At 69.5% G+C, this 56416-nt stretch carries 51 protein-coding genes and 4 tRNA genes (1 of these 55 running past the window's edge); 42 read left to right on the top strand and 13 right to left on the bottom strand.

Annotated elements, in window-relative coordinates; genetic code table 11:
* The 4 genes from ACIA6C_RS09395 to ACIA6C_RS09380 form a co-directional block, all read left to right on the top strand.
* Positions 1-1191 carry the 3' portion of a NuoM family protein gene (locus tag ACIA6C_RS09395; RefSeq protein ID WP_399274548.1) on the top strand. It extends 363 nt beyond the left edge of the window, so the window shows 1191 of its 1554 coding nt (coding positions 364-1554); its start codon lies off the left edge, out of view; the stop codon is at positions 1189-1191.
* Positions 1188-2732 carry an NADH-quinone oxidoreductase subunit N gene (locus tag ACIA6C_RS09390; RefSeq protein ID WP_399273984.1) on the top strand — a complete coding sequence of 515 codons (1545 nt, stop codon included), beginning with the start codon at positions 1188-1190 and terminating at the stop codon, positions 2730-2732. Before ACIA6C_RS09395 ends, ACIA6C_RS09390 begins: the two co-directional genes overlap by 4 nt.
* Before the next feature lie 279 nt (positions 2733-3011).
* Positions 3012-3875 (top strand): zinc metalloprotease HtpX, encoded by an 864-nt coding sequence (gene htpX / locus ACIA6C_RS09385; RefSeq protein WP_399273982.1) that lies wholly within the window; start codon positions 3012-3014, stop codon positions 3873-3875.
* Positions 3872-4264, top strand: a complete 393-nt coding sequence (locus ACIA6C_RS09380) for a YccF domain-containing protein (protein ID WP_399273980.1) — start codon at positions 3872-3874, stop codon at positions 4262-4264. The genes htpX and ACIA6C_RS09380 overlap by 4 nt, the downstream gene beginning before the upstream one ends.
* 424 nt (positions 4265-4688) lie before the next feature.
* Here ACIA6C_RS09380 and ACIA6C_RS09375 read toward each other — a convergent pair whose 3' ends face one another.
* Together ACIA6C_RS09375 and ACIA6C_RS09370 are read right to left on the bottom strand one after the other, a co-directional pair.
* Positions 4689-6131, bottom strand: coding sequence for a SulP family inorganic anion transporter (locus tag ACIA6C_RS09375; RefSeq protein ID WP_399273978.1), 1443 nt, complete (start codon positions 6129-6131; stop codon positions 4689-4691).
* 348 nt (positions 6132-6479) lie between these two features.
* Positions 6480-6968: a YajQ family cyclic di-GMP-binding protein gene (locus ACIA6C_RS09370; protein WP_329197449.1), complete on the bottom strand. Its 489-nt coding sequence runs from the start codon at positions 6966-6968 to the stop codon at positions 6480-6482.
* A gap of 201 nt (positions 6969-7169) precedes the next feature.
* Here ACIA6C_RS09370 and ACIA6C_RS09365 point away from each other — a divergent pair.
* Positions 7170-7251: transfer RNA gene (locus ACIA6C_RS09365), tRNA-Tyr, on the top strand.
* A gap of 112 nt (positions 7252-7363) precedes the next feature.
* On the opposite strand, the gene ACIA6C_RS09360 is transcribed toward ACIA6C_RS09365, so the two are convergent.
* The gene (locus ACIA6C_RS09360) at positions 7364-7885 is read right to left on the bottom strand and encodes a hypothetical protein (protein ID WP_399273976.1); all 522 of its coding nucleotides are present in this window, start codon (positions 7883-7885) and stop codon (positions 7364-7366) included.
* A 103-nt stretch (positions 7886-7988) separates the two neighbouring features.
* Between ACIA6C_RS09360 and ACIA6C_RS09355 the strand changes: the two genes are divergently transcribed.
* Complete coding sequence (locus ACIA6C_RS09355) at positions 7989-8429, top strand: DUF3574 domain-containing protein (protein WP_361134015.1); 441 nt, start codon at positions 7989-7991, stop codon at positions 8427-8429.
* 164 nt (positions 8430-8593) lie between these two features.
* Here ACIA6C_RS09355 and ACIA6C_RS09350 read toward each other — a convergent pair whose 3' ends face one another.
* Both ACIA6C_RS09350 and ACIA6C_RS09345 read right to left on the bottom strand, forming a co-directional pair.
* Positions 8594-9250: an SDR family oxidoreductase gene (locus ACIA6C_RS09350; RefSeq protein WP_399273974.1), complete on the bottom strand. Its 657-nt coding sequence runs from the start codon at positions 9248-9250 to the stop codon at positions 8594-8596.
* A 76-nt stretch (positions 9251-9326) separates the two neighbouring features.
* Positions 9327-10679 (bottom strand): amidohydrolase family protein, encoded by a 1353-nt coding sequence (locus ACIA6C_RS09345; RefSeq protein ID WP_399273972.1) that lies wholly within the window; start codon positions 10677-10679, stop codon positions 9327-9329.
* 395 nt (positions 10680-11074) lie between these two features.
* Here ACIA6C_RS09345 and ACIA6C_RS09340 point away from each other — a divergent pair.
* The 9 genes from ACIA6C_RS09340 to ACIA6C_RS09300 all read left to right on the top strand — a co-directional run bounded on the left by ACIA6C_RS09340 (position 11075) and on the right by ACIA6C_RS09300 (position 17622).
* Positions 11075-11147: transfer RNA gene (locus ACIA6C_RS09340), tRNA-Thr, on the top strand.
* Between the two features lie 48 nt (positions 11148-11195).
* Positions 11196-11268: transfer RNA gene (locus tag ACIA6C_RS09335), tRNA-Met, on the top strand.
* A gap of 89 nt (positions 11269-11357) precedes the next feature.
* Positions 11358-11522 (top strand): 50S ribosomal protein L33, encoded by a 165-nt coding sequence (gene rpmG, locus ACIA6C_RS09330; protein ID WP_003956487.1) that lies wholly within the window; start codon positions 11358-11360, stop codon positions 11520-11522.
* Positions 11523-11675: 153 nt separating this feature from the next.
* Positions 11676-12128, top strand: a complete 453-nt coding sequence (locus ACIA6C_RS09325; protein ID WP_399273970.1) for a MaoC family dehydratase N-terminal domain-containing protein — start codon at positions 11676-11678, stop codon at positions 12126-12128.
* A gap of 1 nt (position 12129) precedes the next feature.
* Positions 12130-12558, top strand: coding sequence for a MaoC family dehydratase (locus ACIA6C_RS09320; protein WP_399273968.1), 429 nt, complete (start codon positions 12130-12132; stop codon positions 12556-12558).
* A 1386-nt stretch (positions 12559-13944) separates the two neighbouring features.
* Positions 13945-14505 (top strand): TetR/AcrR family transcriptional regulator, encoded by a 561-nt coding sequence (locus ACIA6C_RS09315; RefSeq protein ID WP_361133999.1) that lies wholly within the window; start codon positions 13945-13947, stop codon positions 14503-14505.
* Positions 14506-14580: 75 nt separating this feature from the next.
* Entirely contained in the window at positions 14581-16062 is a 1482-nt protein-coding gene (locus ACIA6C_RS09310; protein ID WP_399273966.1) for an MFS transporter, read from the top strand.
* A 72-nt stretch (positions 16063-16134) separates the two neighbouring features.
* On the top strand, positions 16135-17190 hold the full coding sequence (locus tag ACIA6C_RS09305; protein ID WP_361133993.1) for a UDP-N-acetylmuramate dehydrogenase: 1056 nt from the start codon (positions 16135-16137) through the stop codon (positions 17188-17190).
* 15 nt (positions 17191-17205) lie between these two features.
* Positions 17206-17622, top strand: a complete 417-nt coding sequence (locus tag ACIA6C_RS09300; protein WP_361133990.1) for a hypothetical protein — start codon at positions 17206-17208, stop codon at positions 17620-17622.
* Here ACIA6C_RS09300 and ACIA6C_RS09295 read toward each other — a convergent pair.
* Together ACIA6C_RS09295 and ACIA6C_RS09290 are read right to left on the bottom strand one after the other, a co-directional pair.
* A complete protein-coding gene (locus ACIA6C_RS09295) occupies positions 17612-18631 on the bottom strand; it encodes an adenosine deaminase (protein ID WP_361133987.1) in 1020 nt (339 codons plus the stop codon). The two genes, ACIA6C_RS09300 and ACIA6C_RS09295, sit on opposite strands and share 11 nt — an antisense overlap.
* A 326-nt stretch (positions 18632-18957) precedes the next feature.
* On the bottom strand, positions 18958-20184 hold the full coding sequence (locus tag ACIA6C_RS09290) for a pyridoxal phosphate-dependent aminotransferase (protein WP_366081658.1): 1227 nt from the start codon (positions 20182-20184) through the stop codon (positions 18958-18960).
* Between the two features lie 202 nt (positions 20185-20386).
* On the opposite strand from ACIA6C_RS09290, the gene ACIA6C_RS09285 reads away from it, so the two are divergent.
* The 11 genes from ACIA6C_RS09285 (at position 20387) to ACIA6C_RS09235 (ending at position 34786) form a co-directional block, all read left to right on the top strand.
* Positions 20387-20459 (top strand) — tRNA-Trp (locus tag ACIA6C_RS09285).
* 105 nt (positions 20460-20564) lie between these two features.
* Entirely contained in the window at positions 20565-20846 is a 282-nt protein-coding gene (gene secE / locus ACIA6C_RS09280) for a preprotein translocase subunit SecE (RefSeq protein ID WP_243333337.1), read from the top strand.
* An 84-nt stretch (positions 20847-20930) separates the two neighbouring features.
* Positions 20931-21866, top strand: a complete 936-nt coding sequence (gene nusG / locus ACIA6C_RS09275; protein WP_399273962.1) for a transcription termination/antitermination protein NusG — start codon at positions 20931-20933, stop codon at positions 21864-21866.
* A gap of 165 nt (positions 21867-22031) precedes the next feature.
* Positions 22032-22466 carry a 50S ribosomal protein L11 gene (rplK, locus tag ACIA6C_RS09270; RefSeq protein ID WP_136213216.1) on the top strand — a complete coding sequence of 145 codons (435 nt, stop codon included), beginning with the start codon at positions 22032-22034 and terminating at the stop codon, positions 22464-22466.
* A gap of 87 nt (positions 22467-22553) precedes the next feature.
* Complete coding sequence (rplA, locus tag ACIA6C_RS09265; RefSeq protein ID WP_030154662.1) at positions 22554-23282, top strand: 50S ribosomal protein L1; 729 nt, start codon at positions 22554-22556, stop codon at positions 23280-23282.
* A gap of 202 nt (positions 23283-23484) precedes the next feature.
* Complete coding sequence (locus tag ACIA6C_RS09260) at positions 23485-24447, top strand: hypothetical protein (protein WP_399273960.1); 963 nt, start codon at positions 23485-23487, stop codon at positions 24445-24447.
* Positions 24448-24496: 49 nt separating this feature from the next.
* Positions 24497-25384, top strand: coding sequence for a hypothetical protein (locus tag ACIA6C_RS09255; RefSeq protein ID WP_399273958.1), 888 nt, complete (start codon positions 24497-24499; stop codon positions 25382-25384).
* A gap of 286 nt (positions 25385-25670) precedes the next feature.
* Positions 25671-26201, top strand: a complete 531-nt coding sequence (gene rplJ / locus ACIA6C_RS09250) for a 50S ribosomal protein L10 (RefSeq protein WP_214936399.1) — start codon at positions 25671-25673, stop codon at positions 26199-26201.
* A 110-nt stretch (positions 26202-26311) separates the two neighbouring features.
* Positions 26312-26698: a 50S ribosomal protein L7/L12 gene (rplL, locus tag ACIA6C_RS09245; protein ID WP_361133972.1), complete on the top strand. Its 387-nt coding sequence runs from the start codon at positions 26312-26314 to the stop codon at positions 26696-26698.
* A gap of 608 nt (positions 26699-27306) precedes the next feature.
* Complete coding sequence (gene rpoB, locus ACIA6C_RS09240) at positions 27307-30789, top strand: DNA-directed RNA polymerase subunit beta (protein WP_329197481.1); 3483 nt, start codon at positions 27307-27309, stop codon at positions 30787-30789.
* A gap of 97 nt (positions 30790-30886) precedes the next feature.
* Complete coding sequence (locus tag ACIA6C_RS09235; protein WP_361133966.1) at positions 30887-34786, top strand: DNA-directed RNA polymerase subunit beta'; 3900 nt, start codon at positions 30887-30889, stop codon at positions 34784-34786.
* Between the two features lie 146 nt (positions 34787-34932).
* On the opposite strand, the gene ACIA6C_RS09230 is transcribed toward ACIA6C_RS09235, so the two are convergent.
* Entirely contained in the window at positions 34933-37383 is a 2451-nt protein-coding gene (locus ACIA6C_RS09230) for a YfhO family protein (RefSeq protein ID WP_399274546.1), read from the bottom strand.
* A gap of 442 nt (positions 37384-37825) precedes the next feature.
* Between ACIA6C_RS09230 and rpsL the strand changes: the two genes are divergently transcribed.
* From rpsL to tuf, 4 genes are all read left to right on the top strand, one after another.
* Positions 37826-38197 (top strand): 30S ribosomal protein S12, encoded by a 372-nt coding sequence (rpsL, locus tag ACIA6C_RS09225; protein ID WP_007265893.1) that lies wholly within the window; start codon positions 37826-37828, stop codon positions 38195-38197.
* 2 nt (positions 38198-38199) lie between these two features.
* Positions 38200-38670 (top strand): 30S ribosomal protein S7, encoded by a 471-nt coding sequence (gene rpsG / locus ACIA6C_RS09220; protein ID WP_007265894.1) that lies wholly within the window; start codon positions 38200-38202, stop codon positions 38668-38670.
* A 39-nt stretch (positions 38671-38709) separates the two neighbouring features.
* Positions 38710-40836, top strand: a complete 2127-nt coding sequence (gene fusA / locus ACIA6C_RS09215) for an elongation factor G (RefSeq protein WP_136213221.1) — start codon at positions 38710-38712, stop codon at positions 40834-40836.
* A 151-nt stretch (positions 40837-40987) separates the two neighbouring features.
* Positions 40988-42181 carry an elongation factor Tu gene (gene tuf / locus ACIA6C_RS09210; RefSeq protein ID WP_136213222.1) on the top strand — a complete coding sequence of 398 codons (1194 nt, stop codon included), beginning with the start codon at positions 40988-40990 and terminating at the stop codon, positions 42179-42181.
* 194 nt (positions 42182-42375) lie between these two features.
* Here tuf and ACIA6C_RS09205 read toward each other — a convergent pair whose 3' ends face one another.
* The 5 genes from ACIA6C_RS09205 to ACIA6C_RS09185 all read right to left on the bottom strand — a co-directional run bounded on the left by ACIA6C_RS09205 (position 42376) and on the right by ACIA6C_RS09185 (position 49292).
* The gene (locus ACIA6C_RS09205; protein ID WP_399273953.1) at positions 42376-42768 is read right to left on the bottom strand and encodes a hypothetical protein; all 393 of its coding nucleotides are present in this window, start codon (positions 42766-42768) and stop codon (positions 42376-42378) included.
* On the bottom strand, positions 42740-43243 hold the full coding sequence (locus ACIA6C_RS09200; RefSeq protein ID WP_399273951.1) for a hypothetical protein: 504 nt from the start codon (positions 43241-43243) through the stop codon (positions 42740-42742). The genes ACIA6C_RS09205 and ACIA6C_RS09200 overlap by 29 nt, the downstream gene beginning before the upstream one ends.
* Before the next feature lie 447 nt (positions 43244-43690).
* Positions 43691-44125, bottom strand: a complete 435-nt coding sequence (locus ACIA6C_RS09195; protein WP_399273949.1) for a hypothetical protein — start codon at positions 44123-44125, stop codon at positions 43691-43693.
* The gene (locus tag ACIA6C_RS09190) at positions 44122-48669 is read right to left on the bottom strand and encodes a putative T7SS-secreted protein (RefSeq protein WP_399273947.1); all 4548 of its coding nucleotides are present in this window, start codon (positions 48667-48669) and stop codon (positions 44122-44124) included. Before ACIA6C_RS09190 ends, ACIA6C_RS09195 begins: the two co-directional genes overlap by 4 nt.
* Positions 48669-49292 (bottom strand): hypothetical protein, encoded by a 624-nt coding sequence (locus ACIA6C_RS09185; RefSeq protein ID WP_399273945.1) that lies wholly within the window; start codon positions 49290-49292, stop codon positions 48669-48671. The genes ACIA6C_RS09190 and ACIA6C_RS09185 overlap by 1 nt, the downstream gene beginning before the upstream one ends.
* A 146-nt stretch (positions 49293-49438) precedes the next feature.
* Between ACIA6C_RS09185 and ACIA6C_RS09180 the strand changes: the two genes are divergently transcribed.
* From ACIA6C_RS09180 to rpsQ, 12 genes are all read left to right on the top strand, one after another.
* Positions 49439-50638 carry a hypothetical protein gene (locus ACIA6C_RS09180; RefSeq protein ID WP_399273943.1) on the top strand — a complete coding sequence of 400 codons (1200 nt, stop codon included), beginning with the start codon at positions 49439-49441 and terminating at the stop codon, positions 50636-50638.
* A gap of 476 nt (positions 50639-51114) precedes the next feature.
* A complete protein-coding gene (gene rpsJ / locus ACIA6C_RS09175) occupies positions 51115-51423 on the top strand; it encodes a 30S ribosomal protein S10 (RefSeq protein WP_003948644.1) in 309 nt (102 codons plus the stop codon).
* A 14-nt stretch (positions 51424-51437) separates the two neighbouring features.
* Positions 51438-52082, top strand: a complete 645-nt coding sequence (gene rplC, locus ACIA6C_RS09170; protein WP_007265899.1) for a 50S ribosomal protein L3 — start codon at positions 51438-51440, stop codon at positions 52080-52082.
* Positions 52083-52087: 5 nt separating this feature from the next.
* On the top strand, positions 52088-52738 hold the full coding sequence (rplD, locus tag ACIA6C_RS09165; protein ID WP_031152736.1) for a 50S ribosomal protein L4: 651 nt from the start codon (positions 52088-52090) through the stop codon (positions 52736-52738).
* On the top strand, positions 52738-53061 hold the full coding sequence (gene rplW, locus ACIA6C_RS09160; protein ID WP_037792012.1) for a 50S ribosomal protein L23: 324 nt from the start codon (positions 52738-52740) through the stop codon (positions 53059-53061). Before rplD ends, rplW begins: the two co-directional genes overlap by 1 nt.
* 40 nt (positions 53062-53101) lie before the next feature.
* Positions 53102-53938, top strand: coding sequence for a 50S ribosomal protein L2 (gene rplB, locus ACIA6C_RS09155; protein WP_136213227.1), 837 nt, complete (start codon positions 53102-53104; stop codon positions 53936-53938).
* A 12-nt stretch (positions 53939-53950) separates the two neighbouring features.
* Positions 53951-54232 carry a 30S ribosomal protein S19 gene (gene rpsS / locus ACIA6C_RS09150; RefSeq protein WP_043230274.1) on the top strand — a complete coding sequence of 94 codons (282 nt, stop codon included), beginning with the start codon at positions 53951-53953 and terminating at the stop codon, positions 54230-54232.
* 43 nt (positions 54233-54275) lie between these two features.
* Positions 54276-54623 (top strand): 50S ribosomal protein L22, encoded by a 348-nt coding sequence (gene rplV / locus ACIA6C_RS09145; protein ID WP_136213228.1) that lies wholly within the window; start codon positions 54276-54278, stop codon positions 54621-54623.
* Positions 54623-55462, top strand: a complete 840-nt coding sequence (rpsC, locus tag ACIA6C_RS09140) for a 30S ribosomal protein S3 (protein ID WP_007265905.1) — start codon at positions 54623-54625, stop codon at positions 55460-55462. Before rplV ends, rpsC begins: the two co-directional genes overlap by 1 nt.
* Positions 55463-55467: 5 nt before the next feature.
* Positions 55468-55887 (top strand): 50S ribosomal protein L16, encoded by a 420-nt coding sequence (rplP, locus tag ACIA6C_RS09135; RefSeq protein WP_112447745.1) that lies wholly within the window; start codon positions 55468-55470, stop codon positions 55885-55887.
* Positions 55887-56111 (top strand): 50S ribosomal protein L29, encoded by a 225-nt coding sequence (gene rpmC, locus ACIA6C_RS09130; RefSeq protein WP_008739703.1) that lies wholly within the window; start codon positions 55887-55889, stop codon positions 56109-56111. The genes rplP and rpmC overlap by 1 nt, the downstream gene beginning before the upstream one ends.
* Positions 56111-56395: a 30S ribosomal protein S17 gene (gene rpsQ, locus ACIA6C_RS09125; RefSeq protein WP_008739702.1), complete on the top strand. Its 285-nt coding sequence runs from the start codon at positions 56111-56113 to the stop codon at positions 56393-56395. Before rpmC ends, rpsQ begins: the two co-directional genes overlap by 1 nt.
* Positions 56396-56416 lie beyond the last annotated feature (21 nt).

The raw sequence follows: 56416 nt of genomic DNA, 5'->3' as shown, positions 1-56416 counted from the left end.
GTGGCACTGCTGCTCGTCCTGGAGTCCGGCACCCTCGCGACCTTCGCCGTCCTCGACCTGCTGCTGTTCTTCCTCGCCTTCGAGATGGTCCTCATCCCGATGTACTTCCTCATCGCCCGCTGGGGCGGTGCTCAGCGGCAGGCGGCCGCCTGGAAGTTCATCCTCTACACCCTCCTCGGATCCGTGGTCATGCTGCTCGGTCTGCTGCTGATCGGACTGAACAGCGGCACTTTCGACATGGTGGCACTCGCCTCTGACAACGGCCGCGGACTGACCCACACCACCCAGCTGCTGGCCGTGCTCGCCATCGGCACCGGCCTCGCCGTGAAGACCCCGATGTGGCCGCTGCACAGCTGGCTGCCGGACGCCCACACCGCCGCGCCCACCGTCGGTTCCGTCCTCCTGGCGGGCGTCCTGCTCAAGATGGGCACGTACGGCTTCGTGCGCATCCTGCTCCCCGTCACCCCCGACGGCATGCACACCTTCGCCCCCTACCTCGGCGCCTTCGCCGCCGTCGGCATCGTCTACGGGTCCCTCGCCTGCCTCGCGCTGGCACGCAGGGGCGGCAAGGGCGACCTCAAGCGCCTCATCGCGTACTCCTCCGTCGGCCACATGGGCTTCGTGCTCCTCGGCATCGCGTCCATGACCCCCACAGGCGTCAACGGCGCGCTCTTCGCCAACATCGCCCACGGCCTGATCACCAGCCTGCTCTTCTTCCTGGTCGGCGCGCTCAAGGACCGCTACGGCACCGCCGACCTCGACACGCTCGCCGGAACCACCGGCGCCGCCCTGTACGGCCGCGCCCCCCGCCTCGGCGCGCTGCTCGCCTTCGCCGCCGTCGCCTCCCTCGGCCTGCCCGGCCTGGCCGGCTTCTGGGGCGAGATGCTGGCCCTGTTCGGCGCGTTCGACCCGGGCTCCGGCCTGTCCCGCCCGGCTTTTCTCACGTACATGGCAGTCGGCGCCCTCGGCACCCTGCTCACCGCCGCATATCTCCTGATCGTCGTACGCCGGGTGTGCATGGGCGACCCGAAGGAAGGCCCCGAACTCTCCCTCGCCGACGTCCGGCACTACGAGTTCGCCGCCTGGACCCCGCTCGTCGCCCTCACCGTCCTCGCCGGCCTGTGGCCCGCCGTCCTCCTCGGCCTCACCGACCCGGCCGTCCAGAAGCTCCTCGCAGGAGGCAACTCATGACGGTCCTGTCCGTCGCGGCCGCCACGGCCCCCGGCCCGGCCGCGCCCAGCCTCGTCCAGTCCGTCGACTGGCTCGCGATCACGCCCGTCGTGATCCCCGCCGCCGTCGCCCTGGTCGTCCTGGTCGCCGACCTCTTCACGGCGCAGAAGCACAAGCCGCTCCTCGGCTGGCTCTCCGTCGCCGGACTCGCCGCAGCGACCGCCACCCTGCTGCCGCTGCGCGCCGGCGACCGCACCACCTTCTGCCTCACCGGCGACCCCGCCGCGTGCAGCTACACCGCCGACCACTTCGCCCTCGTCATCCAGTTCCTCGTCCTGGCGGGCGCCCTCGTCACGGCCCTGCTGTCGGTCACCGCCGTCCACGAGACGCGCATGCCCGCCGGCGAATACTGGTTCCTGCTGCTCTCCTCCGCCGCCGGCGCGGCCCTGCTGCCCGCCGCCCGCGACCTCGCCACCCTCATCGTCGCCCTCGAAGTCGCCTCGCTGCCCGCCTTCGCCCTCGTCGGCATGCGCCGCGGCGACCGGCTCTCCTCCGAGGCCGCCCTCAAGTTCTTCCTGTCCTCCGTCACCGCCACGGCCGTGTCGCTGCTCGGCGTCAGCTTCGTCTACGCCGCCACCGGATCCCTGCACCTCACCCAGGTCGCCGACCGCCTCGACGACGTCCCGGCGCAGCTCGACACCCTCGCCATGGCGGGCGTCGCCCTCACCCTCGTCGGCTTCGCCTTCAAGACGGCCGCCGTCCCCTTCCACTTCTGGGTCCCCGACACCTACGTCGGCGCGCCCCTGCCCATCGCCGGCTACCTCTCGGTGATCGGCAAGGCCGTCGGCTTCACCGGTCTGATCCTCGTCACCGTCATCGCCTTCCCGGCGTACTCCGACATCTGGGGTCCGGCGCTGGCGGTCCTCGCCGCCCTGACCATGACCGTCGGCAACGTCGCCGCGCTGCGCCAGGCCTCCGACCGCGCGAACAGCGCCGTACGGCTGCTCGCCTGGTCCTCCGTCGGACAGGCCGGCTACCTGCTCGTGCCGATCGCCGCCGCCGCGTACGCCGAGCGCGATCAGATCGGCTCCACCGTCGCCTACGCGCTCATGTACGGCGCCGTGAACCTCGGCGCGTTCGCCGTGGCGGCGCTGGTGGCCCGTACGAAGCCGCTCCACCGGATCGACGACTACCGCGGCCTGTACGCCGAGCGCCCGCTCACCGCCCTGACCCTGGCCTTCTTCCTGCTCTGCCTGGCCGGCCTGCCGCCGGGCATCATCGGCCTGTTCGCCAAGGTCACCGTCTTCCGGGCCGCGGTCGACGCCGGCCTGGGATGGCTGGCCGTGGTCATGGCCGTCAACGTGGTCATCGCCCTGTACTACTACCTGCGCTGGACGGCCCTGCTCTTCCGCCCTGCCGCCGCCGAGGAGACGCGGACCGCCGCACCGGCGCCCTGGCCCGTCACCGTCGCGATCCTGCTCACCGGGGTCACCGCCCTGATCCTCTCGGGGGCGCCGCAGCTCGTGCTGCGCTTCGCGTCCGGCAGCCTGTTCCCGCAGTAGCCGGCCGCCCGCCGGCCGCCCGCGCCCGCGCCCGCCGGCAGGCCACCGCGCCCGCGTGGTGCCCCGCGCCGCCCGCGCTTGCGCGGCAACCCGTACGGAGCAACGTCCCAGGTCGCCCCCGCCCGCCCGCCCAACGAGGCGGTCCGCGGGGGCGCGGCCCGGGAACCTGTCGCGCTCACCTCGCGTTGACCAGGAAGGGAGGGTCCACTGGACCGGAAGACCCTGCGTTCCACAGATCCTGGACGGGTTCCCCCTGCCGCACCATTTGGAGGGCGTACCGTGCACCGCCGGCACAACGGGCTGAAGACCGCCGTACTCCTCGGCGGCCTGTCGGCACTCATCATCGTCATCGGAAGCTTCTTCGGGCGGGTCGGCCTGATCGCCGCCGTCCTCATCGCCCTCGGGACGAACGCGTACGCGTACTGGAACAGCGACAAGCTGGCTCTACGCGCGATGCGCGCCCGCCCCGTCAGCGAGTTCGAGGCCCCCGCCCTCTACCGCATGGTCCGAGAACTCTCGACCTCCGCGCGCCAGCCGATGCCGCGGCTCTACATCTCGCCCACCGAAGCCCCCAACGCCTTCGCCACCGGCCGCAACCCGCGCAACGCCGCCGTGTGCTGCACCGAGGGCATCCTGCGCATCCTCGACGAGCGCGAGCTGCGCGGTGTCATCGGCCACGAGCTGAGCCACGTCTACAACCGGGACATCCTCATCTCCTCGGTCGCCGGAGCCCTCGCCTCCGTGATCATGTTCCTGGTGAACTTCGCCTGGCTGATCCCGATCGGCCGCTCCGACGACGAGGAAGGGCCCGGCCTCCTCGGCATGCTGCTGATCATGATCCTGGGCCCGCTGGCCGCCTCCGTGATCCAGCTGGCCATCAGCCGCTCGCGCGAATACGAGGCCGATGCCTCCGGCGCCCAGCTGACCGGGGACCCGTTGGCCCTGGCCGGCGCCCTGCGCAAGCTCGACGCGGGCACCAAGCAGCTTCCGCTGCCGCCCGAGCCCCAATTGGAGACGGCGAGCCACATGATGATCGCCAACCCCTTCCGTCCCGGCCAGGGACTGTCCAGGATGTTCTCGACGCACCCCCCGATGGCCGAGCGCATCGCCCGGCTCGAACAGATGGCAGGCCGCACCCAGTGAAGACCATCCTGAACGTCATCTGGCTCGTGCTCAGCGGCATCTGGCTGTTCCTGGGCTACTGCCTCGCGGGCCTGATCCTCTGCGTCACCATCGTCGGCATCCCGTTCGGCATCGCCGCCTTCCGCATCGCGCTGTACGCCCTCTGGCCCTTCGGCTACACCACCGTCGAGCGCCGCGACGCGGGCGCCGCCTCCTGCGTCGGCAACGTGCTGTGGCTCGTCCTGGCCGGCTGGTGGCTGGCCATCAGCCACATCGTCACGGGGCTCGCCCTGTGCGTCACGATCATCGGCATCCCGTTCGGCATCGCCAACTTCAAGATGGTCCCGCTCTCCCTGCTCCCGCTGGGCCGCGAGATCGTCCCGACGGACGCGCCCTTCGCCTCGCGGTGACAGGCCTCGCCCCGGGTTATCCACAGGCCGGGGCGAATGTCAGTGGGGTGGTGCACGATGAACGCATGGATGATGCGCAGCAGTTGCCACAGCAAGTTCCGCACCGACGACCCAACTCCGCGCGGGCGTACGGCAGGGCCGTAACAGCCTTGCCGGAAACCGGCACCCGGCCCCAGGGCGAGCGCACGGCGGGCGAGGGCCGGCCCCGCCTTCCGCCTTCGTGCGCCATGACCTGACCGGCCCTCAACCGGCAGGCCCGCGCCGCCCTGGACGGCATGGGCCGCCTGCGCCGATACCACTGCCGCTGCCGCGGCCGGCTCCTTGACGGTTGAATAGAGAGCTCACGCGCGGGCGTTCGCGATCGCGATCCAGCCGTAGTTGCGCGTACATGACGCCCCGCGTACGACCGCCCCGCGTACGACGGCTACGTGACGCTCCTGGGCCGCGGGAGCGGCGGGAGCGGCGGGCGCTGCTTCTCCCAGCCGTCGAGGGCGGTCAGGCAGGCGTGGTCCAGATGCCGCAGCCCACTACGGTCGAGACGCACCGGTTGGCCCGGCGGCAGACCGTCCAGGGAGTCCAGCAGCTTGGGCAGCCGCAGGAAGCTGGCGGTCCCCACCATCCGCACGCACAGCACGTCCCCTTCCGCCTCCCAGACCTCCTCGATGTGCACTTGGGAGGTCTCCCAGGCCGCCTTCGCCACAGCCAGGCCCAGGCCGATCAGCACGCCCTCGAAGAGGTTGGTGGCCACGATCGCGCCGGCCGTCGCCACCAGGACCACCGCCTCGCCCCGGTGGGTCCGCCACAGGGTGGCGACCACCCTGACCGGGAGCAGCTTCCACCCGGCGTGCAGCAGTACCCCGGCGAGCGCGGCCAGCGGTACCGCCTCAAGCGCCCGGGGGAAGGCCACGGCGAACAACAGGAGCCAGCCGCCGTGCAGCACCCTGGACGCCCGGGTCCGTGCCCCGGCCTCCACATTGGTGGCGCTGCGCACGATCACGGCCGTCATCGGCAGCGCGCCGAGCAGCCCACAGGCCAGGTTCCCCACCCCCTGGGCCACCAGTTCCCGGTCGTAGTCGGTGCGGGGCCCGTCATGCATGCGGTCCACCGCCGCCGCACTGAACAGGGTCTCCGCGGAGGCGATCAGCGCGATCGTCACCACCGTCCCGACCGCCCCTACGGACGCCAGTGCGGCGGCGTCTTCCCACCGGGGCGGCGACACCGCGTCCAGCACGCCCGTCACCCGCACCCGTTCGACCGGAAGCCGGAGCAGCGCGGCCGTCGCGGTGGCCGCGGCCACCGCGACCAGCGCTCCCGGCACGCGCCGCAGCCGGGCCGGCAGCCGGCGCCACGCCACGAGAACGGCGACGGTCCCGGCCCCGAGCGCCACCGCCGCCCAGTCGGCCTGCCCGCCCAACGCGGCGGCTCCTGCCAGCTTGTCCAGCGTCTTCGCGGGAGCCTGGACACCACCCAGGGCGTAGACCTGCCCGGCGATCAGCACGAGGCCGATCCCGGCCAGCATCCCGTGCACCACGGCGACCGAGATCGCCCTGAACCACCGCCCGAACCGCAGCAGCCCCATGCCCAGCTGCATCGCACCGGCAGCTGCCACCAGCACCCCGAGCGCGGGCAGCCCGTACGCCTGCACCGCCTCGTAGACGAGAACGGTCAGCCCCGCGGCCGGCCCGCTGACCTGGAGCGAGCTCCCGCGGAACCAGCCGGTGACCAGCCCGCCGACGACCCCCGTGACGACGCCGAGCTCGGCCGGCACGCCGGAGGCGACGGCCACCCCTACGCAGAGTGGCAGCGCGACGAGCGCGACGACCACGGACGCCCCGAAGTCTTCGCGAAACGTGCTGGTCCCGAGCATGCGACTACCCCTGTCACGCGGTGACGGACGCCACTCAGCGTGACGGGCACACGGTCCGGTGCCTAGTGACCACTGGGAGCCCTGGCGGAGCACGCGCCGCTCACGCCCGGCGCACCCCACCCGAGCGCCCCGTCCCTGCGCAGGGCAGGCGATCGGGGAGGCCGAGGCGGATGCCGCAGGACGAACGGCGGGGACGAACGACGGGGACGTATGGCGGGGACCTACGGCGGGACGAACGGCGAGGGCACAACGCGGGCAGCCGTCGAGGCGGTCATCAGCCCTCGGCGGTGTGCCCCCGTTGTGCCCTGCCGGCTCGCTAGAAGCGCATGCGCAGGTCGGGAACCCGGATCAGCGGTAGTTCACGAACTGGATCGCGAAGTCCAGGTCCTTGCCCTTGAGGAGCGCCTGGACGGTCTGCAGGTCGTCGCGGCTCTTGGAGCTGACCCGCAGCTCCTCGCCCTGGACCTGCGCCTTGACACCCTTGGGACCCTCGTCCCGGATGATCTTCGCGACCTTCTTGGCGTTCTCCTGGGAGATGCCCTCCTCGATCGTCGCGAAGATCTTGTACTCCTTGCCGGACAGCTGCGGCTCGCCGGCATCCAGCGCCTTGAGCGAGATTCCACGCTTGACCAGCTTGGTCTCGAAGACGTCGAGGATGGCCTTCACACGCTCCTCGGAGTTCGCCTCCATGAGGATCTTCTCGCCGGACCAGGCGATCGAGGCGCCCGTGCCCTTGAAGTCGTAGCGCTGCGAAAGCTCCTTGGCGGCCTGGTTGAGGGCGTTGTCGACCTCCTGCCGCTCGACCTTCGAGACGATGTCGAAACTGGAGTCGGCCATGTGCTGTGGCTCCTTGAAATCGGCTGGCTGTGCCCCTTGGGGCCGCGGCCGGACATGCCCGGACCGCTCCGCAAAGCCTAGCCACCGCGCCCCCGTGCGGTGCTGATCAATCCGGTGGCGAAGCACCCCCGGCCATCAGGTATCGTTTACGTCGTTGCCACCGAGCACCGCCCCAAAGCGGCCTCACCGGCGACATCCCATGGCGGTGTGCCCGAGTGGCCAATGGGAGCGGACTGTAAATCCGTCGGCTTAGCCTACCCAGGTTCGAATCCTGGCGCCGCCACGCGAGTGAGACCCTCGCCCCCTACGGAAACGTAGGGGGCGGGGGTTTCTTCGCATGTCCGCGAGCGAGGAGCGGCGCGGTTCCCATGCCCCCGCCGAGCGGCCGGCGGCGGCTACTTCCCCGGCCCGATCCCCGGCTGCGTCACCGTCAGGTGGTACGTCGTGTCGATGCGGAAGCCGCTCGTCGTGGCGGCGTCGATCTCCAGCACGAACTGGCCCGGCGGCAGCGGAGTGAGGCCGCACCACAGACCCCAGGCCACCCGCGTGGTGCCCAACGCGTGGAAGGTCTTGGAGCGGTACTCGCTCACCGTCAGCGGAGTGCTGTTCAGGGCCGCCGACGCCCGCGCCACCGCGAGCACCGACGGATCGGTCACGAAGGGCACCGCCCTGCGCTGGGTGTTCAGCACCGGGAAGAACAGCGGACGGCCCGTCGGGATGCTGCACCGCCGCACCACCCGGCCGCCGTAAGTGCCCGCGAGGAACCAGAGGTCCTCGGGCTGGCGCCACCCGGCGTGGCGCCCCGTCGTGTCGGATACGGGGCTCTGCTCCCGGGGCGCCGACAGGGCCCACTTCCACCACCGGGCCGCGAGCCGGCCGCCCTGCGCCGCGCCCATGCGCCACTCGCCGTCGCCCATGCCCACCCCGGTACCTCCGGCGGCCGCCCCCTGCGGCCGAACCGCAGTGACCCTATCGGGCGCCCCGGGCGCAACGATCAACGCGTCCCGTCGTTCACGGAGCGTGAATTGGACATCGAATACGCGTGGCAAGGTCGGCGGCGGAGTACTCATCGCCCTGCTGGGCGCGGGGCTTCCGGCCCTGCTCGGAGCGGCCCTGCACCCCCATGTCGGGCAGTCGTACCAGGAGACCCGGCTCTACTTCGGCACCGCGCGGCCCCTCGGGCAGAGCCCGGTCAGCGAAGCGGAGTTCAACCGCTTCATCGACCGCGAGGTCACCCCGGCCTTTCCCGAGGGGCTCACCGTCCAGGACGCTCACGGCCAGTGGCGCGGCAAGGACGGGACGATCGTCCACGAGACGTCCTACGAGGTGGTGCTGCTCTACCCGGAGAAGGAGGCCGACGACCGAAGCGTGCGCATCGAGCGGATCCGCCAGGCGTACGAGCGGCAGTACGAGCAGGACTCGGTCGGCCGCTCCGACGACGAGGTCACGGCGGAGTTCTAGCGAAGTCGTAGCGGAGGTCGGGCCCGGTGCGGAGCGATGCGGTGCGGGCCGGGCCTCGACTCGCACCGGCTCGCACCGGCCGCGACCCCACCTCCCGGGACCCGAGCTCCCGGGACCCGAGCTCCCGGGACCCGAGCTCCCGGGATCCGGCGTTGCGGGGCCGGTCAGTTGCCCGCCACGTCCTTGACGGCCACCGCGACCGGGGTGGACCCGGAGACCAGCTCCAGGGTCAGGCCGGCCGTCGCCGGGGTCTCCACCAGCTCAGCCAGCACCGCCGCCACATCGTCACGCGGGATCGCCCCGCGCCCCGTACGCGCCTCCAAGCGGACCAGCCCCGTACCGTCGTCGTCGGTCAGCGCACCGGGGCGCAGCACCGTCCACTCCAGGCCCAGGCGGGTACGGAGGTGGTCGTCGGCCTCGCCCTTGGCGCGGAGGTAGTAGTCGAACACCTCCTCGCCCTCGTGACGGGCGTCCGCGCCCATCGAGGAGACCATCAGGAAGCGCCGTACGCGCGCGCGTTCGGCCGCGTCGGCGAACAGCACCGCCGCCGCGCGGTCCACCGTGTCCTTGCGTTCGGTGCCGCTGCCCGGCCCGGCGCCGGCCGCGAACACCGCCGCGTCCGCGCCCTGGAGGATCCCCGCCACGTGCTCCACCGTGGCCGACTCCAGATCGCACAGCACCGGTTCGGCGCCCGCCTCCCGCAGATCGTCGCCCTGCTCCGGGTCGCGGATGACGCCCGCGACCTCGTACCCGCGCGCGGAGAGCAGCCGCTCCAGCCGCAGCGCGATCTGACCGTGTCCACCCGCGATGACGATGCGCATGTAACCGACCGTACGACGAGCCGGGCCGCCCCGCCCGCGAACGGGCGGCGAACGGCCGGTGCCGGTTCGGTACGGGTCAGGGGCCGGGCTCCGTACGCCCCTGCCGGGGCAGGTCCAGGGCCACCGCGACCGCCGAGTCGCAGTACTCCCGTACGGCACTCGTACGGGCTACCACCCGGCCCCGGTGGATCACGATCCGGCTGTACGCCAGGGACAGCACCCCCGCGATGCGGTCACCACGTACGGCGAGCAGCTCCGCCGGGAAGCCTGCCTCCACCCGGACTTCCGGCAGGCCCATCGCCTCCCGGGCGGCCGCGCTGACCGACTCGTACGCCTCCGCCGGGCGCAGACCGCCCTGGGAGGCCAGCAGGTAAGCGGCTTCGAGCGGATCGCCGCGGCCCACGGGGTTGCCCGCGTCCCGCAGCGCCCCGCTGCCGGCCGCGACCCTGACACCGGCGGAGCGCAGGAGGCGTACGGGCGCGGTGCGCAGGCCCCGGCGCTCCAGGGCGGCACAGTCGCCCTGCGGGAGGCAGGTCACCCCGACACCGGCCGCGGCCAGCGCGTCGGCGGCAGGGCCCGCCGCGTCCAGCGGGAGCCGCGAGAGGCCGCCGCAGGGGCCGATGGTCACACCGGGACGCAGGCCGCGGGCCATCGCCGCGAGCCGGGTGAGGCGCGCGGGGTCGTCACCGTCCGTGTGCAGGTCGACGGGGCAACCCTGCTCGCCGGCCAGTTCCAGGACGGTTCGGAGGTAGCCGGCCGGGTCGGGGTCCAGGTCCGGGCAGCCGCCGATCACCGAGGCGCCCATCTTGACGGCGTCGCGCAGCATGGCCCGCCCGGCCGCCCCGGCGATCCCGGTCAGCAGCCTCGGGACGGCGACCGTGGTCAGGTCGGCGAGACCGCGCAGGGAGCGGCGGGCCTGGAGCACGGCCTCCATGGGACCGAGCCCGTGGGCGTCGCCGATCCGTACGTGGGACCGCACGGCGGTGGCGCCGTGGCCCAGCTGGAGCAGGGCGGACTCGGTGGCCCGGCGCTGGACCTCGTCGGCTCCGTAGGAGACCGGGCCCTCGGCGTCGGCGGTCAGGGCGGTGTCCCCGTGCGCGTGCGGTTCGGCGGGAGCGGGGAGCAGGAGGTAGCCGGTGAGGTCGACGCGCGCGGCCGGGGCGGCGGAGGTGGCGCGGGCGGGGAGGCGGGCCGGGAGACGGGCGGGAAGGCTGCCCGGGGCGGCGACCTCCTGGATGCGGCCGCCGCCGAGCCGGACGTCGACGGTACGGCCGTCGGTGAGGCGCGCGCCGGCGAGGAGCAGCGTGGTGGTTTCCGAGCCCCCGGCGGCCGGCCCCCCGGCCGGTCCCCGCGCGGGTCCGTACCCGCCGCCGTCACCCCGGCCACCGCGCGGGGGAGGGGAGGGCTGCTGCGGCTGGCTGTCGGACATCGCGCTCCTGCGGTGGCTCGGGCGGTTCCTGGGCCAGGGCCTGTGGGCGGTGACCTTCGGCCCAAGATCACGCAGCGTGCTCAGAGCCTAGGGCGCGGGGGTGTCCGGTTTGCGGAGGAGGGCAATAGTCGTACCGGTGTGGTGGCGCGGGGTGGCCGGGGTGGCTTGGCGCGCGGTGGGGGGCGGGGTGAGGGCGGGGGCGGTGTGTACGGGTCGGTGCCTGCACGGCCCGGTGCGGTGCGTGACGTCCGCCACAAACTCCGCGAATGGATGGGGAAAACGGGTCGCGCGTGGCTCGCGCGTCGGCCGGGAATCGGCGGCGGAGCGGCCCGGAGCCCGGTCGCCCCAAAGGATTTGGGCGATCGGCGGGCAACCGTGTAATGTCTTCATCGCTCGCCCCAATAGCTCAGTCGGTAGAGCGTCTCCATGGTAAGGAGAAGGTCTGCGGTTCGATTCCGCATTGGGGCTCTGGTGAGAGAGGTTCCCCACCCTCGGGTGGGGAGTCGATCACATCAAAGCGGCGTAGCTCAGTCGGTAGAGCAAGCGGCTCATAATCGCTGTGTCACCGGTTCAAGTCCGGTCGCCGCTACACACAGTAGCCGATTGCGGGGTCGGTCTCCCGGTCGGCTACTCTTGTATGCGTTCATCCGTCCCAATTGTCCGTCAAGGAGCACTCACGTGGCTGCCACCGACGTCCGCCCGAAGATCACGCTGGCCTGCGTGGAGTGCAAGGAGCGGAACTACATCACCAAGAAGAACCGGCGTAACAACCCGGACCGTCTTGAGATGAAGAAGCACTGCCCGCGCTGCAACTCGCACACCGCGCACCGCGAGACCCGCTAAGCCTTAGCGAGTCTCGAACACAGGCACCGTCATGAGGTCGTCCCCTTCATTGGGGGCGGCCTCGTGTCGTTTCCGCCCCGTTGTTCGTTTTCCGCACCGTCGTTCCGTACCCGACGACTGATGATCGTGTCCTTCTACTGGAGGTAGTGAGCCATGGCCCTCGACCAGACCTTCGTGGGGCGGAGCTACCCGCCCACCGATCCGTACGAGGTCGGCCGGGAGAAGATCCGCGAATTCGCGGTTGCGCTCGGTGACGAAAATCCGGTGTACCTCGATCCGGAGGCCGCCAAGGCGTTCGGTCACCCGGATGTGATCGCGCCGCCGACTTTTGTGTTCGCCATCACGTTCAAGGCCGCGGGCCAGGTCGTCGAGGACCCGCAGCTGGGGCTGGACTACAGCCGCGTCGTGCACGGTGACCAGAAGTTCGTGTACGTGCGGCCGGTGCGGGCGGGGGACCGGCTGTCGGTGACCTCGACGATCGAGGCCGTGAAGTCGATGGCGGGCAACGACATCATCGACATCCGCGGTGAAGTGCACGACGAATCCGGCGAGCACGTGGTGACGGCGTGGACCAAGCTCGTGTCCCGCGCCGCTGAGGAGGCCTGAGATGACCGCGCAGATCCAGTACGCCGACGTCGAGGTCGGCACCGAACTGCCGGCGGCGGCCTTCCCCGTGACGCGCGCCACGCTCGTGCAGTACGCCGGGGCTTCGGGTGACTTCAACCCGATCCACTGGAACGAGAAGTTCGCCAAGGAGGTCGGGCTGCCGGACGTGATCGCGCACGGCATGTTCACCATGGCCGAGGCGATCCGGGTGGTGACCGACTGGGTGGGCGACCCGGGCGCGGTCGTCGAGTACGGGGTGCGGTTCACGAAGCCGGTCATCGTCCCCAACGACGGGACGGGCGCGCTGATCGAGGTCACGGCGAAGGTCGCCGCCAAGCTGGACGACAACCGCGTCCGGGTGGACCTGACGGCCATGAGCGCGGGCCAGAAGGTGCTGGGCATGTCCCGCGCGGTGGTTCAGCTGGCGTAGGGCCGCGGTAGGGGGGGGTGCCGCTGACCGCTGACCGCTGACCGCTGACCGCTGACCGCTGATAGCTGACTGCTGGCCGCTGATTGCTGATTGCTGATAGCTGGCCGCTGACTGCTGGCCGCGTGCCGCTGACCGCCGACGGGCTGACCGCTCCCGCGGTGCGGGCGCGCTGTTGCCCCTGAGCGGTGCTGGGGCGGGGCGGTGGTTGCCCACCCGCCTCCCCGGGGTTTCGGGGGAGGGGCGGAGTCGCCCTTTTCCGGTGTCGGGGAGGTGCTGGGCGGGGCTTGAGGCGTTCCCCTGAGGGGTGCCGGGGAGGTAGTGGGACCGGGTGGGGGCGGAGCCCCCCTCGGCGGGGGTGGGGAGGTACGGGCCGCTGCGGTAGCGGGATCCCCGCGTGCGGTGTCGGGGTGGTGCTGGGGGCGTCCCGTCAGTCCACTGTCCTTTCGTGTCGTGCCGGCCCGTCAAGGGCGCTCGCTGCGCTCACGTCGCTTCGCGATGACCTACGGCCACCCTTGACCGCCCGTCCCGCCCCAAAACGCCGAAGACTGCCGGGAAGCCCCCAAGGAAACGGCCGGGAGGTACCTCTCCGGACAACCCCGCCTCAGCGACGCCCGACCGAAGCCCCGGATAAGGGCCGTCTCTTGAACCCTGCAACCCCAGCCTCGCCGGCGTTTGAAACGCGGGGCCTGGGGCGGAGCCCCAGAAAGCCCCGAGCGCAGCGAGGGAGCCCACCCACCGGCGCGACAGATCGCTACGCGCTCCTCCCGCCACGGCGTCCGCGGCCCGGCATGGGCTGGACATAAGCCGCCGCAGATCGCTACGCGCTCCTCCCGTCACGGCGTCTGCGGTCGGGCATGGGCTGGACATAAGCCGCCGCAGATCGCTACGCGCTCCTCCCGTCACGGCGCCTGCGGTCGGGCATGGGCTGGACATAAGCCGCCGCAGATCGCTACGCGGCTGACGTGCTCTGGCGTCGAACACGCCGCCAATCCGCGCCTCGTAGGTGCCAACGCGCAGGAACTGGGTGCCCGAGCACAAATCCTGCTCGCCCACGCAGACCTCGGCGACGGGGCGCCGCCAAAGCCGGCACCGCGCCGTCCCTGGCGACGGGGCTCCGCCAAAACCAGCCCCGCCGCGCCACCCCAGGGGACTGGACCCTGCAGATCAGCCCCGCCGGAGCCACCCCAACGGTGCTGGACGCTGACAATCCAGCCCCGCCGGCGATTCAGGCGCGGGGTCTGGGGCGGGATCCAGGGGGCCCCACGCAGCGAGGGGGCGCCCCCGGCACGGCGTCTGGCGCGGCGCGTTGTCCGGGGTGCCGCCGGGAGGGGCGGAGGGGGCGGCGGGGGCCTGGACAAGTTAGTGATTGAGTACTAACTTAGCGGCATGGCAAGGATGAGCGCAGAAGAGCGACGCGAGAGCGTCATCCGTGCGGCGATGCAGGAGTTCGCCCGCGGCGGTTACTACGGGACGTCCACCGAGGCGATCGCCAAGCGCGTCGGCGTCTCGCAGCCGTACCTCTTCCGGCTCTTCCCCAACAAGCAGGCCATCTTCGTCGCCGCCGTCGCCCGCTGCACCGAGGACATCCGGCTCGTCTTCGAAGAGGCCGCCGAGGGCCGCACCAGCGAGGAGGCGCACGTTGCCATGGGCGACGCCTACCTCAAGCTGATCGCCGAGCACCCCGACAAGCTGCAGATGCAGCTCCAGGCGAGCCTCACCGTCGCCTCCGCCGAGGCCGCCGGCGAGACGGAGTTCGGGGAGATGGTGCGCGCCGGCTGGATGAAGCTGTGGGACACCGTCCACCTCGCGCTCGGGGCCGACGTCAACGAGACCACCGGCTTCATGGCGCACGGAATGCTCATCAACACCCTCGTCGCCCTCGGCTTCCCGCCCGGTCACCGGGTCTGGGAAGGGTGCTACCCCAACGGCAAGGCCCAGGGCGCGTAGGTGCCGGGCGGCGGCCGGACCCCGGTTCGGCCTGGCCGGTGAACTTAGTCAGTGATAACTAATCAGGGGGAGAAAATGAACGAACAGGCACCACCCGCGCTCAGCCGTTCCGCCGTCTGGGCCCTCGTCATCACCGGCGCCGCCAGCTTCATGGCCGCCCTCGACAACCTCGTCGTCACCACCGCCCTCCCCGCCATCCGCGCGGACCTCGGCGGGAAGCTCGAAGACCTGGAGTGGACGGTGAACGCCTACACGCTCACCTTCGCCGTCCTCCTCATGTTCGGCTCCGCCCTCGGCGACCGCTTCGGCCGGCGCCGGCTCTTCATCGGCGGGCTCTCGGTGTTCACCGTCGCCTCCGCCGCGGCCGCCCTCTCGCCCGGCATCGACCAGCTCATCGCCGCCCGCGCCGTCCAGGGCGTCGGCGCCGCCGTCATGATGCCGCTCACCCTCACCCTGCTCACCGCCGCCGTCCCGGCCGCCCGCCGGGGCATGGCGCTCGGGGTCTACGGAGCCGTCACCGGCCTCGCCGTCGCCAGCGGGCCCCTCATCGGCGGCAGCCTCACCGAGCACGTCTCCTGGCAGTGGATCTTCTGGATCAACGTGCCGATAGGCGTGGCGCTCATCCCGCTCGCCCGCCTCCGCCTCGCCGAGTCCACCGCCCCCGGCGCCCGGCTCGACGTCCCCGGCACCCTCCTCATCAGCGGCGGCCTCTTCGGGATCGTCTACGCCCTGGTCAACGCCAACGCCAAGGGCTGGACCAGCGCCCCCGTGCTGACCGGTCTGATCCTCGGCTCCGCGCTCGTCGGCGGCTTCATCCGGCACGGCTCCGGCAACGCGAACGCCATGCTGCCCATGCGCCTGTTCCGCAACCGCGGCTTCCTCGGGATCAACCTCGCGGGCCTCCTGATGTTCCTCGGCATGTTCGGGTCGATATTCCTGCTCAGCCAGTTCCTCCAGGGCGTCGCCGGCTACTCGCCCACCGAGGCGGGGCTGCGCATGCTCCCCTGGACCGGAATGCCGATGATCGTCGCGCCGATCGCCGGGATCCTGTCCGACCGGATCGGCAGCCGGCCCGTCGTCACCGCCGGGCTCGCCTTCCAGGCCCTCGGGCTCGGCTGGTTCGCGGTGATCCTGAGCGCGGACGTCTCCTACGCCGCCCAGCTGCCCGCCCTCATCCTCAGCGGCATCGGCATGGCGCTGTACTTCGCCCCCGCCTCCAACGCGCTGATGTCCACCGTCGCCCCCGCCGACCAGGGCAAGGCCTCCGGCACCAACAACGCCCTCCGCGAGGTCGGCGGGGCCCTCGGGGTCGCCGTCCTGGCCTCCGTGTTCTCCGCGCAGGGCGGCTACGAGACCCCGCAGGCCTTCACCGACGGCACCGTGCCCGCGCTGTGGATCGGCGCCGGGGCCGTGGCCCTCGCCGCCGCCCTCGCCATGCTGCTGCCGCGCAAGGCGAAGGCCCCGTCCGCCGCGGCCCCGGCCGGCCGGACCGCGGACCGGTCCGCCGACCGGTCCGCCGACCGGACCACGGACCGGAAGGTGCCCGCCGCGCGCTGAGCCGCAACGGCCGTCGAGTCACGGTCCGTGCCCCGCGAGGATGCGGGGGGCACGGACCGTACTCTTGTCCCCGTGCAGGAACTCCACGACGCCCCCCTCGCCCCGCTGACCACCTTCCGGCTCGGCGGCCCCGCCGCCCGGCTGGTCACCGCGACCACCGACGCCGAGGTCGTCGACGCCGTCCGCGCCGCGGACGCCTCCGGCACCCCGCTGCTCGTCATCGGCGGCGGCAGCAACCTCGTCATCGGCGACAAGGGCTTCGACGGCACGGCCCTGCGCATCGCCACCACCGGCTTCCGGCTCGACGGGACCCGGCTGGAGCTCGCCGCGGGCGAGAACTGGAGCGACGCGGTCGCCCGCACCGTCGACGCCGGGCTCGCCGGGATCGAGTGCCTCGCCGGGATCCCCGGCTCCGCCGGCGCCACGCCGATCCAGAACGTCGGGGCGTACGGCCAGGAGGTCTGCGACACCATCACGGAGGTCGTCGCGTACGACCGCACCACCGGCGAAACGGTCACCCTCAGCGCCGCCGAGTGCGACTTCCGGTACCGCAACAGCACCTTCAAGGACCAGCCCGACCGCTACGTCGTCCTGCGCGTCCGCTTCGCCCTGGAAGACGCCGGCGGGCTCTCCGCCCCCATCAAGTACCCCGAGACCGCCCGCGCCCTCGGCGTCGAGGCCGGTGACCGCGTCCCGGCCGCCGTCGCCCGCGAGACCGTACTGCGCCTGCGCGCCGGCAAGGGCATGGTCCTCGACCCCGCCGACCACGACACCTGGTCCGCCGGCTCCTTCTTCCACAACCCGATCCTGACCGACGAGGCCTACGCCGCCTTCCTCGCCCGCGTCCAGGAGCGCCTCGGCGCCGACACCAGCCCGCCCGCCTACCCCGCCGGCGAAGGCCGTACGAAGACCAGCGCCGCCTGGCTGATCGACAAGGCCGGCTTCACCAAGGGCTACGGAACCGGCCCCGCGCGCATCTCCACCAAGCACACCCTCGCCCTCACCAACCGGGGCGAGGCCACCACGGAGGACCTCCTCGCCCTGGCCCGCGAGGTCGTCGCGGGCGTCCACGAGGCTTTCGGCGTCACCCTGGTCAACGAACCGGTGACGGTCGGCGTCAGCATCTGAGGGGTACCGGCCGCCATGCGTTGTCCCCTGCACGGGGCCGGTACGGACCCCACCCGGCTGGTGGGCCGCGAGATCAAGGCGGTCGTCGCGTCCTGGCACGTCTACGAGGGCGAACGCTCCGAGGCGCCGCTCGACGTCTGGCTCCTCGACAGCGAGGGCGAGTCCACCCGCATCACCACCGGGTCCGACCAGTGCCTCATCGTGGAGTCCGAGACCCCGCACCAGCCGTACGACATGGGCGAGTGGGGCCGCATCGAGGTCGGTGAGGACCTCGGCGACCACCCCTTCCTGCGCCACCTCGGCGAGACCGTCGCCACCGTCGCCGAGTACGCCGCGCCCGAGACCGGCCGCACCCACCTGGAGATCGTCTTCGCCGACGGGGCCCGGGTACGGGCCGACTGCTACGAAGGGGACCTCCGGCTCACCCGGTGAGCCAGTGGTCGATCCCGTCGAGCAACTCGGCCTGCACTTCCTTCGGCGCCGCGGAACCGCGCACCGACTGCCGCGCCAGCTCCGCCAGTTCCTCGTCCGTGAAGGCGTGGTGGCGGCGCGCGATCTCGTACTGGGCCGCCAGCCGGGACCCGAACAGAAGCGGGTCGTCCGCGCCGAGCGCCATCGGCACCCCCGCCTCGAAGAGCGTGCGCAGCGGCACGTCCTCGGGCCGTTCGTACACCCCGAGGGCCACGTTGGAAGCGGGGCAGACCTCGCAGGTGATCTGCCGGTCCGCGAGCCGCTTGAGCAGCCGGGGGTCCTCGGCGGCCCGTACGCCGTGCCCGACGCGCACGGCGTGGAGGTCGTCGAGGCAGTCGCGCACAGAGGCCGGGCCGGTCAGCTCGCCGCCGTGCGGGGCCGCGAGCAGGCCGCCCTCACGGGCGATGGCGAAGGCCCGGTCGAAGTCGCGGGCCATGCCGCGGCGCTCGTCGTTGGACAACCCGAACCCGACGACGCCGCGGTCGGCGTAGCGGACGGCGAGGCGGGCCAGGGTGCGGGCGTCGAGGGGGTGCTTCATGCGGTTGGCGGCGATGATGACGCGCATCCCGAGGCCGGTGTCCCGGGAGGCGGCGTCCACCGCGTCGAGGATGATCTCGACGGCGGGGATCATGCCGCCCAGCAGGGGGGCGTAGGAGGTCGGGTCCACCTGGATCTCCAGCCAGCCCGCGCCGTCCCGTACGTCCTCCTCGGCGGCCTCGCGGACCAGGCGCCGGATGTCGTCGGCCTCGCGGAGGCAGGAGCGGGCGGCGTCGTAGAGCCGCTGGAAGCGGAACCAGCCGCGCTCGTCGGTGGCGCGCAGCTTGGGCGGCTCGCCGGCGGTCAGGGCGTCGGGCAGGCGCACGCCGTACTTGTCGGCGAGCTCCAGCAGGGTGGACGGCCGCATCGAACCCGTGAAGTGCAGGTGTAGGTGGGCTTTCGGCAGAAGCGTGAGATCGCGTACGTGCTCCATCCGGTGATCCTGCCGTACCGCTGCGCTCGGCGGGAGGGGGTTTTCCTGATCGGGGGCTTGCTCGAACGCCCGGGCGGGCCGGTTTGCGCTGCGCGGGGGCCCTACCCGGGCTCCGCCCGGACCCGCGCCTCAATCGCCGGCGGGGCTCGGTTGAGCTCCGCTCGGACCCGCGCCTCAATCGCCGCGGGGCTCGGTTGAGCTCCGCCCGGGCCCGCGCCTGCCCACGCCTCAAGCGCCGGCGGGGCCGGCTCTCCCGGACACGACTGAGCGGCGGCTCCCGGTGGGGAGCCGCCGCTCAGGGGTGGTCCGTCAAGACCGCCGCAGGCTCAGGCCTTGGCCTCGGCCAGGAGCTTCTGGATGCGGGACACGCCCTCCACCAGGTCCTCGTCGCCCAGCGCGTACGACAGGCGCAGGTAGCCCGGCGTGCCGAAGGCCTCGCCCGGGACGACCGCGACCTCGGCCTCGTCCAGGATCAGGGCCGCCAGCTCGACCGAGGTCTGCGGGCGCTTGCCGCGGATCTCCTTGCCGAGGAGCTCCTTCACCGACGGGTACGCGTAGAACGCTCCCTCGGGGGTCGGGCAGAAGACGCCGTCGATCTCGTTCAGCATCTTGACCATGGTCTGGCGGCGGCGGTCGAAGGCCTTGCGCATTTCCGCGACCGCGTCCAGGTTGCCGGAGACGGCGGCCAGCGCCGCGACCTGCGCCACGTTGGAGACGTTGGAGGTGGCGTGCGACTGCAGGTTGGTCGCGGCCTTGATGACGTCCTTCGGCGCGATGACCCAGCCCACCCGCCAGCCGGTCATCGCGTACGTCTTGGCGACGCCGTTCACGATGATGCACTTGTCGCGCAGGGCCGGGACCAGCACCGGGAGCGAGGTGAACTTCGCGTCGCCGTAGACGAGGTGCTCGTAGATCTCGTCGGTCAGCACCCACAGGCCGTGCTCCGCGGCCCACTCGCCGATGGCGCGCGCGTCGTCCTCGCTGTACACGGAACCGGTCGGGTTCGAGGGGGAGACGAACAGGACGACCTTGGTGCGCTCGGTGCGCGCCGCCTCCAGCTGCTCGACGGAGACCCGGTAGCCGGTGGTCTCGTCGGCGACGACGTCCACCGGGACACCGCCCGCGAGGCGGATCGACTCGGGGTACGTCGTCCAGTAGGGGGCCGGGACGATGACCTCGTCGCCCGGGTCGAGGATCGCGGCGAACGCCTCGTAGATGGCCTGCTTGCCGCCGTTGGTCACCAGGACCTGGGACGCGTCGACCTCGTAGCCGGAGTCGCGGAGCGTCTTGGCCGCGATCGCGGTCTTGAGCTCGGGCAGGCCGCCGGCCGGGGTGTAGCGGTGGTACTTCGGGTTGCGGCAGGCCTCGACCGCCGCCTCGACGATGTAGTCCGGGGTCGGGAAGTCGGGCTCGCCCGCGCCGAAGCCGATCACCGGGCGCCCGGCGGCCTTGAGGGCCTTGGCCTTGGCGTCCACGGCGAGGGTGGCGGACTCGGAGATTGCGCCGATACGGGCGGACACCCGGCGCTCGGAGGAAGGCGTTGCAGAGGTCATACGGCAATCGTCCCAGACGCCAAACGGGCGCCGCACACCGTTTCAACTACCGGACGAGGAGGATCCGTATCCCGCCCCGGCGGCTTCTGTTCGACGTCAGGGCCCGGACCACGTACACTCACCTGTCGTTGGTCCTCACCGGCCGCCCCAGAGCGTGAGCACTCCGTGCACTCGCCCGGATGCGGTAGGTTGGGGAACGCAAAGGGTCGTAGCTCAATTGGTAGAGCACTGGTCTCCAAAACCAGCGGTTGGGGGTTCGAGTCCCTCCGGCCCTGCTCCACACTCCTTCTCGGACGTGTGCGCAGGTACGTACTTCGATGCAACGCCGTGCGGCGCAACCGGGCGCGGCTACGGCCACGACCCGGATTCAGGTGAGAGACGTGACGGACGCCCTGGGCTCCATCGACATGCCTGACGCCGAGGACGACACCCGCGAGAAGAAGGCCCGCAAGGGCGGCAAGCGCGGCAAGAAGGGTCCTCTGGGCCGGCTCGCGCTCTTCTACCGCCAGATCGTCGCGGAACTCCGCAAGGTCGTCTGGCCGACTCGCAACCAGCTCACGACGTACACCAGTGTGGTGATTGTCTTCGTCGTCATCATGATCGGTCTGGTGACCGTGATTGACTATGGGTTCCAGGAAGCCATCAAGTTCGTCTTCGGCTGATCCCCGCGGAGGGCGGCGCCTTGATGGGTGCCGCCCGTTTTCGCATGTTCGACCACCTTTTGTATCCAGGAAGAAGCAGCCACCGTGTCTGACCCGAACCTGAACGCGAGCCACGACTCCGTCGAGGACGAGCTCGACATCGTCGAGGCGGCGGACGCGGACCTCGATGAGGCCGAGGCCGCCGACGCCGAAGCGGGTGCCGCTGCCGAGGAATCCGCCCTGCACGTCGAATCCGACGACGAGGTCTCCGCTGACGAGGCCTCCGACGAAGCCGACGCCGATGTTGCGGCCGCCGACGCCGCCGAGGTCGAGTCCGACGACGAGTCCGCTGCCGATGACGCCGCCGACGCCGACGCCGTGGAAGACGCCGCCGAGGCCGGGGCCGAAGAGCCCGCCGAGCCGGTCGACCCCATCGAGGCGCTGCGCAACGAGCTCCGCCTGCTGCCCGGCGAGTGGTACGTGATCCACACCTACGCGGGCTACGAGAAGCGCGTGAAGGCCAACCTGGAGCAGCGCGCCGTCTCGCTGAACGTCGAGGAGTTCATCTACCAGGCCGAGGTGCCCGAGGAAGAGATCGTCCAGATCAAGAACGGCGAGCGCAAGAACGTCCGGCAGAACAAGCTGCCCGGTTACGTTCTCGTCCGCATGGATCTGACGAACGAGTCCTGGGGCGTCGTCCGCAACACCCCGGGCGTCACCGGCTTCGTCGGCAACGCCTACGACCCGTACCCGCTGACCCTGGACGAGATCGTCAAGATGCTCGCCCCGGAGGCGCAGGAGAAGGCCGCCAAGGCCGCCGCGGAAGAGGCCGGCCTGCCCGCGCCCGCCGTCAAGCGCCAGATCGAGGTCCTCGACTTCGAGGTCGGCGACTCGGTCACCGTCACCGACGGCCCGTTCGCGACGCTCCAGGCGACGATCAACGAGATCAACCCGGACTCGAAGAAGGTCAAGGGCCTCGTCGAGATCTTCGGTCGCGAGACCCCGGTCGAGCTGAGCTTCGACCAGATCCAGAAGAACTGATCTTCTGAATCCACGCTTCCGGACAGGTCAGAACGCCCCGTGAGGGGCGGTCTGACCTGCTCGGTTTTCAGCCCCGCAGCGATACCCGTTATCGTGGTGCGGTATGCCTCCATCCGGATGACCGGATTGGCGGCGAAAAACTCTCACTAGGACCCGGAGAGAGCAATGCCTCCCAAGAAGAAGAAGGTCACGGGGCTTATCAAGCTCCAGATCAAGGCCGGTGCGGCCAACCCGGCTCCGCCGGTCGGCCCCGCGCTCGGTCAGCACGGCGTCAACATCATGGAGTTCTGCAAGGCCTACAACGCCGCGACCGAGTCGCAGCGTGGCATGGTCGTGCCGGTGGAGATCACGGTCTACGAGGACCGCTCCTTCACCTTCATCACCAAGACTCCGCCGGCCGCGCGCCTCATCCTGAAGAGCGCGGGCATCGAGAAGGGCTCGGGCGAGCCGCACAAGACCAAGGTCGCGAAGCTCACGCGTGACCAGGTCCGCGAGATCGCCACGATCAAGCTTCCCGACCTGAACGCCAACGACCTCGACGCCGCCGAGAAGATCATCGCCGGCACCGCCCGTTCCATGGGCATCACGGTCGAAGGCTGATTCAGCCACCCCAGCACCACCAGTGGTAGGGCCAAGCGCTGGCCCGCACCACGACTCCATGCCTGAATCCGAAACACAGGAGCAGAAGTGAAGCGCAGCAAGACTCTCCGCGCTGCGGACGCCAAGGTCGACCGGGAGAAGCTGTACGCCCCGCTCGAGGCCGTCCGTCTCGCCAAGGAGACCTCCACGACCAAGTTCGACGCCACCGTCGAGGTCGCCTTCCGCCTGGGTGTCGACCCGCGCAAGGCCGACCAGATGGTCCGCGGCACCGTGAACCTCCCGCACGGCACCGGTAAGACCGCCCGGGTCCTGGTCTTCGCGACCGGTGACCGTGCTGCGGCCGCGGAAGCCGCCGGAGCCGACATCGTCGGCGACGACGAGCTGATCAACGAGATCGCCAAGGGCAACCGCCTGAACGAGTTCGACGCGGTTGTCGCCACGCCGGACCTCATGGGCAAGGTCGGCCGCCTCGGCCGCGTGCTCGGTCCCCGTGGCCTGATGCCGAACCCGAAGACCGGCACCGTCACCATGGACGTCGCCAAGGCTGTCACCGAGATCAAGGGTGGCAAGATCGAGTTCCGCGTCGACAAGCACTCGAACCTGCACTTCATCATCGGCAAGGTCTCCTTCACCGATGAGCAGCTGGTCGAGAACTACGGCGCCGCGCTGGACGAGATCCTCCGTCTCAAGCCGTCCGCCGCCAAGGGCCGCTACGTCAAGAAGGCCGCCCTCAGCACCACGATGGGCCCCGGCATCCAGCTGGACTCCAACCGCACCCGGAACCTCCTCGTCGAGGAAGACCCGGCCGCCGTCTGAGTCCGACCGGTCCGAGCCTGACGCGCGTCACGGCTCACCGAGTGGCTGAACGGGCCCCTCGCACCCCTCCGGGGGAGCGAGGGGCCCGTTTTCCGTGTTCCCGGCCCCATGTGCGTACTGGGCGGTAACCCGGGTGCGGGCAGGCGTCCGAGCACGTAGGGTCGGCGGGTATTCGAACGATCACACAGGGGTGGGGATCTCCATGTCGGCACACCGCCGAAAGGCCGCCGGCGCGGCGCTGGCCGCCGTATTGCTCGTGGGTGGAGCAACGGCGTGCGACACCGGGAAGAAGGACGGTTCCGGTGAGGCCGCCGGCGCCCCGTCCGCACAGGCAGGCGTTGCGGCCGCGGAGGGTTCGGCCGGCGAGGCCCTCGCCGCGGCCTACCGGAAGACCTCGGCCGCCAAATCGGCCAAGGTGCGCATGACGATGAAGACGTCCGGCGCGGGCGGCGACGAGAGCATCGAGATGGCCGGCGTCCAGGGGTGGGACCCCCAGGTCATGGACATCACCATGAAGGGCGCGCTCGGCGGAACCGGTATCGACGGCATGCGCACGGTCATGGCCAACGACGTCATGTACATCCAGCTGGCCGCCGGCTCGCCGATGTCCGCGGCCATGGACGGCAAGCGCTGGATGAAGCTCGACATGAAGGCCGCGGCCGAGGCCTCGGGAGACGCCGAGGTGCTCAAGAAGCTGGGCGTCGGCGGCACGGGCGGCATGAGCGGGATGGGCGAGAACCAGGACCCCGCCAAGCAGCTCGCCCTGCTGCTCGCCTCGCCCGACGTGAAGCTCGTCGGCTTCGAGAAGGTGGACGGCGCCGACGCCCGGCACTACAAGGGCACCTTGACCTTCGAGGAGATGCTCGCCGCGAACGCGGGCTCGAAGGCGCTGCCCGAAGCCGACCGTGCGAAGCTCACCGAGGCCATGAGGAAGGCCGGCGTCAAGGGCTACGGCATGGACGTGTGGGTGAACGGGGACGGCTACCCGGCCCGTATGAAGGTCGCCATCGGCACGCCGCAGGGCTCCATGGACATCGACGCCTCCTACTCGGACTACACGACGGCGGCGAGGGTCCAGACGCCGCCCGACAACGAGGCCCTCGACCTCCTCGCCATGCTCAAGGACCTCGGCGCCACGGGCGGCGCAACCGGAGCAGGGGCCTGACCGGCCACGAGGTTTTCGCAACACCGGAATCACCCATGGGGGAGAACAAATGAACACGGCTGTACTGACCCGGGCCTGCCTCGTCGCGGCGGGGGCCGCACTGCTCGTGGGCGGCCTCACCGCCTGCGGGTCCGACAAGGCCGGGGAGAAGGCCGACGGCAAGCCGGCGGCGAAGACCGAGACGCCGGCGGACGCGGTGAAGGCCTCCTACGTGAAGACCATGGCCGCGAAGTTCGCCACGTACGAGATGACCATCACCCCGAGCAGCGGCAAGGCCGATCAGCTCACGGGCACGAAGGGCTGGTACCCGTCGAGCACCGGCATCGACGCCAAGGACGACGACGGTGGCAGCCAGGTCATGCTGGGTGACGTCGTCTACACCCACTCGGACAAGCCCCTGGAGGGCAAGTCCTGGATGAAGATGAACCTGAACAAGGACGGCAAGCCCCACTTCCGGTTCAACGACGACCCGGCCGACTACCTCGCCGTACTCCTGGGTCAGAAGAAGGTCGCGCTGGTCGGCACCGAGCAGATCGACGGCGGGCAGGCCCGGCACTTCAAGGGCAACCTCACCCAGGCCGATCTGATCGCGGCGGACGAGTCCACCCAGGTGATGGAGGCGGCGAACCGGCAGTACCTCCACGAGGCACTGAAGGAGTACCTCACCCTGGACGTGGACCTGTGGATCGGCAAGGACGGCTATCCCGTCCGCGTCGACTCGGCGCAGGGCACCAAGGACGGCACGACGAAGGTGTCGGCGAAGTTCTCCGGCTACGGCACGACCGCGCCGGTCACCGCGCCGCCCGCGGACCAAGTGGCCGACTTCGACGACGTGATGAAGGGCATCGACGGCAAGCTCAAGGGTGTCGGCGACACGCTGAAGGGTGCCGACCAGACGCTGAAGGACGCCGGACTGGGCGGTCTCGGCGGCTCTTGAGATCCCGGAGAGCAGCGCGGGGTGGGGCGGGCCGAAGGGGCGATTTGCCTCGGGTCGCGTGCTTCACGTACAGTTCCCCAGAAGCCAAAGACCGCTGGTCGTTGCCGTGCCCGCAAGGGTGCGGCGGCCGAAGGATCCGCTGGATGCGGACGACCCGCGTAGGTGACTGAGGAAAGTTCCCGGATTTCACGATCCGGTCGAGCTACGCCCTGGCGCCTGCGCCGGGGCGTTTTGCATGTAGCCCCTTCTGAGCGGTCCTCATCACCCGGAAGGAGGCCGACGCACTATGCCGACGCCCAACAAGGCTGCCGCGGTAGCCGAGCTCACGGACGCGTTCCAGAGCTCGAACGCCGCCGTGCTGACCGAGTACCGGGGTCTCACCGTCGCGCAGCTCAAGACGCTGCGTCGCTCTCTCGGTGAGAACGCCCAGTACGCCGTGGTGAAGAACACGCTGACCAAGATTGCGGCCAACCAGGCCGGGATCACCGCGCTGGACGAGCACTTCGCTGGTCCGACCGCGGTCGCCTTCATCACCGGTGACCCGGTGGAGTCGGCGAAGAGCCTGCGTGACTTCGCCAAGGACAACCCGAACCTCATCATCAAGGCGGGTGTCCTTGATGGTAAGGCGCTCACCGCTGATGAGATCAAGAAGCTTGCGGACCTCGAGTCCCGCGAGGTTCTGCTCAGCAAGCTGGCCGGCGCGTTCAAGGGCAAGCAGTCGCAGGCTGCCTCGCTCTTCCAGGCGCTGCCGTCGAAGTTCGTCCGCACCGCGGAAGCGCTTCGCGTCAAGCTCGCCGAGCAGGGCGGTGCCGAGTAATTCGGCTCGCGCACTGATCCACGCCGCCTAGTGCGTGGGTCGTAGCGGGCCGTTACGCCCGCCTCTATATACATCCGGCACCTGCCGAATTAGTGGAAGGATCGCCCATCATGGCGAAGCTCTCTCAGGACGACCTCCTCGCCCAGTTCGAGGAGATGACCCTCATCGAGCTCTCCGAGTTCGTGAAGGCCTTCGAGGAGAAGTTCGACGTCACCGCCGCCGCGGCCGTCGCCGTTGCCGGCCCGGTCGGCACCGGTGGTGGCGAGGCCGCCGCCGAGGAGGAGAAGGACGAGTTCGACGTCATCCTCACCGGTGCGGGCGACAAGAAGATCCAGGTCATCAAGGTCGTGCGTGAGCTGACCTCCCTGGGCCTCAAGGAGGCCAAGGACCTCGTGGACGGCACCCCGAAGCCGGTCCTCGAGAAGGTCAACAAGGAGGCCGCTGACAAGGCCGCCGAGGCCCTCAAGGCCGCCGGTGCCGGCGTCGAGGTCAAGTAACACCTCCGAGGCCCTCTGAGGCCTCTTCAAAGGGCGGTCACCCGTAAGGGTGGTCGCCCTTTGGCGTACCCGGAGTGCCTGATTTGCCCTGCTCTCGTTGAGGAGTAGGGTGATCTTCGTTGTCTCGGGGCCGGTCCGCAGGTGATCCGCTCGGAGCAGGGGGCCTTGACGAACGGGCGGCGGCGCGCAATTCTCAGACCGGTCGTGGGAGACCCGCCCGCACCGCTCCGGGACCCGAGGGTACGGATCGGCGATCCGAGGCATGGATCGACTACGAAGAGGGCAGTACTGATACGCGCTCTGTGTCAGAGCGCGGCAGAGTGGGACGCGGTGTTGGACGAACACGGTGTTGGTTGATCGAGTGGGGAAGGCCTGTTGCCGGTTTCCGGAAACCTGGTCTGGACATCAGTGAGCCAAGTGGCTACACTGACCCTTTGCGCTGCCTGTTAGCTGCCCCCTGCCCGTCGCCAGGGGCATGCCCACGCTTGAGCACACCTGACTGATCCGCCCTGACCTGGTCTTTTGGGCCAGATTGAAAGCGTCTGTCTTCTGTGTCGGCTGGGACCGGTACGCGCGTAGTGAGTCCGAGCCCTCGGAAGGACCCCCTCTTGGCCGCCTCGCGCAACGCCTCGACCAATACGAACAACGGTGCCAGCACCGCCCCGCTGCGCATCTCCTTTGCAAAGATCAAGGAGCCCCTCGAGGTTCCGAACCTCCTGGCGCTGCAGACCGAGAGCTTTGACTGGCTGCTCGGTAACGCCGCCTGGAAGGCTCGCGTCGAGTCGGCTCTTGAGAGTGGACAGGACGTCCCCACCAAGTCCGGTCTTGAAGAGATCTTCGAGGAGATCTCGCCGATCGAGGACTTCTCCGGGTCGATGTCGCTGACTTTCCGCGACCACCGTTTCGAGCCGGCGAAGAACTCGGTCGACGAGTGCAAGGAGCGCGACTTCACGTACGCGGCGCCGCTCTTCGTTACCGCCGAGTTCACGAATAACGAGACCGGAGAGATCAAGTCTCAGACGGTCTTCATGGGCGATTTCCCGCTCATGACCAACAAGGGCACCTTCGTCATCAACGGCACCGAGCGTGTCGTCGTGTCGCAGCTCGTCCGTTCCCCCGGTGTCTACTTCGACTCCTCCATCGACAAGACGTCCGACAAGGACATCTTCTCCGCCAAGATCATCCCGTCCCGGGGTGCCTGGCTGGAGATGGAGGTCGACAAGCGCGACATGGTCGGTGTCCGCATCGACCGCAAGCGCAAGCAGTCCGTCACCGTCCTCCTCAAGGCCCTCGGCTGGACCACCGAGCAGATCCTCGAGGAGTTCGGCGAGTACGAGTCCATGCGCGCCACCCTGGAGAAGGACCACACCCAGGGCCAGGACGACGCGCTGCTCGACATCTACCGCAAGCTGCGCCCGGGCGAACCGCCGACGCGCGAGGCCGCTCAGACGCTGCTCGAGAACCTCTACTTCAACCCGAAGCGCTACGACCTCGCGAAGGTCGGCCGCTACAAGGTGAACAAGAAGCTCGGCGCCGACGAGCCGCTCGACGCCGGTGTGCTCACCACCGACGACATCATCGCGACGATCAAGTACCTCGTGAAGCTCCACGCGGGCGAGACCGAGACCACCGGTGAGTCGGGCCGTTCGATCGTCGTCGAGACCGACGACATCGACCACTTCGGCAACCGTCGTCTGCGCAACGTCGGCGAGCTCATCCAGAACCAGGTCCGTACGGGTCTGGCTCGTATGGAGCGCGTCGTGCGCGAGCGCATGACCACCCAGGACGTCGAGGCGATCACGCCGCAGACCCTGATCAACATCCGGCCGGTCGTCGCCTCCATCAAGGAGTTCTTCGGCACCAGCCAGCTGTCGCAGTTCATGGACCAGAACAACCCGCTGTCGGGCCTGACCCACAAGCGCCGCCTGTCGGCGCTGGGCCCCGGTGGTCTGTCCCGTGAGCGGGCCGGCTTCGAGGTCCGTGACGTCCACCCGTCGCACTACGGCCGCATGTGCCCGATCGAGACCCCCGAAGGCCCGAACATCGGTCTGATCGGCTCGCTCGCGTCCTACGGCCGCGTCAACGCGTTCGGCTTCGTCGAGACCCCGTACCGCAAGGTCGTCGACGGTGTCGTGACCGACGAGGTCGACTACCTGACCGCCGACGAGGAAGACCGCTTCGTCATCGCCCAGGCCAACGCCGGCCTGAACGACGAGATGCGCTTCACCGAGAACCGCGTCCTGGTCCGCCGTCGTGGCGGCGAGATCGACTACATCGCCGGCGACGACGTCGACTACATGGACGTCTCCCCGCGCCAGATGGTGTCCGTCGCGACCGCGATGATCCCCTTCCTGGAGCACGACGACGCCAACCGTGCCCTCATGGGCGCGAACATGATGCGCCAGGCCGTTCCGCTCATCAAGGCGGAGGCGCCGCTCGTCGGCACCGGCATGGAGTACCGCTGCGCCGTCGACGCCGGTGACTCGATCAAGGCGGAGAAGGACGGTGTCGTCCAGGAGGTCTCGGCCGACTACATCACCGTCGCCAACGACGACGGCACGTACACCACGTACCGCGTCGCGAAGTTCTCCCGCTCGAACCAGGGCACCTCGGTCAACCAGAAGGTCATCGTCAACGAGGGCGACCGGATCGTCGAGGCCCAGGTCCTCGCCGACGGCCCGGCCACCGAAGAGGGCGAAATGGCCCTCGGCAAGAACCTGCTCGTCGCGTTCATGCCGTGGGAAGGCCACAACTACGAGGACGCGATCATCCTGTCGCAGCGCCTCGTGCAGGACGACGTCCTCTCCTCGATCCACATCGAGGAGCACGAGGTCGACGCCCGTGACACCAAGCTGGGCCCCGAGGAGATCACCCGGGACATCCCGAACGTCTCCGAGGAGGTCCTCGCCGACCTCGACGAGCGCGGCATCATCCGCATCGGTGCGGACGTCGTCGCCGGCGACATCCTGGTCGGCAAGGTCACGCCCAAGGGTGAGACCGAGCTGACCCCGGAGGAGCGCCTGCTCCGCGCGATCTTCGGTGAGAAGGCCCGCGAGGTGCGTGACACCTCGCTCAAGGTCCCCCACGGTGAGATCGGCAAGGTCATCGGTGTCCGCGTCTTCGACCGCGAGGAGGGCGACGAGCTTCCTCCGGGCGTGAACCAGCTGGTCCGCGTCTACGTCGCCCAGAAGCGCAAGATCACCGACGGTGACAAGCTCGCCGGCCGTCACGGCAACAAGGGTGTCATCTCCAAGATCCTCCCGATCGAGGACATGCCCTTCCTCGAAGACGGCACGCCGGTCGACATCATCCTGAACCCGCTGGGTGTCCCGTCCCGAATGAACCCGGGACAGGTCCTGGAGATCCACCTCGGCTGGCTCGCCAGCCGCGGCTGGGACGTCTCCGGCCTCGCGGAGGAGTGGGCCGAGCGCCTCAAGGCGATCGGCGCCGACCGCGTCGAGCCCGGCACCAACGTCGCCACCCCGGTGTTCGACGGTGCCCGCGAGGACGAGCTGGCCGGCCTGTTCGAGCACACCATCCCGAACCGCGACGGCGACCGCCTGGTCCTGCCGTCCGGCAAGGCGCGTCTGTTCGACGGCCGCTCCGGCGAGCCGTTCCCGGACCCGATCTCGGTCGGGTACATGTACATCCTCAAGCTGCACCACCTGGTCGACGACAAGCTCCACGCCCGGTCGACCGGTCCGTACTCGATGATCACGCAGCAGCCGCTGGGTGGTAAGGCGCAGTTCGGTGGCCAGCGCTTCGGTGAGATGGAGGTGTGGGCGCTCGAGGCTTATGGCGCCGCTTACGCCCTCCAGGAGCTGCTGACCATCAAGTCCGACGACGTCACCGGCCGCGTGAAGGTCTACGAGGCCATCGTCAAGGGCGAGAACATCCCCGAGCCGGGCATTCCCGAGTCCTTCAAGGTGCTCATCAAGGAAATGCAGTCGCTCTGCCTCAACGTGGAGGTGCTGTCCTCGGACGGCATGTCCATCGAGATGCGCGACACCGACGAGGACGTCTTCCGCGCGGCGGAGGAGCTCGGTATCGACCTGTCCCGGCGTGAGCCGAGCAGCGTCGAAGAGGTCTGACGGGCCTGACGGGGGGCTCGCTCAAGAGCCCCCCGTCATCCCCGGGACCGTTCAGACCATGATTGAGACTCGACCCCGAAAGAGGGATTGACGCACAGTGCTCGACGTCAACTTCTTCGACGAGCTGCGGATCGGCCTTGCCACCGCGGACGACATCCGAACCTGGTCGCACGGCGAGGTCAAGAAGCCGGAGACCATCAACTACCGCACCCTCAAGCCCGAGAAGGACGGACTCTTCTGCGAGAAGATCTTCGGTCCTACCCGGGACTGGGAGTGCTACTGCGGCAAGTACAAGCGTGTCCGCTTCAAGGGCATCATCTGTGAGCGCTGTGGCGTCGAGGTCACGCGCGCCAAGGTGCGTCGTGAGCGGATGGGCCACATCGAGCTTGCCGCTCCCGTCACCCACATCTGGTACTTCAAGGGCGTCCCGTCGCGCCTGGGCTACCTGCTGGACCTCGCGCCGAAGGACCTCGAAAAGGTCATCTACTTCGCCGCGTACATGATCACGTTCGTGGACGACGAGCGCCGCACCCGCGACCTCCCGTCGCTGGAGGCCCACGTCTCCGTCGAGCGCCAGCAGATCGAGAACCGCCGTGACGCGGACCTCGAAGGCCGTGCCAAGAAGCTCGAGACCGACCTGGCCGAGCTGGAGGCCGAGGGCGCCAAGGCCGACGTGCGCCGCAAGGTGCGCGAAGGCGCCGAGCGCGAGATGAAGCAGCTGCGCGACCGTGCGCAGCGCGAGATCGACCGTCTGGACGAGGTCTGGTCCCGCTTCAAGAACCTCAAGGTCCAGGACCTCGAAGGCGACGAGCTGCTCTACCGCGAGCTGCGCGACCGCTTCGGTACGTACTTCGACGGTTCGATGGGTGCCGCGGCGCTGCAGAAGCGCCTGGAGTCCTTCGACCTGGAGGAGGAGGCCGAGCGCCTCCGCGAGATCATCCGTACCGGCAAGGGCCAGAAGAAGACCCGTGCGCTCAAGCGCCTCAAGGTCGTCTCGGCGTTCCTGCAGACCAGCAACAGCCCCAAGGGCATGGTTCTGGACTGCGTGCCGGTGATCCCGCCGGACCTGCGTCCGATGGTGCAGCTGGACGGTGGCCGCTTCGCGACCTCCGACCTGAACGACCTGTACCGCCGCGTGATCAACCGCAACAACCGTCTGAAGCGCCTGCTCGACCTCGGTGCCCCCGAGATCATCGTGAACAACGAGAAGCGGATGCTCCAGGAGGCGGTCGACGCCCTCTTCGACAACGGCCGTCGTGGTCGCCCGGTGACGGGCCCCGGCAACCGTCCGCTGAAGTCCCTGAGCGACATGCTCAAGGGCAAGCAGGGCCGTTTCCGTCAGAACCTCCTCGGCAAGCGCGTGGACTACTCCGCGCGTTCCGTGATCGTCGTCGGTCCGCAGCTCAAGCTGCACCAGTGCGGTCTGCCGAAGGCCATGGCGCTGGAGCTCTTCAAGCCGTTCGTGATGAAGCGCCTGGTCGACCTGAACCACGCGCAGAACATCAAGTCGGCGAAGCGCATGGTCGAGCGCGGCCGTACGGTCGTCTACGACGTGCTCGAAGAGGTCATCGCCGAGCACCCGGTGCTGCTGAACCGTGCGCCCACGCTGCACCGTCTCGGCATCCAGGCCTTCGAGCCCCAGCTGGTCGAAGGCAAGGCCATCCAGATCCACCCGCTCGTCTGCACCGCGTTCAACGCGGACTTCGACGGTGACCAGATGGCCGTGCACCTGCCGCTCTCCGCGGAGGCGCAGGCCGAGGCCCGCATCCTGATGCTGTCCTCGAACAACATCCTCAAGCCGGCCGACGGCCGTCCGGTCACGATGCCGACCCAGGACATGGTCCTCGGTCTGTTCTTCCTGACCACCGACGGTGAGCTGCGTGACACCAAGGGCGAGGGCCGCGCGTTCGGCTCCACGGCCGAGGCGATCATGGCGTTCGACGCCGGCGAGCTCGCTCTGCAGTCGCAGGTCGACATCCGCTTCCCGGTGGGCACCATCCCGCCGCGCGGCTGGGTGGCGCCGGTGGCCGAAGAGGGCGAGCAGGAGTTCCAGCCGGGCGACAGCTTCCGTCTCAAGACGACCCTGGGCCGCGCGCTCTTCAACGAGCTGCTGCCCGAGGACTACCCGTTCGTCGACTACTCGGTGGGCAAGAAGCAGCTCTCCGAGATCGTCAACGACCTGGCGGAGCGCTACCCCAAGGTGATCGTGGCGGCGACGCTCGACAACCTCAAGGCGGCCGGTTTCCACTGGGCGACCCGTTCGGGCGTCACCGTGGCCATCTCCGACGTCGTCGTGCCCGAGGCCAAGAAGGCCATCGTCGCGGGCTACGAGGCGATGGACGAGAAGGTCCAGAAGCAGTACGAGCGCGGTCTGATCACCAAGGACGAGCGCACGCAGGAGCTCATCGCGATCTGGACCAAGGCGACCAACGAGGTTGCCGAGGCGATGAACGCGAACTTCCCCAAGACGAACCCCATCTTCATGATGGTTGACTCGGGTGCCCGAGGAAACATGATGCAGATGCGACAGATCGCCGGTATGCGTGGTCTGGTGTCGAACGCGAAGAACGAGACCATCCCGCGTCCGATCAAGGCGTCCTTCCGTGAGGGCCTCACCGTTCTGGAGTACTTCATCTCCACGCACGGTGCCCGTAAGGGTCTGGCGGACACCGCCCTGCGTACCGCTGACTCGGGTTACCTCACCCGTCGTCTGGTGGACGTCTCGCAGGACGTCATCATCCGCGAGGAGGACTGCGGCACCGAGCGCGGCCTCAAGCTCAAGATCGGTGTCAAGGACGAGTCCGGCGTTCTGCGCAAGGCCGACGACGTCGAGACCTCCGTGTACGCCCGCATGCTGGCCGAGGACGTCGTCATCGACGGCAAGGTCATCGCGCCGGCGAACGTGGACCTCGGCGACGTGCTCATCGACGCCCTCATCGCGAACGGCGTCGAGGAGGTCAAGACCCGCTCGGTCCTGACCTGCGAGTCCGCGGTCGGCACCTGCGCCTTCTGCTACGGCCGCTCGCTGGCCACCGGCAAGCTGGTCGACATCGGTGAGGCGGTCGGCATCATCGCCGCCCAGTCCATCGGTGAGCCCGGTACCCAGCTGACGATGCGTACCTTCCACACCGGTGGTGTGGCCGGTGACGACATCACGCAGGGTCTGCCGCGTGTCGTCGAGCTCTTCGAGGCCCGTACCCCGAAGGGTGTCGCCCCGATCTCCGAGGCCGCCGGCCGCGTGCGGATCGAGGAGACCGAGAAGACGAAGAAGATCGTCATCACGCCCGACGACGGCAGCGAGGAGACGGCGTTCCCGATCTCCAAGCGCGCCAAGGTCATCGTGCACGAGGGCGACCACGTCGAGGTGGGCCAGAAGCTCACCATGGGTGCCACCAACCCGCACGACGTGCTGCGCATCCTCGGCCAGCGTGCCGTCCAGGTCCACCTGGTCGGCGAAGTCCAGAAGGTCTACAACTCGCAGGGCGTGTCGATCCACGACAAGCACATCGAGATCATCATCCGGCAGATGCTGCGCCGCGTGACGATCATCGAGTCCGGCGACGCGGAGCTCCTGCCGGGCGAGCTGGTCGAGCGGTCGAAGTTCGAGACCGAGAACCGTCGTGTGGTCACCGAGGGCGGTCACCCCGCCTCCGGCCGTCCGCAGCTGATGGGTATCACCAAGGCCTCGCTCGCGACCGAGTCGTGGCTGTCGGCGGCGTCCTTCCAGGAGACGACCAGGGTCCTGACGGACGCGGCGATCAACGCCAAGTCCGACTCCCTGATCGGCCTCAAGGAGAACGTCATCATCGGTAAGCTCATCCCGGCCGGTACGGGCCTGTCCCGCTACCGCAACATCCGGGTCGAGCCGACCGAGGAAGCCAAGGCCGCGATGTACTCGGCCGTCGGCTACGACGACATCGACTACTCGCCCTTCGGCACCGGCTCCGGCCAGGCTGTCCCGCTGGAGGACTACGACTACGGCCCGTACAACGGCTGACAGCTCGTATGAGGAAGCCCCCCGCTGCTCCGAGAGGAGCGGCGGGGGGCTTCTTCGTGTCCGGGGCCGTGGTCCGGGGGCAGGGCCGGGGGAGCCAGGTGCCGGGTCGGGGGCGCCGGGATGTCCCGGGCCCCCGGGAGCGGGCCTCAGGTCCGGCGGCGGCGGGAGGCGACCGTGACCGAGGCCAGGGCCAGGAGGGCGAGGGTCGCGGCGGCGAGGCCGGGGGTGAGGCCCCTGGGGGTGAAGGTGCAGGAGAGCTTCGAGGTGCCGGGCCTCAGGTCCAGGGCGACCAGGCCGTGGAAGGCGGTGGTGGGGGCGGAGCACTGCCAGCCCGGGACGGCGGTCATCGCGAAGACGGCGGTGCCGGTGGCGCCCGGCGGGAGGGTGGCTTCGACGCTGTGCCCGTCCGCGGTGACCTTCGTGGCGCCGGTGGCGGTGAGGTGGCGCACCGCGCTGTCGAGCCCGGCCCGGTCCAGGCAGCCGATGGGGTGGGAGCCGGCCGTCGCGTTCGCGGTGCGGGTGGCCACGGTGACGTCGAGCCGGCCGGAGGCGGGGACCGTGCCGATCGGGACGACCCCGCTCATGCGGTCCTGGAGGGGGCGGGTGAGCGGGCCCTGCGAGAGGGTGCCGTAGAGCTCCGGGGAGTACCAGTACGCCTCGGAGCCGGGCGTGCACTGGGCCGCGTACGTCTGCGCGGTGGCGCTGCCGCCCCGGGTGACCTGCGGGACCTGGTAGACGGTGGCGCCCAGGACGTTCTCCTGGCGGGCGTAGACGCTGTCGGCGGGGTTCGGGGAGGTGTAGGGGCCGCTGCGCACGGTCACGAGGGGCGGGGCGGGGAACTTCGAGGCGGTCCAGCTGTTCTTCGTGGCGCCGGGCCGCACCCGCGCCCCGATCGAGAAGATCGCGTCGAGGACGGGGTTGTCGGCGCCGAAGAAGGTCCGGCCGTCGTTCTTGAAGCCGTAGCCGAGGGGCTCCAGCGCCTCGTACGTGGCCTCGGGGAGGTAGCTGCTGTAGTACTGCGGCCCCTCCGCGCGCAGGGCCAGGGCGTCGTTGTACGAGGTCTGCGGGGCGCCCGAGTCGGTCCGGTACGCGGGCCAGCCGTCGACGCCCCGGACGGCGTCGAAGTGGCGGCTGATGGACTCGTTGGAGGTGGCGGCCGGCGCCGCCCAGCGTTCGCGGGCCCGCCGGGTGTCCGCATTGAGCGCGGCGGCGGTGGACTCCGCGAAGACGACGGCGACCATCAGGGCGGCCGCGACCGGGACGAGGAAGCGCCGCCTGTGGCCCAGCGAGAGCAGGACCAGCGCGAGCAGCGACAGGCCCCCGCCGCCGAGCACGGCCGGCCACGTCCAGCCGCCGAAGTCGTCGGTGTGGCGGAGCACGAAGGTGGCCAGCACCAGCAGGGCGGCCGACAGCGCGAGGTGCAGCGGGCGCGGGCGGTGGGCGAGTGACAGCCAGGCGGCGATCACCACCATGCCGCTGAACACGAAGGCCTCGCGGTACGGGTTGCCGTTGGGGACCGCCAGGCCGTGCCACACGTACTGGGTCGGCGGGAACTGGAACGAGGCGAGGACCAGCAGGGTCGCCGCGGCCCACACCAGGCGGGTCCTCACCGCGATCGCGGTGTTGAACAGGAACGCCCCCGCCAGGATCAGCCCCAGGGAGGCCACGTACAGCCGCGGCCGGCCGCCCCACAGGTGCGTGGCGGGGAGCATCCCGGACAGCAGGATCTCGATCCGGACCGGTTCGAAGGAGCCGGCCCGGGTGGGCTGCGCGGAGCCGCTGGACAGGAAGGACGGCAGGAGCAGGGGCAGGGTCAGCAGGACGCCCGTCGCGGTGGCCGTGGCCGCCCGCCACACGGCGCGCAGCCGCTCGGAGCCGGTCATCTCGCGGGTGGCGAGCCGGACGGCCAGGAGCACGCAGGCGGCCATCGTGGCCATCATCGCGGTGTAGAAGTTCCCGAACCAGGCGAGCGCGACGAACAGCGCGACGCCGGGCCAGCGCCGCTGCTCCAGGCACCACTCGACGGCGATGCCGAGCAGCGGCAGCGCGACCAGCCCCCACAGCCACATCGGGATGTACGAGGCGTCGCTCAGTGCCCACCCGCACAGCCCGTACGTCGCTCCGAGCACCCCGCGCTGCCACCAGGGACCGGGGTGCAGCTTGCCGAGGTACACCGTCATCACGGCGGCCGCGGCGCCCATCGTCAGCGGGGTGACGGCGAAGACGGCGAGGTCGACGTGGGCCCGGGGCACGAGGACGGCGAGCCAGGAGAACGGGTTGCCGAGGTAGGTGTAGTAGTCGGACAGGAACTGCTGGCCGAAGCCCCCGCGCCAGCTGAACAGCAGGTCGCCCGCGGCCTGCCCGTGCACCAGGTCCCACAGGGCGCGGTGGAAGGGCACGTACTGGTTGGCCTGGTCGTTGAGGGCGCGGCCGGTGTTCCCGAAGGGGAAGCTGCCGCGGGCCACCCAGGCCGCGCAGAACGCGCCCGAGGTGACGAGGAAGGCGAGCAGGGGGCCGCGGAGGCGGCCGAGGCGGCGCCGGGCGGGCGTGGGCCGCCGCCGGGCGGGAGCTTCCTGCGTGGTGGGCTCCGAGGCCACGGTTCCCAAAGCGCTGCTCCCTGCTGATCGACTTCGCCGGGTGGCGGTTTGTCCGGCTCGTCAGTCTAGGGCGGCGTGGGGAGCGCACGGCCACGTACCACATGCGTGCGGGTTCCGCACATCCGAGCCGGTGCGGGAGGGCGGTGGCGGCCCGGATCCCGTGCCCCGCCTGGCCTGCGGGTCTGTGGGGGAGGCGGCCCGGCAGGGGCCGCGGGGCTTTTGTTTTGACCGGAGTGGATGGGATGGGTACGCTCAGACCTTGTGCCTGGGGTGTGCCTGGGCTCCCGTGCGTGTCCATCAACCGCATAAGAGCCGATCAGCCACCGCGATCCACGTGTTCTTCGTTAGCGCGGAGCTCCACCGGATCCGACACACCCGACCGCGTGGGTCGGCAACGTTCCAGGTTAGCTTCACTACACGGCACACAGAAACCGGAGAAGTAGTGCCTACGATCCAGCAGCTGGTCCGTAAGGGCCGGCAGGACAAGGTCGAGAAGACAAAGACCCCCGCGCTTGAGGCTTCGCCCCAGCGTCGCGGCGTCTGCACGCGTGTGTTCACGACCACCCCGAAGAAGCCGAACTCGGCGCTCCGTAAGGTCGCGCGTGTGCGTCTGACCTCCGGCATCGAGGTCACCGCTTACATTCCGGGTGAGGGACACAACCTGCAGGAGCACTCGATCGTGCTCGTGCGTGGTGGCCGTGTGAAGGACCTGCCGGGTGTTCGTTACAAGATCATCCGCGGTGCGCTTGACACCCAGGCTGTCAAGAACCGCAAGCAGGCCCGCAGCCGCTACGGCGCCAAGAAGGAGAAGTAAGAATGCCTCGTAAGGGCCCCGCCCCGAAGCGCCCGGTCATCATCGACCCGGTCTACGCATCTCCTCTGGTGACCTCGCTCATCAACAAGATCCTCCTGAACGGCAAGCGCTCCACCGCCGAGCGCATCGTCTACGGCGCCATGGAAGGCCTCCGCGAGAAGACCGGCAACGACCCGGTCATCACGCTGAAGCGCGCGCTGGAGAACGTCAAGCCGTCCCTCGAGGTCAAGTCCCGCCGTGTCGGTGGCGCGACCTACCAGGTTCCGGTCGAGGTCAAGCCGGGTCGCCAGTCGACCCTCGCGCTGCGCTGGCTCGTGGGTTACTCCCGCGCCCGCCGCGAGAAGACCATGACCGAGCGCCTCATGAACGAGCTGCTCGACGCCTCCAACGGTCTTGGCGCTGCCGTCAAGAAGCGCGAGGACACGCACAAGATGGCCGAGTCCAACAAGGCCTTCGCGCACTACCGCTGGTAGTCCCACCCCACATCGAGACCGAGAGAAGACCGAAGCCTTATGGCTACCACTTCGCTTGACCTGGCCAAGGTCCGCAACATCGGGATCATGGCCCACATCGACGCGGGCAAGACGACCACCACCGAGCGCATCCTGTTCTACACCGGTGTGTCGTACAAGATCGGTGAGGTCCACGACGGCGCCGCCACGATGGACTGGATGGAGCAGGAGCAGGAGCGTGGTATCACCATCACGTCTGCCGCGACGACCTGCCACTGGCCTCTTGACGAGGTCGACCACACCATCAACATCATCGACACCCCGGGTCACGTCGACTTCACCGTAGAGGTGGAGCGTTCGCTCCGCGTCCTCGACGGTGCCGTCACCGTCTTCGACGGTGTCGCCGGTGTGGAGCCGCAGTCCGAGACGGTCTGGCGTCAGGCCGACCGTTACGGCGTGCCGCGCATCTGCTTCGTCAACAAGCTGGACCGTACCGGCGCCGAGTTCCACCGCTGCGTGGACATGATCGTGGACCGCCTCGGCGCGACCCCGATCGTCATGCAGCTGCCCATCGGCTCCGAGATGGACTTCCAGGGCGTCGTCGACCTCGTCCGCATGAAGGCTCTTGTGTGGTCCGCCGAGGCCTCCAAGGGCGAGATGTACGACGTCGTCGACATCCCCGCCTCGCACACCGAGGCCGCCGAGGAATGGCGCGCCAAGCTGGTCGAGACGGTCGCCGAGAACGACGAGCAGATGATGGAACTGTTCCTGGAGGGCACCGAGCCCACCGAGGAGCAGCTCTACGCCGCCGTCCGTCGTATCACCATCGCGTCCGGCAAGGGCGGCGACACCACCGTCACCCCCGTGTTCTGCGGCACCGCGTTCAAGAACAAGGGCGTCCAGCCCCTGCTCGACGCCGTCGTGCGCTACCTTCCCTCCCCCCTGGACGTCGAGGCCATCGAAGGCCACGACGTCAAGGACGCGGAGGTCGTCGTCAAGCGCAAGCCGGCCGACTCCGAGCCGCTGTCGGCCCTCGCGTTCAAGATCGCGAGCGACCCGCACCTCGGCAAGCTCACCTTCGTCCGGATCTACTCCGGTCGCCTGGAGGCCGGCACCGCGGTGCTGAACTCCGTCAAGGGCAAGAAGGAGCGCATCGGCAAGATCTACCGCATGCACGCGAACAAGCGTGAGGAGATCGAGTCGGTGGGCGCCGGTGACATCGTCGCCGTCATGGGCCTCAAGCAGACCACCACCGGTGAGACGCTGTGCGACGAGAAGGCCCCGGTCATCCTGGAGTCCATGGACTTCCCGGCCCCGGTCATCCAGGTCGCCATCGAGCCCAAGTCCAAGGGTGACCAGGAGAAGCTGGGTGTTGCCATCCAGCGTCTCGCGGAGGAGGACCCCTCCTTCCAGGTTCACTCGGACGAGGAGACCGGCCAGACCATCATCGGTGGTATGGGCGAGCTTCACCTCGACATCCTCGTCGACCGCATGCGTCGCGAGTTCAAGGTCGAGGCGAACGTCGGCAAGCCGCAGGTGGCCTACCGCGAGACGATCCGCAAGTCCGTCGAGCGTCACGACTACACCCACAAGAAGCAGACCGGTGGTACCGGTCAGTTCGCCAAGGTGCAGATCGCGATCGAGCCCATCGAGGGCGGCGAGGCGGCTTACGAGTTCGTCAACAAGGTCACCGGTGGACGCATCCCGCGTGAGTACATCCCGTCGGTGGACGCCGGTGCCCAGGAAGCCATGAAGTTCGGCATCCTCGCCGGCTACGAGATGACTGGCGTCCGCGTCATTCTTCTCGACGGTGGTTACCACGAGGTCGACTCCTCCGAACTCGCGTTCAAGATCGCCGGTTCGCAGGCCTTCAAGGAGGCCGCGCGCAAGGCTTCTCCCGTGCTCCTTGAGCCGATGATGGCCGTTGAGGTCACCACGCCCGAGGACTACATGGGTGAGGTCATCGGCGACATCAACTCTCGTCGTGGCCAGATCCAGGCCATGGACGAGCGTCACGGTGCTCGCATCGTGAAGGGCCTCGTGCCGCTTTCGGAGATGTTCGGCTACGTCGGAGACCTCCGCAGCAAGACCTCGGGTCGCGCCAGCTACTCGATGCAGTTCGACTCCTACGCCGAGGTTCCCCGGAACGTCGCTGAGGAGATCATCGCGAAGGCCAAGGGCGAGTAACTCTTCGGAGTACACGCTTTAGGCTTGTCACCGGTACCTCTGGGGCAACAGGAGCAACCGCTCCCGTTGCCCGGAGGGACTGGCATCCCAGCAAAGATCACCTGGCGCCGATCTGTCAGGCGTACCAGAACCACTCTCCAGGAGGACCCCCGTGGCGAAGGCGAAGTTCGAGCGGACTAAGCCGCACGTCAACATCGGCACCATCGGTCACATTGACCACGGTAAGACGACCCTCACGGCCGCCATTACCAAGGTGCTGCACGACGCGTACCCGGACCTGAACGAGGCCTCGGCCTTCGACCAGATCGACAAGGCTCCTGAGGAGCGCCAGCGCGGTATCACCATCTCCATCGCGCACGTCGAGTACCAGACCGAGGCGCGTCACTACGCCCACGTCGACTGCCCGGGTCACGCGGACTACATCAAGAACATGATCACCGGTGCCGCGCAGATGGACGGTGCCATCCTCGTGGTCGCCGCCACCGACGGCCCGATGCCGCAGACCAAGGAGCACGTGCTCCTGGCCCGCCAGGTCGGCGTCCCCTACATCGTCGTCGCCCTGAACAAGGCCGACATGGTGGACGACGAGGAGATCCTGGAGCTCGTCGAGCTCGAGGTCCGTGAGCTGCTCTCCGAGTACGACTTCCCGGGCGACGACCTGCCGGTCGTCCAGGTCTCCGCGCTCAAGGCGCTCGAGGGCGACAAGGAGTGGGGCGAGAAGCTCCTCGGCCTCATGAAGGCCGTGGACGAGTCGATCCCGACCCCGCCGCGCGACACCGACAAGCCCTTCCTGATGCCGGTCGAGGACGTCTTCACGATCACCGGTCGCGGTACGGTCGTCACCGGCCGCATCGAGCGTGGTGTCCTGAAGGTCAACGAGACCGTCGACATCATCGGTATCAAGGAAGAGAAGACCACCACCACGGTCACCGGTATCGAGATGTTCCGCAAGCTCCTCGACGAGGGCCAGGCCGGTGAGAACGTCGGTCTTCTCCTCCGTGGCATCAAGCGCGAGGACGTCGAGCGCGGCCAGGTCATCATCAAGCCCGGTTCGGTCACGCCGCACACCGAGTTCGAGGCCGCCGCGTACATCCTGTCGAAGGACGAGGGTGGCCGTCACACCCCGTTCTTCAACAACTACCGCCCGCAGTTCTACTTCCGTACCACGGACGTGACGGGCGTTGTGACCCTGCCTGAGGGCACCGAGATGGTCATGCCCGGTGACAACACCGACATGACGGTCTCCCTCATCCAGCCGGTCGCGATGGAAGAGGGCCTGAAGTTCGCCATCCGTGAGGGTGGTCGTACGGTGGGCGCCGGCCAGGTCACCAAGATCACGAAGTAATTCGTGTTCTGACCTGGTAGCTCGCGCGAGCGGGCACCACGTTTGACAGAGGGGCCCTTCCCCCGACGCTTCGGCGCCGGGGGAGGGGCCCTTCGTCGTACGCGGTGGCGAGGCCGGGGGCCTTGGGGGCTCCGGGTGCCACGGGGACTGCCGGGGGATTGCGGGGACTGCGGGGGATTGCGGGGACTGCGGGGCTACGCGACGGTCGCTCCGGCCGCTCGGCATTCTCCGCACAGGCCCGGTTCGAGGGCGCGGAAGGCGAGGCCGCAGCTCTCGTCGGTGCAGTTCTGGAACGGGTGCGGCGGTACGAAGGCGGGTGCGCGGGGTGTCGGCGCCTGGGCCGGCGGCATCTGGACGGTGAGCCGGTGGGCGAGCAGCCCGGCGGGGTTGCTCGGCTCGGACGGCAGGTGGGCCGTGAGCGCGGCGGTGACGGCGAAGGGCCGGGCACCGCGCTCCAGCCAGCACTCGACGGCGGGGGCGAGCCGCTCGATGTCCTGCCCCCCGAGCAGGAGGCGGGGGTCGGTGCGCCGCAGGTCCGCCAGGATGCCGACGGCGGCCTCACGCCGCCAGGAGCTGTCGGAGGTCACCGGCCGGGGGAGGGGTCGGCCGGTGTCCCGCGGGGGCAGGGCCTGGGTCCGGGCCTGCGGTTCGGCGGCCGGGGCGGGGTCGGCGAGCGGCGCGGGGGCCGGGGCGGGGTGGTCGGGCGTGGCCGCGGTGGCCGGGGCCGCGGGGGTCGGGGTGGCCGCGCGAGGGGGCGCGGGATGTGGGGCGGGGTCTTCCTCCCCCTCCGCAGCCGGGGCGGTTGTAGGACACCGTACGGGTGACCACCTGCCCGCCTGGCAGCCGTACGCGGGTCCGGGCGAGGTACACCTCCAGCTCGCGCAGCGCGCGGGCGATCCGGTGCTCGCTCTCGGGGAAGCGGGCGGCGAGGTCCTTGATGCCGATGCGGGAACCGGCCGGCAGCGACTGGATGTGGAGCGCCAGACCGATCGCCACGAGGGACATCTCGGCGTGCTGGGCGAGGTGGTTGCCGACCACGGTGAAGCGGCGGGTGTGCCGCACGTTGACGTGGATGACACCTGATCGGGGGGCATCCGCGCGATTGCGCCCGGAGGCGAGGAAGGGCTTCGCTTCCTGGTAGGCCAGGCCCCCGCCGGGATTCCGAGTCCCGTCGGGGGCCGACGTATGTCTGGAGTTGTCGGGCCGAGCATATGCCCGCCAACCCCCGCGAAAGCCGGCCGAGTTGTTCCGATTCACCCATCCGAGCGACGCGCCCTCGGCGGGAGGCTGGAGGGGTCTGGCAGGGTTCTTTTGCTTCCCGAGTACTTACCCCACACCTCTAACCCCACCACCCCTCCGCCCCCCGCATCGCGGCCCCCGCGTCCCGGTACTCCGTACATGCGGCGTCAGCGGTCCTGAGGGATCTCCCTCTGGAATTGCTCCACGTCGTCCCCGGTGTCGGGAGGTGCATCCGGGAGTGTCGCGAAGACCTTCCGCATCCGTTCGGCGTTATGGCAGTGCTATGAGCCGGAACGCACCGAGGGCGGCCAGGTAGTCATCTGCCACGCCGTCGGAGGGCAGGGTGTCGAGATGCTCGCGTGCCAGTTCCTCCGCTGCCGAAAGTACGGTCTCTGCCAGCTCGCCGGGCGCGAGGACCGAAACGGGACCCGACGGCCCAGTGACGCTGATGCCCTTCTTTGCCTTCACGAACGTCAGCTGGAAGGAGGTGTCAGCGCCCGTGAACGACACGGTCTTCGTCCGTCCTGTCAGGAACTCACGCAGGCAGTCGAGGAGTTGGGCGACCGAAACGTGGATCATCATTCCCTGGTCGGGTGACCGGCCCGCAGAGCGGGCTTCCCCCAGCTCGCCGGTCCACAGCATGTCGCCGAGGTCGAATCCGCTCGATTCGCCCTGACCCGGTCGAACGGTGAATTGCACGATCATGGGGTGTAGCTCTTTCCGACGGGGAAGAAGGTGATGATGCGGTTGCCGTCGTGTGAATCCACGAGCAGGCGATAGCGGGCGCGCAGACCATTCACGCTCATTCGTTTCTCGAATACCTGCATTCGGCGATCCGGATCGGATACGCGATTCCCCTTCTCGATCATAGTCGCGGCGGCCTCTTCCACTTGCTGCCTGGTTGTAGACGGAGGCATGAGGTCTCCGTGGCCTGATGCGTGATTGCCCGAGATGTGACGTTCGTCGATATGCTGCCAGCCCTCTTTCGGGTTCCCGTCTTCCAGCCTGGGCTTTGCTCTGCACAGGGCCAGGCCGAGGGGATCAACCCATTCCAGGGGGTTGGGCCCGTACCAGCACGGATTCGGACCGCCTGCCAGGCCCAGGGGGTCCGGGGTGAGGTAGCGGGAGGTTTCGGGGTCGTAGGTGCGGAAGACGTTGTGGTGGAGGCCCGACTCGGGGTCGAAGTACTGGCCCGGGAAGCGGAGCGGGGTGTAGGCCGTCGCGTCGCGGTTCCAGGTGGTGGTGCCCCAGAGGGTGGCGCGGGTGCGCCACGCCGTGGTGCCGTCCTCGGTGAGGAGCTCGGTCGGGGTGCCGACGAGGTCGGTGACGATGGCGAAGAAGCGGTCGTCCACCGTGTCGTCGTCGATGCGCTCGGACTGCGTCAGCGGGTGCAGGCCCTGGTGCGTCCAGGTGAGGGTGACCGGGCCGGTGGTCTGCTCGCAGAGAGTGGTGCCGTCCCAGGTGAAGGTGACCTCCTCCAGGACCGCGCCCGCGCTGGTGACGCGCTGTTTCGCCGTGCGGCGGCCCAGGGGGTCGTACGCGTACCGCCAGCGGGTGCCGTCCGGGGTGGTGACCGCCGACAGCTGCTCGTCGGCGTTCCACTCGTAGCGCCAGGTCTCCGGCTTGCGGGAGAGCCGGGTCTTCTGCCGCAGGGTGACCCGGCCGAGTGCGTCGTGCTCGTAGCGGACCGCCCCCGCGCGGGTGATGCGGGTGCCCTCGTACGAGCGGCCGCCCTGCGCGTCGGCGCCGGGGTGGCGGTCCGGCCAGCTGGCGTGGGTCTGGTTGCCCGCCTCGTCGTAGGCGTACCGCTCCGACCAGGAGCCGGCGTCCACCGCCGTCACGCGGGCGGCCGCGTCGAGGGTGAACGTCCGCGGGCCGGTCAGGGAGTCGTCCATCCCGGTGAGGTGGCCGTCCGCGCGGTAGCTGTAGCCCCGCCGCTGGAGGGCACGGCCGTCCCGGCCGACGACCGTCCGGGAGGAAAGGCGGCCCAGGAGGTCGTACTCGTGGGTGAGGGAGAGCGCGGGGCCCAGGCTGCGGGTGAGTTCCTGCCCGGCGGCGTCGCGCTCGAAGGTGATCGTGCGGCCGGCCGTCGTCAGGGACGTGCGGTGGCCGGCCGCGTCGTAGGTCCAGTGGGATTCGGCACCGCTGGGCGTGGTGCGGGTCGTGCGGCGCCCCAGGGCGTCGTAGGCGTACGTGAGCGTCCGGCCGTCGACCGTCTCCGCCAGGACCCGCCCCGCCCCGTCCCGGAGCCAGGTGATCGAGGACTGCGGCGAGATCAGCGAGGCGAGGCGGTCGGAGGAGTCGTAGCCGTACACCGTCGGGCCCGAGGCGGTGGTCTTGCGGGTGATCTGCCCGAGCGCGTTGCGGGTGTAGGTGACCGTGTTGCCCAGCGCATCGGTGCGGGTCGTGAGGGCGCCGGCCGCGTCGTACTCGTAGCTGAGGGTGCGACCGTCGAAGTCCGTCTCCGCGGACAGTTCGCCCGTGGGGGAGTACGCGTAACTCCACGTCAGACCCTGCGGGTTGGTGACCGTGGTGAGGCGCAGTTCCGTGTCGTGGCCGAACGTGTGCCGTGCGCCGTCGGGGCCGGTGCGGGCGGTGAGGAGGTCGAAGTCGCCGTACTCGTCGACCGTCACCCCGCCCGCGGCGTCCGTGTGCGTGAGGCAGTTGCCCTCGCCGTCGTACGTCCAGCTCTCCGACGTACCGTCCGGGTGCACGCGGCGGAGCAGGCGGCCCTCGACGCTCCAGCTCAGGCGGGTCGTGCGGCCCAGCGGGTCCGTGATCGTGACCGGGCGGCCGAAGGCGTCGCGGGCGTACGTGGTCGTCGCGCCCAGCGGATCCGTCGCCGAGACGAGCAGACCCGCGGGGTCGAAGCGGAACGTCGTGGTGTGACCCAGGGCGTCCGTGACCGAGGTCAGGTGGCCGCGCACGTCGTAGGTGAAGTGCGTGGTGGCGCCCGTGGGGTCGGTGGTGGACGTGCGGTTGCCCTGCTCGTCGTACGTGTGCGTCGTCGTCGCGCCGTCCGCCGACACGAGCGTCACCGGCAGGCCCAGGGCGTTGTACCGCGCCCGCGCGACCTTGCCGTCCGGGCGGGTCACCGACGTCAGGTGGCCGGCGTCGTCGTACGTCAGGCGGGTCGTGTGGCCCAGCGGATCCGTACGGGTAAGCAGGCGGCCGTAGCGGTCGTACGCGAAGCGCGTGGTCGCCCCGGCCGGGTCGGTCTCGGCGACGACCTGCGCCCGGTCGTCGGTCACGTACCGCTTGCGGTGGCCCAGGGAGTCCGTGAGGGTCGTGACGCCGTTCCCGTAGGAGAAGCGGATGTTCAGGTGGCCGTTCGTACCGGACTGGGCGATGCACCGGTGGCGCTCGTCGTAGACGTAGTCGAAGCGCCGGTCGTTCGTGTCGGTCCAGGAAGTGATCCGGCCCAGTGCGTCGTATCCGAAGCGCAGGGGGAGGCCCGAGGAGTTGGTGACCTCGGTGAGGTTGCCGTCGGTGTAGCCGTAGCGCAGGACCTGGGTGCCGTCCGCCAGGGCCAGGCCGGTTATTCGGCCGTCCGCTGTGGTCAGGCGCAGCTCGTGGCCGCCGCTGTGGGATATCGACAGCGGGGCGCCCGTCGTGTCGTCGTAGGCGTACGAGATCCAGGCGCCGTTGCGGTCGTCCAGCTGCGTGAGGACGCCGTCTTCGGCGAAGTGGCGCACGTACCCCGACTCGGGGTCGGTGACGGTGTAGCCGCCGTCCGCGTCGCGCGTCATCGGCCAGCGCCGGCCGTGGGAGGGGAAGACCGCAGGACCGGCCTGCTCCGGGTGGGGGTAGGCCAGCAGGCTGCCGTCCTCGCAGACGAGGATGACGCCCTCGGCGTCGATTTCCAGGCGCTGGTCGACCGTCGACGCCCAGGTGGGGCCGAACCACCGGCCCGAGCGGTACGAGGACTCGAAGGTCCGGGTGAAGACGAGCGGGAGCGAGCCCGGCAGGACCAGGTCCGTCTGCGGAAGCAGCATCCGGCCGGTCGCCACGTCGACCGGGTCGCCCTCGCAGGGGACGTTCCTCTTCTCGCGGGCTCCGGGCCCCTCGTTGCCCTTGAGCCCCTCACGGGTCGAGGGGGTGTGTCCGGCCGCCGGGCCCTCGGGGAGCTTGGGCGGCTTGGGCAGTTCGCCGTTGGCCAGCCGGCTCAGGACGGAGGTCTTGCGGAGCGCGCCGGTGGCGGCGCTCGCCCCTTTCGCCCCGGCGACCTCGGCGTAGATCTTGCCGAGGGCTTCGTCGGGGTCCTTCATGAACTGCTCGTACATCAGCGAAGCGGCCCCGGCGGGGTCGTTCGCCATCGTCAGCATGCCGACGCCCAGGCCGCTGAGCCGCATCTTGTACTCGGTGGGATGCATGCGGTTGTACGGATCCAGGGGGTCGACCGCGCGGAAGAAATCGACCGTGGCCGCCAGCCCCTTGATGAACCCGCCGCCCTGGTGTTCCAGCCCGAGTCCGCGAATGGCTCCCTCGTAGACCAGTTGCCTGGCCAAGGACGGCAGGGGCGGGGCGGCGTCCCGCGCCTTCGTCAGCGCCCGGACCGCCGTTCGCGCTGCCTCGTCGCGCTGGTGGCGCGCCTCGGCCAGCTTCTCGCGGGCCGCCTTGATGCCGTCGGCCCCGGGGTCGGTGAAGCCCATCGGGCGGGCCGGCAGCGGGTCCTGCTTGCTGCGGATCGCCGCGTTGTACGTGTCGACCCACTTGTTGTAGGCGTCGTGGGCCGCCCGTGACGTCCTGACGGCGGTGGTGTACTCGTCCAGCGCCTCCTTGGCGCGGCCCTGGGCCCATTCCACCGTGTCCGCGAAGTGGTTCAGGGCCCCTGCGGCCGTCTCGAAGGCGTCCGCGGCCGCGAACCATTTGGGCGGCTGCTTCTGCGCGAGCACCCGGAATCCTTCGGCGGCGGCACCCTTGATGCCGTCCTCGTCGAGCCCTTTGAGGCCCTCGCCGGTCTTGTCGAAGGCGGCCTGGAAGTCCGCCAGGTGCGAGGCGGTCGCCCGGAGCTTGGACGGGCTGCCGTGGATCAGCTTCTTCGGGTCGTCGGTGTGGCCCAGCTCGGCCTCTTCGACCTCCGCCCCGAGCCGGTTGGCGACCTTGTCCGCGCCGTCCCGTACGACATCGGCGGCCTCATGGAGTCCTGCCTTGTCGAGACCGGCCCCCGCCTTGTCACCCACCCATTCGACGCCGTCGCCGACGGCCCTCTTGCCGGCGTCCAGCCACCCCTGGAGGTCGCGCCCCATCAGCGCTCACCCTCCTGGGCGGTGCCGTGCTCCGCCTGGCGAGCCCGTTCCCGCACGAGGGCGAGGGCGGCGGGGTCCAGCTCCCCAGCAGCGGCCGCCCCGTCCAGCAGCTGGGCGCCGTAGCCCTTGGTCACCGCGTCCCGCTTGGCCTGTTCCCATTGCTGCCGGAACTCGTCGCGCGCCTTCTGGGCCTCTTCCGGGGTCTCCTGGCGAAACGGTGCCTTGATGTCGTCCCAGGAGGTCTTCTCGACCGTGTCCTCGTCGGCGTGCGGATCGCCGATCACGGAGTTGGCCGCGACCTTGAACGTGCCCCTGCGGTACTGGTCCTCCTCCCAGATCATCCCGGCGGAGATGTTCAGCGCGGCCGTCAGGCCACTGACCTCTTCGACGAGGGCGCGCACTCCCCAGTCCCAGCGCGTGCACAGGTCCCGGAAGACGGACGTGACATCCGGGTGGCCGGCCTCCATGCCGGTCAGCGCGAGCTTTTCGAGCCCCGCGCCCACGGTCGCGCCGGCGTCCGGGGCGAACTCGCGCAGTTCGGCGATCGCCCCGCGCAGCCCGTCCGTGATGTTCCTGACGGCGACCGGGTCCATCTCCAGGTCTTTGCCGTTGTCCGTGTTCAAGATCCACCCCCATGGTCCGGGCAAGGGTAAGCGGCGCCTCGGACATGCGGTGCCGGGTGGTGGGGATTTGGCCAGGGCGGAAAACAGCTGGTCCGGGGGTGTGCGAGGCTCCGCAGCGCATGGTGTGGACATCTCAAGGGGGAGTGGTGGGGAACAGCGACGACGCGCGCGGAGCCGGCGTGTCCGACGAGGAGTGGGCGCGGTTCGTCCGGGAGGCGGAGAGCGGGGCGGGCCAGGCGCCGAAGGAGCCGTCGGCGCGGGCCCGGATGGTGACGGAGCGGCTGCGCCAGGAGGACGAGGAGCGGGCCGCCCGGGAGCGCGGCTGGAAGGGGCGCAAGGCGCGCAGGGCCCGGCAGGCCGCCGAGCCCGCCGGGTGGCGGACGGGGCCGGCCTGGCAGGAGCTGGAAGGCCGGCGGAAGGGCATGCGGCGGCTCAAGGCGACCGCGGCCGTCGGGTTCATCGCCGTGCTCGCGCTGGTGGCCGTACGGCCGGAGCTGCTGATCGACCGGCTCACGGCTGAGGCGGAGGCCCGGAAGGACGCCCGGAGCGCCGCTCCGCTGCCCGCGGAGTCCGTACGCCCCACGGGCGCGCCCGCGCAGGGGCACCCCGACCGGCCGACCCCGCGGGACCCCTTCCGCGGCTCGCCGGCGCTCCAGTGGGCCGACGGCGCCGCCGGGATCGAGGTCCCGCAGGCGACGGCGGTCGGCGGGGTGGCCGAGGACCGGGTCGCGGACGCGCTGGCCAAGGCGAAGCAGTTCCTGGTGGCCGCCAACCTGGACCCCGCAGTCCTGCGCGGTGGGCGGCCCGAGGCGGCCCTCAAGCTGCTGGACCCGCAGGACGCGGAGCTGCGTCAGGAGCTGGACGCCTCCTTCGCGCAGCCGGCGCGTGAGCACGACCCGCTGAACCTGTTCACGCGCTACGACCCGGCCGAGCTGAGGCCCGTCGGCGACGTGGTCAAGGTGCGGGGCCGGATGTGGGTCGAGCCGGGGGAGAGGGCCGGGGAGGCCCAGGTGAAGGCGGACTACTCCTTCGTCTACCCCTTCGTGAAGATGGGCGGGAACCCGGAGGACGTCGCGCGCACCATCATGCGGCGCGAGCTCACTCTCGTGGTCGCCGACCCCGCCAAGTGGCGGGTGACGCCCGGCACCGTGCGGCTCGCGTCCTACCGGCAGGACCTCGCGAACAGCGCCTGCGACCGGTTCGACGGGTACGTGCACCCGTCCTTCTTCTCGGACCCCGACGATCGAGGACCGGCGCCCTCGGGTTCCCCGGTCGATCCGTACGACCGGAGCAAGAGCATCGACGCGCGGCCGCAGGAGGGATGCGGGACCGCCTCACGTTCCTGAGCGCCGGTCCGGCCCTCGGAGGTCCCCCACCGGAAAAACGTCGCGGCGTAGTTTGACGTGTCCGCGCGGCCGGGTATTGTTCTGCGCCCGATTGGCGCAGTACGTGTCTCGTGTGGCAGACTACTCAAGTTGCTCGGTTGAGTGCCGATGCTGCGCGCCTCCCGCCGGGAGGACCGGAAGCGAGTCCCACAGTACTCGTCGCCTCTAACTGTCCCTCGGGGCAGCAATGGGGGCGGACGTACGGGAATCTTTCGGGAAGTGTCAGCACGGGGCCCACCAGGCACCCGGTGGGTGTTTCTCCCCCGAAGCGCGGTCCTGGGACCGCACCCCCTTGGACGAGGGAATTTCCGTATGGGAATTTTCTGTAGAGGGAGTGCGACACGCCCGACCGCGTGGGTCGGAGGGAAGCGGTGGAGAGATCCACAGCCGCCCGGGAGCCAGAGCGTTTCCACAACAGACAGGACTACGGAGTAGCCATGGCGGGACAGAAGATCCGCATCCGGCTCAAGGCCTACGACCACGAGGTCATCGACTCCTCGGCGAAGAAGATCGTCGAGACGGTGACGCGCACTGGTGCGTCGGTCGCGGGCCCGGTGCCGCTGCCCACTGAGAAGAACGTGTACTGCGTCATCAAGTCGCCGCACAAGTACAAGGACTCGCGCGAGCACTTCGAGATGCGCACGCACAAGCGCCTGATCGACATCCTCGACCCGACTCCCAAGACCGTTGACTCGCTGATGCGCCTGGACCTTCCGGCCGGCGTTGACATCGAGATCAAGCTCTGAGAGGCGTCGAGAAGATGGCAAAGCAGATCAAGGGCGTCCTGGGCGAGAAGCTCGGCATGACCCAGGTCTGGGACGAGAACAACCGTGTCGTCCCGGTGACCGTGGTCAAGGCCGGACCCTGCGTCGTTACCCAGGTCCGTACGAACGACATCGACGGCTACGAGTCGGTCCAGATCGCCTTCGGCGAGATCGACCCGCGCAAGGTGAACAAGCCCCTCAAGGGCCACTTCGCCAAGGCCGACGTGACCCCCCGCCGCCACCTGGTGGAGCTCCGCACCTCCGACGCCAGCGAGTACACGCTCGGCCAGGAGATCACTGCTGAGGTGTTCGAGTCCGGCGTCAAGGTCGACGTCACGGGCAACAGCAAGGGCAAGGGCTTCGCCGGTGTCATGAAGCGGCACAACTTCCGGGGCCTCGGCGCCGGTCACGGTGTGCAGCGCAAGCACCGCTCCCCCGGTTCGATCGGTGGCTGCGCCACCCCTGGGCGTGTCTTCAAGGGCATGCGCATGGCTGGTCGTATGGGCAACGAGCGCGTCACCACCCAGAACCTGACCATCCACGCGGTAGACGCGGAGAAGGGTCTGCTCCTCATCAAGGGCGCAGTCCCCGGTCCGAACGGCGGCCTCGTCCTGGTCCGTACCGCGGCCAAGGGGGCTTGAGGTTAATGAGCACCATTGACATCCTTTCGCCGGCAGGCGACAAGGCCGGTACCGTCGAGCTCCCCGCGGAGATCTTCGACGCGAAGACCAGCGTTCCGCTGATCCACCAGGTCGTCGTCGCACAGCTGGCAGCTGCCCGTCAGGGCACGCACAAGACCAAGACCCGTGGCGAAGTCCGTGGTGGTGGCCGCAAGCCGTACCGCCAGAAGGGCACCGGCCGCGCGCGTCAGGGTTCCACCCGCGCTCCGCAGTTCGCCGGCGGTGGCGTCGTCCACGGCCCGCAGCCGCGTGACTACTCGCAGCGGACCCCGAAGAAGATGAAGGTCGCCGCCCTCCGCGGTGCCCTCTCGGACCGCGCGCGTCACTCCCGCATCCACGTCGTCACCGGCGTGGTCGAGGGTGCCGCCTCCACGAAGGCCGCCAAGACGCTGTTCGGCAAGATCTCGGAGCGCAAGAACCTGCTCCTGGTCGTCGAGCGTGCCGACGAGGCCGCGTGGCTGTCCGCCCGCAACCTGCCCCAGGTTCACATCCTGGAGCCGGGCCAGCTGAACACGTACGACGTGATCGTCTCTGACGACGTGGTCTTCACCCAGGCCGCGCTGGAGTCCTTCGTGTCTGGCCCCAAGGCCGATGAGACCGAAGGGAGCGACGCCTGATGTCTGAGGCGACCGTTACCAGCAAGACCTTCACTGACCCGCGCGACCTGCTGATCAAGCCGGTTGTCTCGGAGAAGAGCTACGCGCTGCTGGACGAGAACAAGTACACGTTCATCGTCGCGCCTGGCGCCAACAAGACCCAGATCAAGCAGGCCGTCGAGGCGGTCTTCTCGGTCAAGGTCACCGGGGTCAACACGATCAACCGTCAGGGTAAGCGCAAGCGCACCAAGACCGGTTTCGGCAAGCGCGCCAACACCAAGCGCGCCATCGTGACCCTCGCTGAGGGCGACCGAATCGACATCTTCGGCGGCCAGGCCTCCTAACGGAGTCCTGAGTCGTCCGGAATCGGACGAGGACTGAGAAATGGGTATCCGCAAGTACAAGCCGACGACCCCGGGCCGTCGTGGCTCCAGCGTCGCCGACTTTGTCGAGATCACGCGGTCCACGCCGGAGAAGTCGCTGGTTCGCCCGCTGCACAGCAAGGGCGGCCGTAACAACACCGGTCGGATCACCGTTCGCCACCAGGGTGGTGGACACAAGCGCGCCTACCGCGTGATCGACTTCCGTCGTCACGACAAGGACGGCGTGCCGGCCAAGGTCGCGCACATCGAGTACGACCCCAACCGCACCGCGCGCATCGCGCTGCTGCACTACGCCGACGGCGAGAAGCGCTACATCATCGCGCCGCGCGGTCTGCAGCAGGGTGACCGGATTGAGAACGGCCCGACGGCCGACATCAAGCCGGGCAACAACCTGGCGCTGCGCAACATCCCGGTTGGTACGACCATCCACGCGATCGAGCTGCGTCCCGGCGGCGGTGCGAAGTTCGCCCGCTCCGCGGGTGCGTCCGTGCAGCTGCTGGCGAAGGAGGGCACCATGGCCCACCTCCGCATGCCGTCCGGTGAGATCCGTCTCGTCGACGCGCGCTGCCGCGCCACGGTCGGCGAGGTCGGCAACGCCGAGCAGTCGAACATCAACTGGGGCAAGGCCGGCCGCATGCGCTGGAAGGGCGTTCGCCCGTCCGTCCGCGGTGTCGCGATGAACCCGGTTGACCACCCGCACGGTGGTGGTGAGGGCAAGACCAGCGGTGGTCGCCACCCGGTCTCCCCGTGGGGTCAGAAGGAGGGTCGTACTCGCTCGCCGAAGAAGGCTTCGAGCAAGTACATCGTCCGCCGCCGCAAGACGAACAAGAAGCGCTAGGAGCGGGTTTAGATGCCGCGCAGTCTCAAGAAGGGACCCTTCGTCGACGGACACCTCATCAAGAAGGTGGACGCTCAGAACGAAGCTGGTACCAAGAACGTCATCAAGACCTGGTCCCGTCGCTCGATGATCATCCCGGCCATGCTGGGTCACACCATCGCGGTGCACAACGGCAAGACCCACGTCCCGGTGTTCGTCACCGAGTCGATGGTCGGCCACAAGCTCGGCGAGTTCTCGCCGACTCGCACCTTCCGCGGCCACGTCAAGGACGACCGGAAGTCGAAGCGCCGCTAAAGGCGGGGTGGTAACGACTATGACTTACACCGAAGGGACAACCATGGAAGCCAGGGCCCAGGCGCGGTACATCCGCGTCACGCCCATGAAGGCCCGCCGCGTGGTGGACCTTATCCGTGGCATGGATGCCACGGAGGCTCAGGCGGTCCTGCGTTTCGCCCCGCAGGCCGCGAGCGTGCCGGTCGGCAAGGTGCTGGACAGCGCCATTGCCAACGCCGCACACAACTACAACCACCCGGACGCTTCTTCGCTGTTCATCAGCGAGGCGTTCGTGGACGAGGGTCCGACCCTGAAGCGGTTCCGTCCGCGCGCCCAGGGCCGTGCCTACCGGATCCGCAAGCGGACCAGCCACATCACCGTGGTCGTCAGCAGCAAGGAAGGTTCCCGGTAATGGGCCAGAAGGTAAACCCGCACGGGTTCCGGCTCGGCATCACCACCGACTTCAAGTCGCGTTGGTACGCCGACAAGCTGTACAAGGACTACGTCAAGGAAGACGTCGCCATCCGTCGGATGATGACGTCCGGCATGGAGCGCGCCGGCATCTCGAAGGTTGAGATCGAGCGCACCCGTGACCGCGTGCGTGTGGACATCCACACCGCTCGTCCGGGCATCGTCATCGGCCGCCGTGGCGCCGAGGCCGACCGCATCCGCGGCGACCTCGAGAAGCTCACGGGCAAGCAGGTCCAGCTGAACATCCTCGAGGTCAAGAACCCCGAGCTCGATGCCCAGCTGGTCGCCCAGGCCGTTGCCGAGCAGCTCTCCTCCCGCGTCTCCTTCCGTCGTGCCATGCGCAAGAGCATGCAGGGCACGATGAAGGCCGGCGCCAAGGGCATCAAGATCCAGTGTGGCGGTCGTCTCGGCGGCGCCGAGATGTCCCGCTCCGAGTTCTACCGCGAGGGTCGTGTGCCGCTGCACACGCTGCGCGCGAACGTGGACTACGGCTTCTTCGAGGCCAAGACCACCTTCGGCCGTATCGGTGTGAAGGTCTGGATCTACAAGGGCGACGTCAAGAACATCGCCGAGGTTCGCGCCGAGAACGCTGCGGCCCGTGCGGGTAACCGCCCGGCCCGTGGTGCCGGCGCTGGCGACCGTCCCGCCGGCCGTGGTGGCCGTGGTGGCGAGCGCGGCGGCCGTGGTGGCCGCAAGCCGCAGCAGGCTGCTGGTGCCGAGGCCCCCAAGGCCGACGCCCCCGCCGCCGCTCCGGCCGAGAGCACCGGAACGGAGGCCTGACCGACATGCTGATCCCTCGTAGGGTCAAGCACCGCAAGCAGCACCACCCGAAGCGCAGCGGTATGGCCAAGGGCGGTACTGAGGTCTCGTTCGGCGAGTACGGCATCCAGGCGCTGACCCCGGCGTACGTGACGAACCGCCAGATCGAGGCGGCTCGTATCGCGATGACCCGCCACATCAAGCGTGGCGGCAAGGTCTGGATCAACATCTACCCGGACCGCCCGCTGACGAAGAAGCCCGCCGAGACCCGCATGGGTTCCGGTAAGGGTTCTCCCGAGTGGTGGATCGCGAACGTGCACCCGGGCCGGGTCATGTTCGAGCTGTCCTACCCGAACGAGAAGATTGCTCGTGAGGCGCTCACCCGCGCTGCTCACAAGCTTCCGATGAAGTGCCGGATTGTTCGGCGCGAGGCAGGTGAGTCGTGATGGCGACGGGAACCAAGGCGTCCGAGCTGCGTGAGCTCGGTAACGAGGAGCTCGTTGGCAAGCTGCGCGAGGCCAAGGAAGAGCTGTTCAAGCTGCGCTTCCAGGCGGCCACGGGTCAGCTGGAGAACAACGGCCGGCTCAAGTCCGTCCGTAAGGACATCGCTCGCATCTACACCCTGATGCACGAGCGTGAGCTCGGTATCGAGACGGTGGAGAGCGCCTGATGAGCGAGAAGAACGTGACTGAGACCACTGAGCAGCGCGGTTTCCGCAAGACCCGCGAGGGTCTGGTCGTCAGCGACAAGATGGACAAGACCGTCGTCGTCGCCGTCGAGGACCGCGTCAAGCACGCCCTGTACGGCAAGGTCATCCGCCGTACGAACAAGCTCAAGGCTCACGACGAGCAGAACGCTGCCGGTGTCGGCGACCGCGTCCTCATCATGGAGACGCGTCCGCTGTCGGCGAGCAAGCGCTGGCGCATCGTCGAGATCCTCGAGAAGGCCAAGTAAGGAACCTCGCGCAAGCGAGTT

The organism is Streptomyces sp. NPDC051578 (assembly GCF_044454045.1).
Classification (GTDB): Bacteria; Actinomycetota; Actinomycetes; order Streptomycetales; family Streptomycetaceae; genus Streptomyces.
This window is presented reverse-complemented; position numbering and strand designations above follow the sequence as displayed.

What these genes read in the sequence shown, in the direction of transcription:
- ACIA6C_RS09390 (WP_399273984.1), top strand. Translation starts at nt 1,188, where the DNA reads ATGACGGTCCTGTCCGTCGCGGCCGCCACGGCCCCCGGCCCGGCCGCG.
- ACIA6C_RS09375 (WP_399273978.1), bottom strand. Translation starts at nt 6,131, where the DNA reads ATGCTCGGGACCAGCACGTTTCGCGAAGACTTCGGGGCGTCCGTGGTC.
- ACIA6C_RS09370 (WP_329197449.1), bottom strand. Translation starts at nt 6,968, where the DNA reads ATGGCCGACTCCAGTTTCGACATCGTCTCGAAGGTCGAGCGGCAGGAG.
- ACIA6C_RS09360 (WP_399273976.1), bottom strand. Translation starts at nt 7,885, where the DNA reads ATGGGCGACGGCGAGTGGCGCATGGGCGCGGCGCAGGGCGGCCGGCTC.
- ACIA6C_RS09350 (WP_399273974.1), bottom strand. Translation starts at nt 9,250, where the DNA reads ATGCGCATCGTCATCGCGGGTGGACACGGTCAGATCGCGCTGCGGCTG.
- ACIA6C_RS09345 (WP_399273972.1), bottom strand. Translation starts at nt 10,679, where the DNA reads ATGTCCGACAGCCAGCCGCAGCAGCCCTCCCCTCCCCCGCGCGGTGGC.
- ACIA6C_RS09325 (WP_399273970.1), top strand. Translation starts at nt 11,676, where the DNA reads ATGGCCCTCGACCAGACCTTCGTGGGGCGGAGCTACCCGCCCACCGAT.
- ACIA6C_RS09320 (WP_399273968.1), top strand. Translation starts at nt 12,130, where the DNA reads ATGACCGCGCAGATCCAGTACGCCGACGTCGAGGTCGGCACCGAACTG.
- ACIA6C_RS09315 (WP_361133999.1), top strand. Translation starts at nt 13,945, where the DNA reads ATGGCAAGGATGAGCGCAGAAGAGCGACGCGAGAGCGTCATCCGTGCG.
- ACIA6C_RS09310 (WP_399273966.1), top strand. Translation starts at nt 14,581, where the DNA reads ATGAACGAACAGGCACCACCCGCGCTCAGCCGTTCCGCCGTCTGGGCC.
- ACIA6C_RS09300 (WP_361133990.1), top strand. Translation starts at nt 17,206, where the DNA reads ATGCGTTGTCCCCTGCACGGGGCCGGTACGGACCCCACCCGGCTGGTG.
- ACIA6C_RS09295 (WP_361133987.1), bottom strand. Translation starts at nt 18,631, where the DNA reads ATGGAGCACGTACGCGATCTCACGCTTCTGCCGAAAGCCCACCTACAC.
- ACIA6C_RS09290 (WP_366081658.1), bottom strand. Translation starts at nt 20,184, where the DNA reads ATGACCTCTGCAACGCCTTCCTCCGAGCGCCGGGTGTCCGCCCGTATC.
- rplK (WP_136213216.1), top strand. Translation starts at nt 22,032, where the DNA reads ATGCCTCCCAAGAAGAAGAAGGTCACGGGGCTTATCAAGCTCCAGATC.
- ACIA6C_RS09260 (WP_399273960.1), top strand. Translation starts at nt 23,485, where the DNA reads ATGTCGGCACACCGCCGAAAGGCCGCCGGCGCGGCGCTGGCCGCCGTA.
- ACIA6C_RS09255 (WP_399273958.1), top strand. Translation starts at nt 24,497, where the DNA reads ATGAACACGGCTGTACTGACCCGGGCCTGCCTCGTCGCGGCGGGGGCC.
- rplJ (WP_214936399.1), top strand. Translation starts at nt 25,671, where the DNA reads ATGCCGACGCCCAACAAGGCTGCCGCGGTAGCCGAGCTCACGGACGCG.
- rplL (WP_361133972.1), top strand. Translation starts at nt 26,312, where the DNA reads ATGGCGAAGCTCTCTCAGGACGACCTCCTCGCCCAGTTCGAGGAGATG.
- rpsG (WP_007265894.1), top strand. Translation starts at nt 38,200, where the DNA reads ATGCCTCGTAAGGGCCCCGCCCCGAAGCGCCCGGTCATCATCGACCCG.
- fusA (WP_136213221.1), top strand. Translation starts at nt 38,710, where the DNA reads ATGGCTACCACTTCGCTTGACCTGGCCAAGGTCCGCAACATCGGGATC.
- ACIA6C_RS09195 (WP_399273949.1), bottom strand. Translation starts at nt 44,125, where the DNA reads ATGATCGTGCAATTCACCGTTCGACCGGGTCAGGGCGAATCGAGCGGA.
- ACIA6C_RS09190 (WP_399273947.1), bottom strand. Translation starts at nt 48,669, where the DNA reads ATGGGGCGCGACCTCCAGGGGTGGCTGGACGCCGGCAAGAGGGCCGTC.
- rpsJ (WP_003948644.1), top strand. Translation starts at nt 51,115, where the DNA reads ATGGCGGGACAGAAGATCCGCATCCGGCTCAAGGCCTACGACCACGAG.
- rplC (WP_007265899.1), top strand. Translation starts at nt 51,438, where the DNA reads ATGGCAAAGCAGATCAAGGGCGTCCTGGGCGAGAAGCTCGGCATGACC.
- rplD (WP_031152736.1), top strand. Translation starts at nt 52,088, where the DNA reads ATGAGCACCATTGACATCCTTTCGCCGGCAGGCGACAAGGCCGGTACC.
- rplW (WP_037792012.1), top strand. Translation starts at nt 52,738, where the DNA reads ATGTCTGAGGCGACCGTTACCAGCAAGACCTTCACTGACCCGCGCGAC.
- rplB (WP_136213227.1), top strand. Translation starts at nt 53,102, where the DNA reads ATGGGTATCCGCAAGTACAAGCCGACGACCCCGGGCCGTCGTGGCTCC.
- rpsS (WP_043230274.1), top strand. Translation starts at nt 53,951, where the DNA reads ATGCCGCGCAGTCTCAAGAAGGGACCCTTCGTCGACGGACACCTCATC.
- rplV (WP_136213228.1), top strand. Translation starts at nt 54,276, where the DNA reads ATGGAAGCCAGGGCCCAGGCGCGGTACATCCGCGTCACGCCCATGAAG.
- rpsC (WP_007265905.1), top strand. Translation starts at nt 54,623, where the DNA reads ATGGGCCAGAAGGTAAACCCGCACGGGTTCCGGCTCGGCATCACCACC.
- rplP (WP_112447745.1), top strand. Translation starts at nt 55,468, where the DNA reads ATGCTGATCCCTCGTAGGGTCAAGCACCGCAAGCAGCACCACCCGAAG.
- rpmC (WP_008739703.1), top strand. Translation starts at nt 55,887, where the DNA reads ATGGCGACGGGAACCAAGGCGTCCGAGCTGCGTGAGCTCGGTAACGAG.
- rpsQ (WP_008739702.1), top strand. Translation starts at nt 56,111, where the DNA reads ATGAGCGAGAAGAACGTGACTGAGACCACTGAGCAGCGCGGTTTCCGC.